This is a genomic window from Kribbella rubisoli (genome assembly GCF_004217145.1).
Taxonomy (GTDB): Bacteria; Actinomycetota; Actinomycetes; order Propionibacteriales; family Kribbellaceae; genus Kribbella; species Kribbella rubisoli.
The window spans coordinates 453,332-509,717 of record NZ_SHKR01000011.1; the positions used below are offsets into that span (position 1 = coordinate 453,332).

Below are 56,386 nucleotides of genomic sequence, written 5' to 3' on the forward strand. Positions count from 1 at the left end.
GACCCGACCTCGACCCATGCGCCGCCCTGCTTGACCTGCACCCGCGGCCGCCCCGTGAAGTACCCGCCCTCGGCCGACACCGCACCCGACGTGAACTCGACATTGTTGACCTTGTGCCGCGCCGGCCATTCATACCCCCACCACGACGTGCCCTTCACCTCGTCGTCGAAGTCCGACTCGCTGCCCGTCTTCGCCCCGTCGTTCATCAACGCGAGACTGCCGGAGTTCGTCGACTTCGAGATCGCGACCGCACCCGACGCCGGCGCCGCGAGGTTGTCGGGACCCGGCAGGTTCGTCGCCGGCGCGTTGGTCGAGGGCGTGATGACCAGCTTGCGCAGGTTGAAGTTGTAGACCGACGTACCGATCCCACCGCCGCCGCACGGGCAGACGTTCGCCTGGATATACATCGTGTTGCCGTCGGGCTGAACGAACTTCGACGGGATCGTCACGCCGTACCCGCCGTACTTCGACGTCGACCACGGGTACCCGCCGAAGTCCTTGCTCATGAAGTGTTTCCACGGACCCCACGGCGTCGGCGACTCGTAGAACTCGAAGGTGTACTCCGTCCACGAGGTGTACACGTACCGCTTCTGCTTCGCGAGATACGTGACGCCGCCCTGGCTGATCACGCTCAGGTTGGACGCATTCGTCCCGTACGTCTGCGCGTACAACCGCCGCGTGTCGGTCAGCACCGGCTTGCGATCTGCGATCTTCGACGACCATCCGGCGCCGGTGTAGAACTTCCACGCGCCCCGGTCCTGCACCTTGTTCTTAGGAACCCGCGCCAAGAACACACTCTGCGGATCGGCAACCGTGTCGTCGAACGAGTCCCGCCAGTTCCCGTCCAGCCCGTACGCGTACACGTACCCGTCCGGCGCCAGCGCACCGCCCTTGCCGAAGTCCGCGAACCAGATCGTCGTGAAGACATGGTCCGAGAACATCGGCTTCGTCCTGTCCCAGGTCCAGGTCTTCCCGTGGTCCGTCGACTTCAGGATCGTCGCGGCCGGTACGTCGTTGAAGTCCAGCGCCAGGTCCTGCACCGCTAGGTACAACGTGTCGCCGACGCAGACCATCCCGGTCGGCTTCCGGTTGTATCCGGCGCCGCTCCAGATCGATCCGACCTGGTCGCCCTTGGAGATCGTTGCCCCGGACAAGTTCCCTGGCGTGCCGTTGATCTCGCTGACCGCGATGTCGGCGAAGTCCCCGTCGGTACTGAAGCCCTTGCCGTCACCGTTGGCGGCGTACAACTTGTCGTTGCCGGCCCAGCAGGACGGCCAGAGGTCGCCGTCGCTCTTGCTGGCCGTGCCTTTCGACTCCACCTGCGCGGTCCCGACCGAGCCGACTGAGCCGACCGAGCCCGCCATGCCATACCGTTTGGTATGGTCCACCGATGGCGCCGTACCATACGGTTTGGTATGGCTGGCCCCGGCCGGCGTGGCGGAGGGTGGTGCCGACTGGCTGGACTGGGTGAGGAGGGTCGCTGTTCCGAAGACCAGCGGCAGGACGGCAAGCAGTGCCCCACGTTTCATAGCGGTTCCTTCACTTGAGGCCGGTCGTCTTCATTGCGTCGACCAGGCGGCGCTGGCCCGCGACGAACACCACGACCGTGGGAATGGCCGCGATCACGGCGGCCGCGAGAATGAGGTTCCAGGCCGAGGCGTACTGCCCCTGCATACCGGAGACGCCGAGCTGGATGACGCGCAGATCCGGATTCCGGGTGATGGTGAGCGGCCAGAGGAATGCGTTCCAGTTGGCCAGGAAGAACAGCACCGACAGCGACGCCAGCACCGGCCGGCTGAGCGGCAGGATGACGCTCCAGTACCGCCGCCAGTAGCCGCAGCCGTCGAGATCGGCCGCTTCCTCGAGCTCGCGCGGGATATTCAGGTAGTACTGCCGGAGCAGGAAGATGCCGAACGCGTGGAAGATGCTCGGCACGATCAACCCGGCGTAGCTATCGAGTAGACCTAGTTGCTTTGCCACTAGAAACAATGGAACTAGTATCACCGGCAGCGACACGAGCAGCGTCGACATGATCCCGGAGAAGATGATCCCGCGCCCCGGGAACCGCAGCCGGGCCAGCGCGTACGCCGCCATGCTGTGGAAGAACAGGGCGATCACGGTGACCGTCACCGACACGATCGCGGAGTTCAGCATGAACCGCGGCATCGGGATCTTCAGCAGCACGTACTGCAGGTTGTCCAACGTCCAGGTCGACGGCCAGCCGAAGTTGAACACGTCCTCGGCCGGCTTCAACGCACTGATCAGGATCCAGATCAGCGGCGCGACCGCGATGATCGCGAGAACGTGAGCCAGGATCGGGAAGAACCTAATCCTCATCGAAGCGACCTCCTCGGGTGACGCCGAACATCAGGCCGGTACAGATGACGAGGATCGCCACGACGACGGTGGTCAGCGCGGCGGCGTACCCCATGTTGTTGAAGGTGAACGCCTGCTCGTAGATGTAGAGCACGACCGTGCTCGTCGCGCGGGCCGGACCGCCCTTGGTGAGCACGAAGACCAGGTCGAACGCCTGCAGACCGGTGACCGCGCCGATCGTCGAGTTCACCACGACGAAGAAGCTGGTCGGCCTGAGCAGCGGCCAGATCACGTACCGGAATCGTTGCCAGGAGCCCGCACCGTCGATCTGCGCAGCGTCCTCGAGCTCCTTCGGCACATCCTTCAGGCCGGCCAGGAACACCAGCATCTGGTATCCCATCAGAAACCAGACGCTGATCACCACATAGGTGCCTAGAGCAAGGGACGGCGTACCGAGGAACGACACGTCGCCGAGGCCGAACGGCGCCAGGATCTTCGAGAGCGCGCCGCGCTTGTCGACCAGCAGGAACTGCCAGATCAGGCCGACCACGACCAGGCTGACGACGTTCGGCAGGAAGAACGCCGAGCGGACCCAGCCGATGCCCTTGAAGTGGTTGCGGACCAGCATCGCCAGCGCGAAGCTCACCACGAACGCGAGCGGCACGAACGTGACCACGTAGATCCCGGTGACCTTCAGCGAGGCCCAGAGCTGATCGTCCCCGGCCATCAGCTTGTAGTTGGCCAGGCCGACGTACTGATAGTTGCCGAAGCCATCGACCTTGAAGAACGCGACCCCGAAGGCGAGCACCATCGGGATCGCGACGAAGATCAGCAGACCGATGGTGTCCGGCGCGAGGAAGGCGTACGCCGCCAACGCCTCGCGCCGTTTCCGCGTCATCCCGGCCTTGGGCTTCGCTCGCGCTTTCACGGCGGGCTTGGACGGAGGGACTGTTGTCGTCACCATCAGCTGATCGGCGCGCCCTGGTAGGTCTTCAGGAACGTGTCGATCTTCTCCGCCGCGTCGGCCGCCGCCTTGGCCGGATCGGCCGCGTTCAGCTGGCAGGCCTGGATCGCGTCGGCGATCGGCTGGTACACCTCCGGTGGGAACCGCGGCTCGGGCTTGCCGGTCGGCGCGATCTGGCTGACGAACTTCTTCAGCGCGCCGTCGGCGAACGCACCCTTCGCGTCCGCGGCCTCCTGCACCGACTTGCGCGGCGGCAGGTTGGTCTTCACCACGGTGTTCCACTGCCGCTGCCGCTCGACGCCGGCGGCATCGGTCGAGCCGAGCGCCCACGCGATGAACTTCGCCGCAGCCTCCGGGTTCTTGCCCTTCGAGTTGGCGACGAACGCCCAGCCGCCGAGGTCGGTGGCCGCCGAGCCGCCATCCGGCGTAGGCAGCGGGATGATGCCGTACTTGAAGGTCTTCGCCTTGGTCCGCATGTCCGCGACGGCCCAGATCCCGCTCTGCTGCATCGCGGCCGCGCCGGAACCGAGGTTCGAGACCACGTCACCGCCGCCGTCGCCGAGCGCTTTGCGCGGGGCAACCTTGTTCTTGATCGTGTCGCCCCAGAACTTCAGTGCCTGTACGGCGGCCGGCGAGTCGAACGCGGACTTGCCGTCCTTGATCGCGTTGCCGTCACCCTGCCACATGAACGGGTACCAGGTGAAGTTCTGGTAGTAGCCGGGCAGCGTCTCGAACATCACGCCGTACCGCTTGCTGTTGGTCAGCTTCTGCGCGACCGCGATGGTCTGGTCCCAGGTCTTGGGCAAGTCGGCCTCGGACAGGCCGGCCGACTCGAACGCAGCTTCGCTGTAGTACATCGCGAGCGGCTCGATCTCCATCGGCAGGCCGTACACCTTGCCGTCGACGCTGCGCGCCTCGAGCAGGCCGGGTAGGTAGTCCTTCTTGGACTCGTCCGGCAATGCGGATCCGAGATCCTGCAGTACGCCGCCGTTGTAGTAGCGGAGGAAGTCGCCGGGGCTGATCAGGAAGATATCCGGGCCCTGCCCCGACTGGAACGCGGTCTGCAGGGTGGTCCCGTTCAGGTAGTCCTTGCCGGGGATGTAGCGCAGCTTGACCTTGACGTCGTTGTTCTTGTTCCACTCCGCGACGGTGTCGACGAACCACTTGCTCTGCGGACCTTGGTCGTCCGACGGACCGTAGAAGTTCCAGAACGACATCTCCTTGGCGTTGCCGCCGGAGTCGTTGCCGCCGCAGGCGGACAGCAGCGGTACGCCGGCAGCCGTCGCGGCGAAGGCGCCCAGACCGCCGCGCAGGACGGAGCGGCGGCTGAGCTGCCGGGCAGGGAAGGGTGTTGCGGCCATCAGGTGCTCCAGGGTGGTGTGTTTCGGGCGGGGATTCGGGGCGGCCAAGGGGCAATCGATTTCTCGCAATCTACGATCGGTGCCCTGATCGGTCAAGAGCCGACGCGATGGCGATGTGATCAACCTGCTGCGATTCCCGCGTATGGACAAGGGTTTCGACCACGGTGCAGCCGTTGACACCGGCCGGGCTCGCTGCCTAATCTGCGGAAATCGATTTCTGAGATGAGAGGCGCTGGGATGCCAGTTGTGCCGAACCGTGCGTCCGCCCACCGCACGGCCGACGAGCTGTCCAGGGACCTGGTCGCACGAGGATTACAGGCGGCGCGCGACGCTATCGAGACCGAGGCCGCAGCCGTCTCGGCACTCGCGGACCGTCTGGACGGGGTCTTCCTCGACGTACTGCTCGCGGTCGCTCAGTGCGAAGGCCACCTGGTGGTGACCGGTCTCGGGAAGTCCGGTCTGGTCGGCCGGAAGATCGCCGCCACTCTGGCGAGCACAGGTACACCGGCCACGTTCATCCACTCCGGCGATGCGCTGCACGGCGACTCCGGTGCGGTGACGTCGCGCGACATCGTCATGGCGCTCTCTGCATCCGGTGAAACCGCCGAGGTGTGTGCGTTCGCGCGGATGCTGCGGGAGCGGACGATCCCGGTGATCGCGATGACCGGTCGGGAGGAGTCGACCTTGGCCCGGCTGGCGACGTACACGCTGGACACCATGGTGCTGCGCGAGGCGGATCCGCTGAACTTGGCACCGACCGCATCGACCACGGCCTCACTGGCGATGGGCGATGCGTTGGCGTGCGCTCTCGTCGTACTGCGGTCGTTCAGTCATCACGACTTCGCGCAGTTCCATCCATCTGGTGCCTTGGGCAAGCGTCTGGCTGAGGACCAGGCATGAACGATGTCTGCGTGCTGGGATCGTTCATGAAGGATCTGGTCGCATCGGCGGAGCGGCGGCCGTTGCCGGGTGAGACGTTGCACGGGACCGGGTTCGCGGAGTTCCTCGGCGGCAAGGGCGTCAACCAGGCAATCGCGGCGGCGCGGATGGGTGCGCGGACGGCGATCGTCGGCACGATCGGTGAGGACCGGTACGGCGAGGAATTCCTCGAGTTGCTCTCGTCGAACGGCGTCGACACGTCGTGGATCGTGCGGCACCCATCGCTGGGCACTGGCGTCGGACTGCCGCTGGTGCTGCCGGACGGCGGGAACTCGATCATCATCGTGTCCCGCGCGAACGCGGCGATCACCGCTGCGGATGTCGAGGCCGCGGCCGAGGTGCTCGTGTCCAGCAAGGTGCTCAGCGTCCAGCTCGAGCTCCCGGTCGAGGCGAGCCACACCGCCCTCCGGCTCGCCTCGACCGCGGGCGTCACCACGATCCTGACCCCGGCTCCGGTCGGGCCGGTCGATCCGGGGTTGGCGGCGTACGTCGACATCCTGGTGCCGAACGAGGTCGAGGCGGGGGCCCTCACCGGGCTCGACTGCGACGACGAATCGCAGGTGCCGATGATCGCGCGCAAGCTCGCCGAGGACTGGGATCTGCGTGGTTGCGTCGTCACGCTCGGCTCGCGGGGTGCTTTCGTCCTGGACCGGGCGGCGGGCTACGAGGAACGGGTCGATGCTTATGAGGTCGCGACTGTCGATACGGTCGGCGCGGGCGACGCCTTCTGCGGCACACTGGCCGCATCGCTGGCCGACGGGGCCGGGCTCGTGGACGCCGTACGCCTCGCGAATGCCGCCGGAGCGCTGTCGACCACCGTCAACGGCGCCGCTGATTCGGCGCCCGGCCGCGCTGCTGCCCTGGCGCTGCTGGCCTCGGCCGCGTCATGAGATCCTTTGTGCCCGCGGGCCGCCGTTGCTCGGTGGTCCGTGGGTGCAACTGCGGGGATCGGAGTTAGAGTGCGATCCAGACGACCATCGGATCTCCAGCGGGGAGCGGGTATGACGACGATCTACGACGTCGCGCGTAGGTCGGGGGTATCTCCGGCGACGGTGTCGCGGGTCCTGAGCGGCCGGCGCAATGTCGACCCCGAGCTGTCCGAGAAGGTCCGCGCCGCGGTCGCCGAACTCGGCTACCGCCCGAACGGCGTCGCCCGGAATCTGCGCAAGTCCTCCACGAACCTGTGGGCCGTCGTCATCTCCGACATCGAGAACCCGTTCTTCACGTCGTTGGTGCGCGGGCTCGAGGATGTTGCGCAGACCGAGGGGTACCACGTCGTACTGTGCAATTCGGACGAGGATCCGGCGAAGGAAGCGGCGTACGCATCGGCCGTGCTGACCGATCAGATGGCGGGGGTGGTGATCTCGCCTACGTCGACCGCCGAGGGCGTGCAACTGCTGGCGGACGCGAAGATCCCGCTGGTGATGATCGACCGTCGCGTTGAGGGGGTCGAGGCGGACACCGTTCTCGTCGATAACGAGCATGGAGCGTTTGAGGGGGTCAAACACTTGATCGACGGCGGGTACCAGCGGATCGCGTGCATCACTGGTCCGCGCAAGGTTTCGACTGCCATGGATCGGCTGAGCGGTTATCGCTCCGCTTTGCGTGCTGGCGGGATCCGGTACGACAAGGATCTTGTGCGGCATGCGGACTTCCGTGAGGCCGGCGGGTACGCCGCCATGGAAAGCCTGCTCGAGCTGGCCGACCCGCCTGAGGCGTTGTTCGCCACCAACAACCTGATGACCGTCGGCGCGCTGGAATGCCTGGCCCGCAAAGGCCTCCGGGCCCCCGACGACATCGCAGTCGTCGGCTTCGACGACATCCCCTGGGCCGACCTCGTCGTACCCAGCCTCACCACCGTCGCCCAACCGACGTACGAACTGGGCCGCACCGCCGGCATGCTCCTCAAAGACCGCACCACCTCCCCCGGCCGCCCACCCTCCACAGTCACCCTCCGCACCGAGCTCCACATCCGAGCCACCTCAGCCCCGAAGAAGTAACCGCGGACACCAGCCAAAGGACACCGCTTCGCGGCGACAGTTCTTTGGCCGCCTCCGGCGGCGTGCGAGATCGCACCCGCAGGCGCAGGCCCCGCCGCGGGCAACTGTGGTGACGCGAGGACTGCAGATCGGACACCGCTTCGCGGCGGCTGTCCTTCGGCCGCCTCCGGCGGCGAGCGAGACCGTATCAGCAGACGAACGCACCGCCGCCAAGCAACTGTGGGGACGCCTCAGACACGGCTCCGCCCCGACACCTGCTCCGGCCCGCCCCGACATGCCGATCCGGACGAATGGCAGCGCCGTCTCGCCACGTACTGCGCGATGTGCATCCCAGACGACCGGCAGCCAGGCGCTGGTCGATCTTGGTCACGCCAGCGGTGGGGAAGAGAACGCTTCCGGCTTGAAGCACGCGTCGATCACCAGCGCATCCTCCGCCGAACTGCTGTCGAGCAGCGATCTTTCCTCGAGACTCAGACACGGAAGCTAGCGACGTCACTCCACTCCCAGTACAGGCGATCCGCCGCCTCTTCGCCATCAAAGTAGTCCATGATGGCCTCCGCGTCGGCGCCGAGCGGCACGTCGATCGCCACGTGCCGATCACCACTCCACTCGAACAGCAGTCCCGCACGCGAAACCCGAGCATCGATCTCTGCCTTGACTACGCGGATCTCCCCCGCATCCAGTTCCGCGATCAATGCCCTCAACGCTCGACTCCCAGAAGGATTGACGAGCTCGATCACGGCACTCTCAGCCGACAGCCGCACCGTGTCTCGCAAGGCCAGACCGTAGGCCCGGAACGGGATACAACACAGAACGGCCTCGCCGTCATCGCCGATCCGTCGCAGCCAAACCTGCTCCACCTGACCTTCGAATTCGAACGGAGCAAGATCAATCCGTGCAATGTAATTACTCTCACCACGAAGCGCGGGCTCGTCGTGCACGATGAAACTGATCGCATCCACCTTGACAGACGTCCTCTCCAGCTAGAAGTTGCCTTTGGACAGCGGCATGACCGCCGGCACCTGCGGCCGTATGCAGGCTTGAGCGTCCTTGCGGGTCGGGCCTTGTGTGCTGTTCATCGCACCAGCGCGGCTCCGCGGCAGATGTTCGAAACCCTCGTGAATTGGCGATCAGGACAGAGCGATGAGTTTGCGTCACGGCCGCTCGATGCCCAACTGCGGATCATGGCTGCCAGCGCGAGCGCCGCCGAGCGTCCGACTTCTGGCCACCGTGGATCCGCCATGAAGACACTCGCACCTACATCGCCATGCTCGGCGAGCAACGCATCGAGGAGCCGCCCGAGAGTTCGGAGTCGCCCGATCTCGTCTCCTGGCACCAGCACGGTCCCTATCGAGTCTGCCGGATCAGGGAGCACAGCTGTGTCGTCGTACAAGACATGGACGTGGTAGTCGAAATCGTCGTACTGCCCGGGCAGGAACCCTTCGCCGCGGATCCATGCGCGCTCTTGATACTCAGCGTCGGACAAGACAGCAAGCGAGTCCAGCACGTCACGCCGCATCCGCTGAAACCGGACCACATCCATTCAGCCTCCGCCAGCTCTCTTCATCTCACGGCTTGCCGTCGGATCGAGGACGTAGAACCCCATGCGTCTCACAGCAGTTGTCCTCGCTGCGGCGGTAGACACAGTTGTCGTCAACTGGTCGATCACACAAGCCATGAGTCGACCTCTCTGAGGGAAGGCCCGAGCAACTGCCGGAGAGCCGAGCCCGGTTGGCCTGGGTCCGGGATCATCTCGACACCGCTGACCGCGATCAGCCCACGCACATCCTCCGGGCCGCGCAAGTACTCGCGTTCAAGCCAATTGAGGATCGAGCTACAGATGTCCCGATCTGAGTCGACGCGGGCAGCAAGCCAACGCACGACATCGGCCAGCACGAGGTGCGGAAGGATCTCGCCTTCGTTGTCCTCCAGGTGCTCCGCCAGGACCGGAGTGAGCTCCCGGTACTCGTCAACCAGCGCGCCGATGGCAGCCACGGTGCTGGCACTCACGGGCGCCCCGCGAGTTCATCAGCGGACCTTTGTGCGACCGTAGCGTTCTCGGTCCGGATCCCATCCATGGTTGCGCGGTCCCAACTCGGTTCGGATTGGCCATGCCCCTTGCGGAGGTTGTCGACGAGGTTCCAGAACCCGGTACTCCGACATGCGGAGTCGAGCCCCCCTCTTGAATCTACAGTCGCCACGAGTGATTGTCCGGCAGCGGTTGGGTCAATCGCCCAGGAAGCGCAGCTCGGACGCCGGGCTAAGGCTGCCCTTCTCGCAGAGGGCGACGAGCTTCTCCAGCAAGGGGCGAGCTTGCTCCAGAGCGCCCGGCGCGAGGCGCCGCACCTCGTCCGCTAGCGCGCCCAACTCCTCCCCCCTCGAACAGCTCGTCGCCAAAGGGATCTACGCGCCCGAGCAGCGGGGTAACCTGCCCCCCCTTCGTCATCCCGAAGGGATGCCTCGACGTAGTCCCACCACTCCTCAGCCCCGTCGACCAGGTGGCCGTTGATCCAAAGCTGAATTTGGACCGCCATCGCGATCAGCCCCCAGACTCTTCATCTCTATGTCGCTGCGCCGCCTGCGCCGTCAGCCGGAACGGTGGTGGGCACCAACCAACCAGCCAGGAGGTCCATTACATCGAGGACCTTGTCCTCGTTTGCGGGTGAGACCAGCCCTCGGATCTGCTCCAAGTCCTCCAGAACGGCGTCGGTGGTGGCCTCATCCAGCATGCACTTGACGACGGCTCGGAGACGGTCGCGGCCTTCGGGGTGCTCCACGTCGGCCAGCAGTTGGTCTCGGCGTTCGGTGGCCACAGATGAATTTAGTCACGAACATGCCAGCTCTCCGGATGCTACGTTCGTGGAGGGAAACCCTTAGGAGCCCCCCGTCGGGATGAGTCTGAGAAGGCTCTCGGATGAGGGTGGTGGGTTTGGTGGGCGTTGGTTCGGGCGGTGGTTGGCAGGAATTGGGGGCCGCGGAGGTTGGGCGGCGGTTGGGGTTGGCTGCTGGGGTGGTGGAGCGGCTCTCGTCTGTTTGTGGGGTGGGTGGGCCGGAGGTGGTGCTGCCGTCCGATGAGGGTGTGGGACGGCTGTGCGGGAGGTTGGGGATCGAGCGGGTTGATCGGGACTCGTTGCTGGATGCGCGGCCCGATGCGGTTCGCCAGCCTGAGCTTTGGTGGGTGCTCAGCTGTTCTTATCGGCTGTTGCTGGCGCAGATGGGGCAGCGGCGGCGGGGAAATCCTGCTTGGGCGGCGTTGCCGGACGAGACCGGGTCCGTCGGGCGGCACTTGTTCGTGTGGGCGTTCCTGGCGGTTGTACCGCATGTGCGTGACTATCACGCGACGATCGGGCTCAGCGACGACGAGTCGTGGGATTCATTGCTGGCGCTCGGCGAGGAGTTGGCTTTGTCGCGACGGCTCACTGGACGGGCGGGGTTGGACGCGACGTGGGGTTTGCCGATGGTGTTCACGGGGGTTGGGTTCAGGCTGGGGCGGTTGGCGTTCGAGCGGGAACCACGCCGTACCGATGGGGATGCCAACGATTTTCTTCGGGCCGGCGAGAGTGCGTTGAACACGCATGTGCCGGCCAGCGGCGAGCCGTTGAGTGAGGCTGCGTGCGATGCGTCGTTCGGTCGGGCTGCCGAGGTTGTCGAGCAGTTCGCCGAGAAGGTGGTTGGGTTCGCTTGTCATTCATGGCTGATGGACACGCAGCTGGCGGAGTACCTTCCGGCGTCGTCGAACATCATGCGGTTTCAACGTCGCTTCAGTCGGTTCGGCGAGCGGGTCGAGGCCGATTGGGCGCCGCTCGAGCATGTGTTCCATCGGCGGTACGACGGACCGCGTGTGCCTGCGTCTCTACTGGACGAGCTGCCGCAGCGGACCACGCTGGAACGCGCAATCGTGAGTCATTTGCGGCGGGACGGTCACTGGTACAACCAGACCGGGTGGATCCGCATCGTCGCGCGCTGAGGGTTGGCGGCAACCTGCTGGGGTCGCGCGGATGCGCTGAGCGTCGGGGGGAGCGCTGCGCGATGTGCCTCGCAGGACCGACCGTACGGGCGTGGTTTGCGGCGGGGCGGACGCATGCGTTCCACACCAGCGGGCCGCGTGGTGCGCTGAGCCGACGATGCAGTGCGCGCGTCAGCGGAGCCGGCAGATAAGGTTCCGCCGCGAAGCGATGTCCTCTCTCGTCCGGTGGAGCCCGCCGGCCAGGGCAGATCCGACATGCCGCCCGCAACAGTTGAGCGCGCGGACCGCGTGGACGTGTCGATACGGTCCGCGCGCCGGCGGAGCCGGCCAATTAGACAGCCGCCGCGAAGCGGTGTCCTTTCCTCCGGTCGTACCCGCCGGCCAGGGCAGGTCCGACATACATCCCGCAACAGTTGAGCGCGCGGACGGCGTGGATGTGTCGATGCGCTCCGCGCGCCGGCGGAGCCGGGCAACAAGACAGCGGCCGCGGAGCGGTGTCCTTTGGTCGGTGTGCGGGTTAGTTGAGGAGTTCTATTTGGGTGAGGGGGGTGGGGGTGGGGAAGGTTAGGCGGTAGTGCTGGAACGTGGCGGGGTTGGGGATGGTGAAGGGGCGGGTTTGGCGGGGCCAAGGGAAGGTCTGGTTGGTGCGGGTGTCCAGGGCGGTCCAGGTGGTGCCGTCGGGCGAGCCCTCTAGGTGCCAGGTGGTGGGGGCGGCTCCAGAGGCGGGTGAGGTGAGGGTGTAGAGGGTGGGGGTCGCGGGTGACGGGAGCGTCCAGCTGACGGTCTCGACCTCGGTGGAGGTCGTCGAGGTGTCGTCGAACAAGGGGTTGTTGGGGTCGCGGGGGATCAGGTCGACTAGTGGGGTGGGGATGGCGTCGTCGAGGGTCAGGGCCGGCGGGGAGTCCAGGGTGGCCCAGTCTGACGGGGTGGCGCCGAGGGTGAAGTCCAGGTGCTCGGCTGCAGCCAGTTCGGCGGCGGTGATGGATGCTGTGGGCAACGGTTTGCCGTCGACCAGGACGTCCTGGACGTAAGGGTTTTCGACCCCGGAGGCGGTGACGGTCAAGGGTCGGCCGCCGAGGGGTGTGACCACTGTGCGAGGGAAGAGCGGCGAGCCGATGGCGTAGTCGGGGGCGCCCACGCGGAGGGGGTAGAGGCCTAGCGCGGCGAAGAGGTACCAGGCTGACATTTCGCCGTTGTCCTCGTCGCCGGGGTAGCCCTGGCCGATTTGTTCGCCGACGTACAGGCGGTCGAGGACCTCGCGGACGATTGCCTGCGTCTTGTGCGGGGCGCCGGCGTAGTTGTACATCCAGGCGATGTGATGGGCGGGCTGGTTGCTGAAGCCGAACTGGCCCATGCGGACGGCCTGGGCCTCGAGCATCTCGTGGATGACGATCGAGTACGTGCCCTTCTTCACGGCCAGTTCCGGCGTGGAGAAGAACGCATCGAGTTTGGCTTCGAGGCCGCGTGGGCCGCCGTACAGGTTGGCGAGGCCGCGTGGGTCGTGGGCGACGTGGAAGGCGAAGTTCCAGCCGTCGGTTTCGGTGAAGTCGCCGCCCCACTCCTCGGGATCGAAGTCGGCAGGTGACTTGGCGAAGGTCCCGTCCGCCAGGCGACCCTGGAAGAAGTTCACCGCCGGGTCGAACAGCAGGACGTAGTTCAGCGAGCGGCGGCGCAGGTACTCCGCTTCCTCCAACAACTGCGAACGCCGATCAGGAAACACCTCAGACAGCTGCAACGCCATAGACGCGAGCCCGAAGTCGTTCAGGTACGCCTCGAGCGACCACGACACGCTTTCCTCGGTGTCCGTGCTCACGTAACCGGCGAAGAACCCTGTCTCCACGCCCTTGCGCCCGACCTCGGTCGCCTCCGGCGCGACGGTCGCGTTCCGGAGCCCGGCGTCGTACGTCGCCAACGGGTCCGGCAACTCGACGCCCTTGAGATACGCGTCGGCGAACGACACGTCCGAACTCGTCCCGGTCATGCAGTCGGCGTACCCGGGCGAGGACCACCGCGCGATCCATCCGCCGTCGCGGTACTGCTGCACGAACCCGTTGACCAGCTCGCCGGTCAACGCCGGATAGAAGAACGCGTACGCCGGCCACGCGGTCCGGTACGTGTCCCAGAACCCGCTGTTCACATACATCTTGCCTGGCTTCACAACAGCATTCGACAACCGATCGGTCGCCGTACCGTCGACAGGAAGCACCGGGCTCGCATACACGTACGACGGCTCGTCCAGCGTTCCTGAGTTCTCGAAGTGCGAGTTCGGGTAGAGGTTGAGCCGGTACAGGTTGCCGTACACGGTCCGCAGCTGCGGCGGCGTCGCGCCCTCCGGCCGGATGACCGCGAGTCGCTCGTTCCACGCGGCGTTGGCCGCGGCCTGGATCTCCTCGAACGTCCCGCCGAGCTCCAGCGACAGGTTGTGTCGCGCCTGGTCGACCCCGATGAAGGACGTTGCCATCCGCAACGTCACCTGAGGTACGTCGAAGCTCGCGGCCCGCGCGTTCTCGCGACCGCCGGACGCAGGACCGAAACCGATCGGTTCAATCGAGAACTCGCCGTAGCAGAACATCCGCGTCCGCCCGAACTCCGCCCCGTTCTCGACCCAGCCCGCGAGCGCGGTCCCGTCGTACGAGAAAGCGCCGTTCTCGTCGATCGTGTCGAAGACCAGGTGCCGCCCCGCAGCGTCGGCCGGGAACGTGAAGCGGAAGATCGCGCCGTGGTCGGTCGGCGCGAGCTCCGCGCGTACGCCGTTCGCGAGCGCGACCGAGTAGAGGTCCGGCCGCGCGACCTCGTCGTCGTGGCTGAAGGCAACCGCTCGCTCGACAGGATCGCCCAACGGCGAGGCCGCCGCGACCGGCATGATCGTGAGCTGATCGCGATCGCCCATCCACGGACTCGGCTGGTGCGAGAACGTGAGGCCCTGCAACTCGGGGCGGTTGTCCGCGTTGTTGGCGCGGTGGTACTCGTACGGCCAGCGGTACGTCGACGCGTTGGTCACCGGGGTGAGGAAGTTGAACCCGTTCGGCCAGGCGGTGATGGGCAGCGTGTTGCCGCGCGAGAAGTCGTGGCTGGCGTTCGAACCGCGGCGGGTGTCGACGTACGCCGCAAGGTCCGTGCCGTCCGGCTCGACCGGCGCCGGCCCGACCTCGACGTCGTCGATCCACCCGACGAACGCATGCCCCGCCTCAGGCGCATCCACCACGAGCAGCACGTCCGCGATCGTCTTCCCGGCGTACGCGGTCAGATCAACCTGCACGTCGTTCCACTGGTCGGCGTACAGGATCTTCGCCGAACCCTGCCCCGCCGCATCGGCCGGCTTCCCGTACTGATCAACCCCCGCCGACCGCGCCCCGTCCGCGAAAACCAACTCCACCGCGACATAGGTAGCCGAGTAGCTCAGCTCCGCATCCAGCTCCGGATAGACCTTGTACCGCAACCGGTCACCGGCCTGGACCACTCCCCCGACCCCCGGCAGCACAACCTCCTGCCTCCCGCCGGAAGTCCCGGAGTACCGAGTCCCCTCCACACTGCTGAACCCAGCCCGCGCACTGGTCGGTCCACCTGGTCCACCACCGGTCTCAATGATCACGGCGCAATGTTACGTATCAGTGCGGCGGCTCGGGAGGAACGTTTCCGTTCTGGACCCAGGCGATGTAGTCGCGAGCGGAGTCTGCATCTGGGCGGAGGTGGAGGCCGGCGGTGAGGGCTCGGGTGTTGGTTAGTTGGAAGGTGCCGTCGTTGGTGCCGTTGTGAGGGAGGTGGAAGCGGTCCTCGGCGGGGTGCCAGTCGACGGGTGGGGGCTTGGGTACGGCGGAGCGCCAGGCGTTGGCGAGGTCGGTCATCGTGTGGGTGGGGCCGACGGCGTTGTAGGGGCCGCACAGGCCTTCGACTGTGAGGTGGAGGAGGAAGGCGGCCAGGTCTCGGGCGTCGATGTACTGGATGGGTTGGTCGGGGCGGGCGGCGCATTCCATCGGAAGGTCGTGGGCGAGGGCCCAGCCCCAGTTGCCGAAGTCGGGGTTGTAGGGGCCGACGACGAAGCCGGAGCGTACGGCGGCGGCGCGGTCGCCGAAGGTGGCGGTGAGCAACGATTCGCAGCGGACCTTCGACGGGCCGTAGAGGTCCATCGTGAAGTGGTCCTCGGGCGCGCCGTCCGGCCACGGCAGCAGCTCGGCGTACTCCGTCATCCCGGGCGTGATCTTGCTGGCATAGACCGCGATCGACGACATGTAGGTGTAGAAGCCGCATCGGTCGCGCAGCAAAGAGGCGCTCAACGAGACGTCGCGGACGAGGAATCCGGACATGTCGATCACACCGTCCCACTCGCCCGTGGCCAGCACGTCAGGCGCTGAGCGTTCGCCGACTAGGCGGCGTACACCAGGAAACAGGTCCGGGTTCGTCTGGTCGCGGTTGAAGAGCGTCACATCGTGGCCGGAGGCAAGCGCTGCCTCGACGACGTGGCGGCCGAGGTTCTTCGTGCCGCCCAGGACCAGGAGCTTCACGACAAGGCTCCGACGACGTCCGCGAGTTCGGTGAGCAATCCGTCGATCCAGTTCACCGAATCAGGGATCGTCCGCAAGCCCTCCTCGACGATGAATCGCAACGCCACCAGGTAGAAGCATCCCCCGCCGACCAGGAGCTGTCGTTCGACCAAGGACAGATTGGTGCCTGCAGCATCGATGTAGCGGGCAACGATCGGGGCGCGGTCGAGGCCGAGGGACTCGGCGTCGCGGAGCAAGGTATAGAGGTCGCTGAGATGCGGTGCCAGATAAGCCCCGGGCCAGTCGATCGCAGTCCAGTGCATGCCGTCGGTGACCAGGTTCTTCGGCACGAAGTCACCGTGTACGACGCCGACCGGAGCGTCCCGGTGCAGCGCGGCCAACGCCTCGGTCAGCGGGCTGAGGTCGAAGTCGATCCGCCCGATCCGGTCCGCCATCTCCTTCACGCGCTCCGGCGGGAACTCGCTGTGCTGCGGCGCCTCCCGCGACCGGATCGCCGCAGCCAGCTCAGCGGCCGCAAGGAAGCCGGAAGCACTCGGCTCCTGCTCCAACGTCACCCGCCCGACATCCGCCAGCACCAGCACGCCCGCTCCCGCAGAACGATGCCGGTGCAGCAACGCGGGCGCCGGCAGGTCAAGTGGTACGACGAACCGCTCGTAAGCGTCGGCCTCGTCCGCCTGACCGTCCGTACCGCGTTTGACGATCACGCTGCGCAGCCCGAAGGACAACCTCCACACCTCGGACGACCCCCACTGCCGCAGCAACTCCCCGTGCAGCTCGGCGAGACCAGGCGCCTTCGTAGCCTCGAGAACCGGATCCGACACGACCTCAAGCCAGGCGGGAAGCATCCGAAGAGTAGACCACGCCGCGCGCCAGACCGCCGCCGAATTAGGGTGTAGCCATGACCGAGAACGCCGTGCATGCCTGGGGCTTCGGCCTTGCGACCGTGACGACTGCTGGAGACGTCCTCGACGTCTGGTACCCGGCGCCCGCGCTCGGAGCGCGGCCCGAGGACACCAAGGCGCCGGCCGAACTGATCGCCGCCGAGGGCCACGACGACCTCCGGCAGGTGCGCCGTGAGGTGGTGACGACCCAGATCGTCCTGGACGACGCCCCGAGCGGTACTGCGGACGCGTACCTCCGCCTGCACCTGCTCAGCCACCGCCTGGTCCGCCCGCACGGCGTCAACCTGGACGGCATCTTCGCCGCCCTCCCGAACAACGCCTGGACCTCCCTCGGCCCGGTCCCGGTCGACGAGATCGAGAACGTCCGGCTGCGGGCGCGCGCCGCAGGTCAGCACCTCGGCGTGACCAGCGTCGACAAGTTCCCGCGGATGACGGACTACGTCGTACCGTCCGGTGTCCGGATCGGTGACGCCGACCGCGTCCGGCTGGGCGCGCACCTCGCCGAGGGCACCACTGTCATGCACGAGGGCTTCGTGAACTTCAACGCCGGCACGCTCGGTACGTCGATGGTCGAGGGCCGAATCGTCGCCGGGGTCGTGGTCGACGACGGCAGCGACATCGGCGCCGGCGCATCGATCATGGGCACGCTGTCGGGCGGCGGCAAGCAGGTCATCTCGATCGGCAAGCGCTGCCTGCTCGGCGCGAACGGCGGGACCGGCATCTCGCTCGGCGACGACTGCGTGGTCGAGGCGGGTCTGTACGTGACCGCCGGCACCAAGGTCACGCTCCCGGACGGCACCGCGGTGAAGGCCCGCGACCTGTCCGGCCAGCCCGGCCTGCTCTTCATCCGCAACTCGGTCACGGGCGCTGTCGAGGCCCGGCCGCGTAAGGGCGAGGGCATCACGCTCAACGAGGCGCTGCACGCCAACGCCTGACCTGTACGAAAGTATGACTTTGCCAACAAACACAGACCTGCACACGTCAACCAGTTCGTGATCGGCGAACTGGAACCTGTCCCCCGCCCTCGGACGTTGGGAGCGGTATGCCGGTGAAGCGTGGTGCCCTTGTGGCCGTGGGTGCCATTGGCGTGCTCAGCCTTGCCGTCGGCGTCGGTATCGCCTGGCTGGGCGGCAAGCAGGTGGGCAGCCTCCTGCCGCCGCGCGAGCAGTGCACGGCGACGGTGAACGGGCAGATGGTCGTGCTCGACTTCGAGCAGGCCGAGTCGGCGGCGATCATCGCGGGCACCGCCGTACGGCGAGGTCTGCCGGCCCGCGCGGCCACGATCGCGCTCGCCACGGCGTACCAGGAGTCCGACCTGCGCAACCTGGCGCACGGCGACCGCGACTCGCTCGGGCTGTTCCAGCAGCGGCCGTCACAGGGCTGGGGTACGCCGACCCAGGTGAGGGACCCGTACTACGCGACCGGGAAGTTCTACGACGCGCTGGTCAAGATCAAGGACTACCAGACGCTCGCGATCACGGTCGCCGCGGACAAGGTGCAACGCAGCGCGTTCCCGACGGCGTACGCCGATCACGAGGCGGACGCCCGCGTCCTGGCGTCCGCGCTGACCGGGCAGTCGAAGAGCGTGTTCAGTTGCACCGTGAACACCGACTCGGCGCCTGCGGAGAAGGTGGGCGCCAACGGGCTGACGCCGCGCGCGGATGCCGTCCGGAAGGATCTGGTCCGGACGTTCGGGAAGCTGTCGACCGGCGGGTACGCCGCTGGCGGGGTCTCGACCGGGCACATGGAGGGGTCGGCGCACTATGACGGCCGGGCGGTGGACGTGTTCGTCCGGCCGATCTCGGCGGCGCACACCACGAAGGGCTGGGCGATCGCGCAGTACCTGGTCGCGCGGGCCGACCTGCTGAAGATCAAGACGGTCATCTTCAGCGACAAGATCTGGACCGCCGGCGGTCGGTCGGACAGCGGCTGGCGGGACTACACACCACCGGAACGCTCGGGTGACCCCAAGATCCTGCGCCACCTCGACCACGTCCACGTGGACGTGCTGGACCAATAGAAATGGGACGCCCGACCGGGCGTCCCATTTCCGTGATCGGATGCTTACTCGTCGTGTTCCTGCGGGGGCAGGGCCGCGACCACCCTCACCTCTTGGTTTCTCTTCTTCTTACTCGTCGTGTTCCTGGGGCGGGAGCGCGGCGATGAACGGGTGGTCCTTGTCGATCTTGCCGAGCTTGGACGCACCGCCGGGCGAGCCGAGGTCGTTGAAGAAGTCGACGTTCGCGGTGTAGTAGTCCTTCCACTGCTCCGGGGTGTCGTCCTCGTAGTAGATCGCCTCTACCGGGCAGACCGGCTCGCATGCTCCGCAGTCGACGCACTCGTCGGGGTGGATGTACAGCATCCGGTTGCCCTCGTAGATGCAGTCGACGGGGCACTCCTCGACACAGGCGAGGTCCTTCAGGTCAACACACGGCTGCGCGATGACGTAGGTCACTGCTACTCCTCCTATGGCAGGCAAGCGCAGCGGGGATTCGGGGTGCTGCGATGCGGTGATGCTCGTGTCTCTAGTATCACGGTAGTCCTTCGTCCACTTTGCCAGGAGTCCGGATCGTGTCAGGCCTCGGCGCCCGTGATATCGGCCACCGTGTCGTCGTCCGGCACCGGATACCGGGCGGTCTGACCGATGTGATCGGCGTTCTGCAGGCCTGCGACCCCGACGGCCTGGCCGTCCGGCACGTGGACAGCACTGTGCATGAGATCCCGGCTGCGGACGTCACGGCGGCCAAAACGATCCCCGAGATGCCGCTCCGGCCGGTCGACGTCGACCAATTGTTCCTGACGACCGCCCTGGGCCGCCCGGCAGTCGAGCGGGCGTACATCGGCCACTGGTTGCTCCGGGCATCCTCGGGCTGGACGGGCCGGGGCAACTCACTTCTCCCTACGGGCAGCCCCGGAATGCCCGTCTCCGAAGTCCTCAGACAAGCGGAGGACTTCTACACCGAGCGAGGCCTTCCTCCACAGGCCCAGGTCCGCCTCGGCAGTCCGCAAGCCGAGGAGATTCAGACCTGCGGTTGGGTGGACGCCCGGCCGGGGCAGTCCGACGTACTGGTCATGCACACCACGCTCGACCACGTGAACGCCGAGCCTGGGTACGCCGTACAGCTGGCTGAGCAGCCGAATGCTCAGTGGTACGCGGCTGCTTTCGAAGGCCCGGTGCCGGAGGTAGCCCCGACGGTTCTCGAGGGAGCCGCTAAGGCAGTGTTCGCGTCGGTCACGCTCGATGGGCAAGTTGTGGCGGTCGGGCGCGGAGCTATGACGGGACACTGGCTCGGCGTGGACGCGATCCGGGTGTGCGCCGACTACCGCCGCCGAGGGCTCGGTACGGCGATCGTGCAAGGGCTGGCGCGCTGGGCGGGGCCGCACGGCGGGCGGCGTACTTATCTCGAGGTGCTGCTCGAGAACGCCGCCGCCATGGCGACGTACACGCAGCTCGGGTACCGCGAGGCGTACCGGTACCGCTATCTGACCAATCGGTGAGCCGCAGCGGCCCCGATGAGCGTCAGTACGACGAAACCCGCCAGCACAACCTCCAGCGCCCGGCTGGGGTCTGTAGCCAGCGCAGCGTAGGTAGAGCCGGCCAGCGCGACACCTAGCGCTCCAGAGAGCTGTGCGTTCGTCGCGACCACTCCGGACAGGTCAGCGGCATACTCCGAGGACAGGCGCGACGTGACTGCACCGATGAGAGTGTTGGCGCTGATACCAAGGCCCAGCCCGCCAATGCCCAGAAGAGCGAACAGGCGCGGACCAGTGTGTCCGCCCAGAAGCAGATAGGCCAGCACGGACACGTTGCCGGCGGTCAGAACCAGACAGCCGATCACTGGCATCAACCGCACGCCCCTGCGCAGCCTCGGCAGGATCGGTCCCGCCAGACCGAACGCAGCCACCCAGACAACCATGGCGAAGCCGGAGTACGCCGGACCCTTGTGCAGACCGCCCTGCAGGTAGAGGGCCAGTACGAAGAGCAAAGCGAAGTACGTGCCGCTGGTGCAGCCGTGGGCGAGCAGACCGGCGCGGACCGAGCGGTCGGCCAGTACCTGTCGGGCTACGAGCGGCCGGCCACCACGCGCCGCCGTACGACGTTCGCCGTACTCGAAGAGCGCTAGAGCGGGCAGGCTGAGCAGGAGGCACAGCCAGGACCACGTGGGCCAGCCGCGTTCGGAGCCGAGCAGGAGCGGGACGATGACGAGCAGAACCGTTGTGGACAAGGCAAGTACGCCGGTCAGGTCCAGGCGGTCGCGGCGTGCAACAGAATCGGCAGGCAGCAAGCGACGACCTGCCACGGCCAGAGCGATGCCGATGGGCACGTTGACCAGGAAGATCGGCCGCCAACCAGTGCCGAAGATGTCCGCGGCGATCAGCACACCACCAAGCAGCTGCCCGGCCACGGCGCCGCCGGACAGCGCGATCGAGAAGTAGCCGAGCGCCTTGAGCCGATCGCGGCCCTGGAAGTGCAGTTGGATGCCACTGAGCACCTGAGGCACCATGAGGGCCGCACCAGCGCCCTGGACGAAACGAGCAATCACCAGCGTGGTGATGCCGGGCGCGAGGCCGCACAGAGCAGATGCCGCGGTAAAGACGGCCAGGCCGAGCAGGAACGTACGCCGGTACCCGAGCGACGAGCCGAGACGCGCGCCGGTGATCAGCAGTACGGCGAACGCGACGACGTACCCGGAGACGACCAGGCCGACCGCACCCTCGGAGGCGTGCAGATCGGCGCCGATCGACGGGCCCGCGACGTTCGCGACCGCGGTGTCGATATTGGCCATGAACTGGCCGGTGAGCAGCACGGCGAGGATCGCGCCGCGGTTGACGGTTCGGGTCTCTGTGGTCAGCACGACAGTGGAACGGTGTGAAGCCCCTGTGATGTGAGTGGGGTTAGGCTCCCGTGCCATGGCGGATCACGTGGTGGAGCGTCCGGAGTACCCCGGGGACTTCGAGGGGACCGTGCACGTCGAGTACAAACCGCACCCGGACGACGGGGTGGCCGACCCGGGCGAGATCGTCTGGACCTGGGTGCCGTTCGAAGAGGACCACCACCGGGGCAAGGACCGGCCCGTGCTCGTCGTCGGCTCCGACGACGTCTACCTGCTGGCGCTGATCCTGACCAGCAAGGACCACGACCGCGACGCCGCCGACGAGGCGCGCTGGGGCCGGGTCTGGCTGGACATCGGCAGCGGATCCTGGGACAAGGAACACCGGCCCAGCGAGGTCCGGCTCGACCGGGTCCTACGCATCGAACCGCAGCAGGTACGCCGCGAAGGCGCCGTGATCGACGAACAACTGTTCAACCAAGTGGCCGCAGAGCTCCACAAACTACACAGAAGCTAGCTTGCCGGACGGGTGGGCGGCTTGACCCGGCCCGGCGGCGTCGTGGTGCCACCTGGCGGTGGTGTCGGGATGGTGCCGGGCTTCGGGCCGCAGCGGATGTCGTTGGCCGCGTTGTACTTCGTGGTGAACTGCTCGGTCTTGAGCCGCTGGCCGTTCTTCGCGAAGTACCGGTAGATGGTGATGTCGAAGCCCGGGGTCGGCGCCTGGGCCTCGCAGCCTGGAGCGGGGTTGTACTGGACGACCGGCTGCTTGAAGTTCGACTTCCCCGACTGCCCGGCGGTGATGTCCCAGACCTTGGTGCCCCAGATGATCACCCGGATGCTGCCCGAGTTCCCCGGGGTCGACGGCTTGAAGACCGTCTGCACCAGGACCCCGTGACCGGAGTCGTTCAGGAACTTCAGGTCGACGTTCGGCCACGCGACCGTCGCCTCGCGCCCGACCGGGTAGCGCGAGATGTAGACGCTGTGCGCCTTGTGCTCGAGGACCTTCAGCCCGGCGAAGAAGGCCGCGTTGAAGGTGGTGGTCGCCGACTGCGAGACGCCGCCGCCGAGGTCCTTCTCGAACTTCCCGCCGCTGATGATGTAGCCCTCGGTGAAGCCGTTCTCCTTGGTCCGCTCGCCGACGATCTTGTTCAGGCTGAACGTCTCGTTCGGCTTCAGCAGCGTCCCGTTGATCTTGCGCGCAGCCGTCCCGATGTTGGTGTTGCGGTACGGCGCGTGCGGGAACTGGGTCTGGAAATCGCCCATCTTCTGGGTGATCCCGAGCGCCGTCGCCTGCTCGGTGGTGAACGCCGCCTTGGTCGGCGTCAGCGGTACGGCCGCCCGTCGCTCGCCCGTCGGCTTCGGCAGGATCGCCAGGATCGCCGCGCCGACCTTGGCCCGGTCGACGACCATGCCGTCGACTGCCGGGATCACCTTCGGCCCGGCGCCGACGATCTGCACCGTCGCGTCCTTGGGCAGCGTCTCGAGAGTCTTGAACCGCTGCTGGAACAACGGCTCCAGCGACTTCGTCCGCAGGGCCGGGATGACCTGGCCCTCCTGGGCGGTCAGCGTCAGCGCCGGCGCGATCTCGGCCGGCTCCAGCTCGACCGACTTGGAGCCGACGGTCAGCCGGACCGGGCCGGACATGGCCGGCTCGGCGAAGTCCGTGAGCGCCTTCTTGATCGCGTCGCTCCCGGCCTTCGGCTGGGTCACGCCGACCGGAAGGTCCTTCGCGTTCCCGTCCGAGGGGTACGCCGCGACCACGGCCGCGGGCGCCTTCGCGGCGTCCAACTGCAGCCCGGGGGCGGGCTGGTGCGTGACCGGCGTGGTGCCCTTGAACGTGATCGTGCCCTCGGTGGCCGGCCGGTTCACCTGGGCGGAAAGCTTGTCGATCGCTGCCTTGAGCCTCGCGTCGTCCTTGTCGACGACAGGCTTGACCGCGTCCCCACCGGTGAGCGCGTGCCAGATCCGGGCCGGGGACAGGCTGCGGCCCGCTCCCGCGGCATCGACGGTGGCATCCACGTCGACCGTCAGCCCGGCGTCGGCCGGTGCCACGGTGAACTTCGACTCGCCGGCCTTCAGCGCGATCGGGGCCGCGATCCGGTCCTTGAGACCGGCGTCCAGCTTGGCCTTCGCGTCGTCCTTCGAGAGACCGCCGATCGGGATCCCGAGCACGGTCGTGTCACCGGGAATCTTGTCGCCGGCGAATGCGAACGCCGCCCCGTACCCCACGACGAGCACGCCGAGCCCCGCGGCGGCAATGATCCCCGCGAGCTGCTTTCTCCCCACCGGACGAAGTCCTCCTGCTCGAGCCGTGGTCAAGGCACAAGCGCACATCTTACGGGACGCGGAAGGGTCTTTTGACCGCCGGGGCAGCCCCTGGTTGCCCCGCGGTAACGCTCAGTTTCCCGGGAGATTCCGGTAGTGACTGGAGTGGTAGATCAGGGCGCTCGGGTCAGCCGGCTCGCCGGTGCCGAGGCTCAGCACCTCACCCACCACGATCGTGTGGTCGCCCCCGTCGTACGTCGCCCAGGTGCGGCACTCGAGCCAGGACAGCGAGTCGTCGACCACCGGGCATCCCGTCTTCGGGCCGGCCGTCGTACCGATGCCGTCGAACTGGCTGTACAGGTCCCGCCCGGACCGCGCGAACCGCTCCGCGATCTCCCGCTGCGCACCGGACAGCACCGACGCCGCCCAGTACCCGCAGTCGAGTACGGCGGCATGCATCCGCACGCCCTTGTCCACGCAGACGAGCACCAGCGGCGGGTCGAGCGACACCGAGGTGAACGCGTTCGCGGTCATCGCATGCGCGACGCCGTCCTGCAGCGTGCTCATGATCGTGATCCCCGACGCGAACCGCCCGAGCGCAGTACGGAACTCCGCAGGCGGGACGCTCCCACTGGGCTCGGATGAGGACACCACTGCAGGTTATGCCTGCCGGAAGGTTGATGCCTCAACCGAGCGTGTGGCAACGGTCACCTCACAGGTCGTCCGGCCAAATCGTCTAGAGGCCCGCGAACAGGTCGTGCTCCAGACCGTCGGCGTCCGGCGCGGGGGTGCCCTTGACCAGGCGGTACGGCTCGGAGCTCCAGATCTGGTTGCCGAGGTTGTTCGACAGGGCGAAGAACGGGCCGTCGACGGTGATCTGGGTGGCGTGCGCCTTCATCGCGTTCATCTTGCGGTCGACGAACTGCTCGCCGTCGACGATGCAGTCGATCAGCCGGTCGGGGGTGATCATCGGCGGCATCGGGCCGTCGGGGTCCAGCCCCTCGAACGTCGTGGTGTCGCCGGCCTCGCGGAGCAGCCGCAGCTGCGAACGCATCCGGGACTCGGCCATCGCCGTCCAGTAGATCTTCGGGATGTCCCAGGCCGGGCCGAGGTCCTCCCGGTACGACCGCGCGGCGGCGAGGTCCGCGGCGTATGTCGCGACGCGGTGGGCCTTGATGTGATCGGGATGGCCGTAGTTGCCCCACTGGTCGTAGGTCACCAGGACCTGCGGACGGAGCTCGCGGATCAGCGGGACCAGATCGTTCGCCGCGGTGACCAGGTCGGCCTGCCAGAAGCTGTCCTTGCGGGTCTCGTGCGGGACGTCGGCGTTGCCCTCGTCGTTGTAGATCATCCCGGTGTCGCGATATTTGCCCGCGCCGCCGAGGAAGCGGTGGTCGGTGACTCCGAGCTGGGCCATCGCGTTGGCGAGCTCACCGATCCGGTGCTCGCCGAGGGCGTCGTCCTGGTCGGAGGCCAGGTGGGCGAGCTCGGGGACGAGGACCTCACCCTCCTCACCGAGGGTGCAGGTGATCAGCGTGACGTGGGCGCCCTCAGCCACGTAGCGCGCCATCGTGGCACCGTTGTTGATGGTTTCGTCGTCCGGGTGGGCGTGCACCAGCATCAACCGGCGCTCAGCAAGCTCAACCATGCCGAAAGCCTACGTCGGCCCTCGGACAGTTCTGTCAGCCGAACCGGCGGACGAGCAGACAGCCCGCCTGGAAACGGGACTTCGCGCCGAGCCCGGCGATCAATGCGCTGATCTCGGCGCGCACCGTCCGCAACGACAGACCCAGGTCGCGGGCGATCGCGGCATCCTTCGCGCCGGTCGACATCATCCGGCCGATCGTGACCTGCCGGCTGGTCAGCTCCCTGACCGCCGCCGGGGTCCGCCGGTGCGACCCGAGCTCGTACACCTCGCACACGATCTCGGGCGCGAAGTCCTCTCTTCGCACCACCGGAACTGCCGGATACACCGACATACAAACTCCTCCCCAGAAGTCCTCAGGGCAGGATTCTCGTCGGCGAGTCGGACCACTCACCAGGTACAACCCATACAAACCACCCATACAGTTCCGCTGCGTGAGGTTTCGGTGGCGGACAGCGGTGTGACTTCTGCCACTCAGAGTCGGTCGCGCAAAGCCCGCACGAACGGGCGATCCGGCTCCAGCCAGTTCTTCTCGTCGAGCTCGGCGGGTCCGAACCAGCGCAGTTCCGCGTGCTCCCGCAGTACCGGATCTCCGGCGACGGCCGTGGCCAGATAGACGTGCAGCCGGTAGTCCGCCGAGATGTCCACGCCCGGGCCGAGCGAGTCGCCGACCTTGATCTCCAGATCGAGCTCCTCGCGGATCTCCCGCACCGCGGCCTGTTCGTCGGTCTCCCCCGGCTCGACCTTCCCGCCCGGGAACTCCCAGCCGCCGCCCACCCGGTACGCCGCCAGCACCAGACCGTCGCGGACGACGGCGACTCCAACAACTGTCTGCATTGTCGCGACTCTGCCAGAAACTGTCCGCCGAGTCCGACATGATGCCCGTATGCCGTTGCAGAACAGGGTTCTGCCCACCCAGGAGATCGTGGCCGAGTCAGGCCGCGGTCTGCTGATGGGCAACCGCGGCAGCCTGCACTCGACCGACCGCCGCCTGGGCACGACCCGCTGGCGGTCGAAGGCGTGGATCTGCTGCGTCCTTGACTGGAAGGGGATCCGGCGCGATCCGATGCCGCCGGGACGCTGGACGGCACTGTTCTTCTTCGACGAGGCCGTCGCTCTCGCCGCGGGACATCGCCCTTGTCATTACTGCCGCCGCAGGGATTTCCTGCTGTACGCCGGGGCGTGGGCGCGCGCCCGCGATCTCCCTGAGCGTCCGCGGGCGGCGGAAATGGACGCGGTACTGCACAGCGAACGGGTCGAATCGCGGACCCGACGGCAACGAACCACCACCCAGGACCTCGCCGGCCTGCCGGACGGGGCGATGGTGCGGTTCGACGGACGTCCGGCGCTGGTGCTCGGGCAGCAGGTGCTGCCGTGGTCCTGGGACGGGTACGGCGAGGCGCTGCGACCGCCCGGTCTGCATCAGGTGGAGACGCTTACTCCACCGGCGAATCTTCTTGTACTGAAGGCCGGATTCGCTCCATTACTCCACCCGTCGGCACGGTCGCAACTGAGGTAACCCTAACCGGAAACACGCCGTACCGATGGGTCTTCCGTTGGGCGCTTCGCGGGGGCAAAGTGTGCCCATACTGACAGCTACATAACCATCACTGGAGTAGGCATGGGTGAAGGCAACAACAGCGTTGCCGCGGTCGCTCGCGCGCTCGAAGGGCTACACGGTGCCGTCGGCAAACTGAGCCAGGAGTACGGTGACACCCTCGGCATTCGCCGCCTGGTGTCCGACGTGGCCCGGCTGAGCGACGATCTCGCAGAGCTCGGCCCGCCCGACCCCAGGCACAGGCCCGGACCCGTTCCGGAGGAACTCGAGGAGATTCCCGACGTGGAGTATGACGCGTCCATGTGGACAGACGCGGAGCATGAAGGCTTCGGCGCGCCTGACAGGCACGCTCCCTGATGGCCACCGGAGTAGACAGCCCCGGCCGCGCACAGATAGGCCTCAAGACCGCGAGATCGGATCGATGGTGGCTCGCGCCGTTACGGATCGGCGTGATCCTGCTGTTCTTCGTCGTCTACGCGACGATCCGGATCTTCATGAACAAGTGGTACTGGGTCGATGAGTTCCACTACCTGACACCGCTGTACTCGCCCTGTGTCACCAGCAGCTGTGTCGAAGGCTCCAGCCACCTCGGCACCTGGTTCGGCGACTTCCCGCGGTTCGTGCCGTTCAGCCTGATCACGTTCGTGATCCTGGCCGGCTTCCGCGGCACCTGCTACTACTACCGCAAGGCGGGCTACCGGTCGCTGTTCTTCGCGCCGGCCGCGTGTGCGGTGCCTGAGCCGCACAAGACCTACACCGGTGAGCGCAAGTTCCCGCTGGTGGCGCTGAACCTGCACCGCTACTTCTTCTACGGCGCGCTGGTCTTCGGCCTGCTCAACGTCTACGACGGCGTTCAGGCCTTCCACGGCAAGGACGGCGGTTTCGGTATCGGCCTCGGCACCGTGATCATCTGGGTCAACCTGGTCTGCCTGTGGCTGTACACGCTGTCCTGCCACGCCTGCCGGCACATCGTCGGCGGCCGCCTGAAGAACTTCTCCAAGCACCCGCTGCGCTACCGGTACTGGACCTTCGTGTCCAAGCTGAACCCGAAGCACGGCACGTTCGCGATGACGTCGCTGTTCACCGTGATCCTGACCGACTTCTACATCATGGCCCTCGCGGCCGGATGGTTCTCCGACCTGCGCATCATCAACTGACCGGGATTTCTGGATATGACTGAGCTGGAACGACACTCCTACGACGTCGTCGTGATCGGGGCCGGCGGCGCCGGCCTGCGCGCGGCGATCGAGGCCCGTGAGCAGGGCAAGAAGACCGCGATCATCTGCAAGTCGCTGTTCGGCAAGGCGCACACGGTGATGGCCGAGGGCGGTTGCGCGGCCGCGATGGGCAACGCGAACTCCAACGACAACTGGCAGGTCCACTACCGCGACACGATGCGCGGCGGGAAGTTCCTGAACAACTGGCGGATGGCCGAGCTGCACGCGCAGGAGGCTCCCGACCGGGTCTGGGAGCTGGAGACGTACGGCGCGCTGTTCGACCGCACGCCCGACGGCCGGATCAGCCAGCGCAACTTCGGCGGCCACACCTACCCGCGGCTCGCGCACGTCGGCGACCGCACCGGCCTGGAACTGATCCGCACCCTGCAGCAGAAGATCGTCTCGCTGCAGCAGGAGGACTTCGAGGCCACCGGCGACTACGAGGCCAACCTCAAGGTGTACGCCGAGTGCACGATCACCGAGCTGATGAAGGACGGCGACGCGATCTCCGGCGCCTTCGGGTACTGGCGTGAGTCCGGCCGGTTCATCCTGTTCGACGCACCGGCGGTCGTGCTGGCGACCGGCGGGGTCGGCAAGTCCTTCAAGGTCACCTCGAACTCCTGGGAGTACACCGGTGACGGGCACGCGCTGGCCATGCGGGCCGGCGCGACGCTGATCAACATGGAGTTCATCCAGTTCCACCCGACCGGCATGGTCTGGCCGCCGTCGGTGAAGGGGATCCTGGTCACGGAGTCGGTCCGCGGCGACGGCGGCGTACTGAAGAACTCCGAGGGCAAGCGGTTCATGTTCGACTACGTGCCGGACGTGTTCCGGGCGCAGTACGCGGACAACGAAGAAGAGGCCGACCGCTGGTACAAGGACGCCGACAACAACCGGCGCCCACCGGAGCTGCTGCCGCGGGACGAGGTCGCGCGCGCGATCAACTCCGAGGTGAAGGCAGGCCGGGGTACGCCGCACGGCGGCGTGTTCCTGGACGTTTCGACCCGGCTGCCGGCCGAGGAGATCACTCGGCGGCTGCCGTCGATGCACCACCAGTTCAAGGAGCTGGCGGACGTCGACATCACCAAGGAGCCGATGGAGGTCGGTCCGACCTGCCACTACGTGATGGGCGGCGTCGAGGTCGACCCGGACACCGCGTCGTCGACGGTCCCCGGTCTGTTCGCGGCCGGTGAGGTTGCCGGCGGCATGCACGGGTCGAACCGGCTCGGCGGCAACTCGCTGTCCGACCTGCTCGTCTTCGGACGGCGCGCCGGCATGGGCGCCGCGACGTACGTCGACGGTCTGCAGGAGCGGCCGAAGATCGACGAGGCCGATGTGGACTCGGCCGCGACCGAGGCGCTGGCGCCGTTCGAGCTCGAGGGCGGCGAGAACCCGTACTCGATCCACCAGGACCTGCAGCAGTCGATGAACGACCTGGTCGGCATCATCCGCAAGGAAGAGGAGATGGAGCGTGCGCTCGGCCGGCTGGCCGAGTTCCGCGGCCGGATCGCGAAGATGACGGTGGAGGGTCACCGGCAGTTCAACCCCGGCTGGCACCTGGCGCTCGACCTGCGGAACATGCTGACCGTGTCCGAGTGCGTGGCCGGTGCGGCGCTGCTGCGGCAGGAGTCGCGCGGCGGTCACACCCGCGACGACTTCCCGGAGATGTCGCCGGAGTGGCGCAAGAAGCTGCTGGTCTGCAAGCTCGACGCCGAGGGCCACGTGAACGTGACCGAGGAGCAGCAGATCCCGATGCGCGAGGACCTGCTCGAGCTGTTCGAGGTCGACGAACTGAAGAAGTACCTGACGGATGAGGAGCTGCCGGCCAAATGAGTTACAAGGGCAAATTCCGCGTCTGGCGCGGGGACTCCGAGGGCGGCGAGCTCAAGGACTACGAGGTCGAGGTGAACGAGGGCGAGGTCGTCCTCGACGTCATCCACCGGCTGCAGGCGACGCAGACGCCGGACATGGCGGTCCGGTGGAACTGCAAGGCCGGCAAGTGCGGCTCCTGCAGCGCCGAGATCAACGGCATGCCGAAGCTGATGTGCATGTGCCGGATGAACACGTTCGAAGAGGACGAGGTCGTCACGGTCACGCCGATGCGGACGTTCCCGGTGATCCGGGACCTGGTCACCGACGTCTCGTTCAACTACCAGAAGGCCCGCGAGGTTCCGGCCTTCAAGCCGCCGGCGGACCTGAAGCCGGGTGAGTACCGGATGCAGCAGGTGGACGTGGAGCGCTCGCAGGAGTTCCGCAAGTGCATCGAGTGCTTCCTGTGCCAGGACACCTGCCACGTGATCCGGGACCACGAGGAGAACAAGGAGTCGTTCTCCGGTCCCCGGTTCCTGATGCGCGTCGCCGAGCTGGACATGCACCCGCTCGACGCCGCCGATCGGCAGAACGCGGCCCAGGACCAGCACGGGCTGGGCTTCTGCAACATCACCAAGTGCTGCACCGAGGTCTGCCCCGAACACATCAAGATCACCGACAACGCGCTGATCCCGATGAAGGAGCGCGTCGCCGACCGCAAGTACGACCCGATCGTCTGGCTCGGCAACAAGATCCGCCGCCGCCCGGCCTGACGCAGACCCATCCCGCCGCACCCGGCGGCACCGCAGTACCCGAGCCCCTGGCCCCACCCGGAGCCAGGGGCTCACCCCTTGCCCGGCCCCATCTGCCTGGTTCACCCATCCCGTGGTGGGTTCCCCGCCCGTAACCAGGGCCGGGAACCCACCATCGGATGGGTGAACCCATGAACGCGCATGGCGGGGTGGGCCGAGGGCGGGACACGGGGTGGTCACGCGCGTGGGGGACGTGGCCGGGGTGGGTCACTCGCGTGGGTGAGTCGGTTGGGGTGGGGCAGCACCTATCGTTCCGGACATGGACGTTGTGGTTGCGGGGTTGTTCAGCCTGGGTGTGTTCCTGGTGATCTTCGTGCCGGTCGCGCAGCGGTTGCTGGGTGTGCGGTTCGGGGTGGTGCGGATGGTGCTGGCCGCCGCGATCACGCTGAGTCTGTTCAGCCCGATCGCCAACGCGCTGGTGGGCAAACCGCCGTACACCGGGTCGAACGGCGTGGCGATCGCGTTCCTGGTGCTGACGACGCTGTTCTCGATGCTGGCCGGGCTCGTGTTCCTGGTCCTGGCCGAAGCGCTGGTGCCGACCGGGTCGTTGCCTCGGGCCCGCGATCTGCGCCGGGATCTGAGCGGCCGGATCGCCCGCACCCGGCGGTACCTGCAGATCCTCCGGATCGCGATCAAGCACGGCCTCGGACCGTACCTCCGCGGCCGCCGGCGCCCCGGCCGGGAGAACGCTGCCGGGCAGGCCGACCTGGCTCGCTCGCTGCGGCTCGCGCTCGACGAGGCCGGTGTCACGTTCGTGAAGCTCGGCCAGGTGCTGTCCACCCGCAGCGACATCATCCCCAGCGCGGTCGCCACCGAGCTCAGCAGGCTTCAGGACCAGGTCTCCCCCGGTCCCTGGGCGGAGATCGAGCAGGTCCTCACCGAGGAGCTCGGCGCCCCACCCCGTCAGGTGTACGCCGACTTCGACAGCGAACCGCTCGCCGCCGCGTCCGTCGCGCAGGTCTACACCGCCCGCCTACCTGACGGCCCGCGCGTTGTGGTCAAGGTCCAGCGCCCCGGTATCGCCGGCATCGTCGACCGGGACCTCGACATCGTCCGCCGCCTCGCCCGCCTGCTCGAGCGGAACACCGATTGGGGCCGCTCGATGGGCGTTCGCGCTCTCGCCGACGGGTTCGCCGACGCGATGCGCGAGGAGCTCGACTTCACCGTCGAGGCCGGCAACATGACCACGGTCGCCGCCGGCCGTTCCGTTGCTTCCAGCAACGACCTCGTCGTACCGCAGCTGTACCCGGACCAGTCGACCCGCCGCGTCCTCACGATGGAGCGCCTGGACGGAATCGGTCTCGGCAATGCGCGGCAGGCGATCGCCGACCGGGGCCTCGATCCTGTCCGCCTCGGCCGTTCGCTCTTCGACTGCCTGCTCGGGCAGGTGGCGATCGACGGCGTCTTCCACGCCGACCCGCACCCCGGCAACTTCCTGCTGCTCGTCGACGGCCGGATCGGCATGCTCGACCTCGGCTCGGTCGGCCGCCTCGACCCCGCCACCCGCGACGCCTTACAGCGCTTCCTGCTGGCGATCGACCACGGCGATCCGGTGTCCGCGACCGATGCCTTGCTCGAGATCGTCTACCTCCCCGACGTCATCGACGAACGCGCTCTCGAGCGGGCTGTCGGCCAGTTCATGACCCGGCACCTCGCGGCCGGGGTCTCGCTCGGGCCGGCCATGTTCAACGACCTGTTCAAGATCATCACGTCGCACGATCTCGGCGTGCCGCCTGAGGTTGCCGCGGTGTTCCGTGCGCTGGCGACGATCGAGGGGACGATCTCGCGTATCTCCCCCGGGTTCGATCTGGTCGCCGCGTCGCGTCAGTTTGCCGCGGCCCACGTCACGGATCGCCTTGCCCCGGAGGCGTTACGCCGTACGGCGACCGAGGAATTGGCGACGCTGTTGCCGATGTTGCGGCGGCTGCCGCGGCGGATCGACCGGATCGCGGCCGCCGCGGAGAGCGGACGGCTCGGCGTCAACGTCAGACTCCTCGCCGACGACCGCGACCGCCGGCACATCACCGGCCTGCTTCACCAAGCCCTGCTGGCGATCCTCGGCGCGACCGCGGGTCTGATGGCCGTGCTGCTGCTCGGTACGCCGGGCGGCCCGCAGGTCACGGCGTCCATGACGCTCTACCAACTGATCGGCTACAACCTGCTGGTGATCTGCGCGGTCCTCGTGCTTCGCGTCCTGGTGCTGATCTTCCGCCTGCCACGCCACTTGACTTAAACCTAACTTGAACTTCGACCATATCCTTCATGCCCTCCACCACTGAGTCCCGCCCCAGGCTGTTCACCGGACAACACCTGCCCTTGGTGCTCGGCGTGATCGGGCTGGTCACGCTCGGCGCGTTCGAGAACCGCGCGGTCGGTACGGCGCTGCCGACGATGGTTCGCGAGTTCGACGCCCTCGGCAGCTTCGGTCTCGCGAACGCCGCGCCGAACGCGAGCTACCTGATCTCGCTCGCGATCGCCGGCCTCTGGTCCGACCGCCGTGGACCGATCCCGACCCTGCGCGCCGGCGCGATCTCGTTCGCGCTCGCCCAGATCCTCGTCGGGACCGCGACCGCGATGCCGATGGTCGTGGCAGGCCGTCTGCTCAGCGGCCTGGCCGAAGGGCTGCTCGACGTGTCGCTGGTCGTGCTCGTGGCCCGCGCGCTTCCCGCCGTACTGCGGCCGCGCATGTTCTCGCTGTTCGCCGCGATGTGGATCCTTCCGTCCGTACTCGGACCTGTGCTGACCGGTGTGGTCACCGAGCAGTTCGGCTGGCGCTGGGTCTTCCTCGGCGCGATCGTCCTGCTCGTCCCGAGCTGGCTGCTCCTCGGCCCGGCGATGCGCCAGTCGGCGACCGCAGAGGCGCCTGAACGGACTGCCGAAGACGTCGCCGAGCTCGAGGCGTGGCGAGCCGCGCTCCCCTGGGCCCTGGCCGCCTCCGTCGCCCTCTTCTCGATGACCCTGGCCGGTGACCACCTGGAGGCCCATCCGATCATCAGCGGTACGGCGGTTGTCGTGGCGCTCGCCGTCCTCGCACGAGCTGCTGTACGCGTGATGCCCGCGGGCATGTTCGTCGCCCGACGCGGATTCCCGGCCGTGGTCGCCGTACGCGCACTGGGAGGGGCTGCATTCGCCGTCTCCGGTGCATACCTCCCGCTGTTGCTGACGCTGCAGCACCACTTCAGCCCGTCCAAGGCCGGCGTGACGTTGTCGATCACCGGAGTGTGCTGGGCGTTCGGTTCGTGGCTGCAGGGCCGCGAGCACGGGATCGAGCGAGTCACCGTACTGCGGACCGGACTGGCCTTCATGGCAATCGGACTGCTGGTCACGTCATTGCTCGCGTGGACGAACGGGACGACCTGGATCGGCCTGATCGGCTGGGGCTTCGCAGGCATCGGCATGGGCCTCAGCTCGTCCAGCCTGTCCGTCCTCACGCTGGACCTGTCCGACCACAGCAACTCAGGCCGCAACAGCAGCGCCGGCCAGATGGCCGCGACGATGAGCATCGCGACCGGACTGGCCATCAGCGGGACGCTGCTGGCCTTCAACTCCGACAACCCACGCCCGTGGGTCTTCGGCTCGATCGTCACCGCTGGCGGCGTACTGGCGCTGCTCGGCTTCCTGGCTGCACCGCGATGCCGGCGAGCCTGAGCGCCGGGAGTCCAGCGGTTACAGCGCGGGCATGGCGGCAGGGCTAGAGTGAGCGCATGGCTGAGCTTCTGACCGACGACCAGATCGATCTCGCGATCCGCGACCACCTGCCGCAGTGGAAGGTCGTGGACAAGGAACTGGTCCGCGAGGTCAAGGCGCCGGCCTTCCTGGACGGCATCCGGCTGGTGGCGACCGTTGCCCAGCTGGCCGAGTCGATGAACCACCACCCGGACATCGACATCCGCTACACCACGATCACGTTCCGGGTCACCACCCACGACGCCGGCGGCATCACCGACGACGACCTGGTCCTGGCCCGCCACATCGACACCGCCGCCGGCTGACTTGTTCCCGTCATGACGCTTGTCCGCCAGGACAAGTGCTGGTCCGGCATGCCCGGAAACGCCTTGAATCTAAGGCATGACCGCCCTAGGTACTGCTCTCACCGTCCTGCTTGCACTCGTCCCGTCCCAGGCGGACCCCGGCTGGTTCTGGAACGCTCCGCACTGCGACACCGTGTACGGCGACGGCTCGGTGACCATCACCGAGTCCGACGGCGAGACCCTCGCGCCGACAACCGGCAAGCTGCGCGCCGTCACGTACGCCAAGGTCGCGGCCCTCGAAGAGCCGAACACACTGATCACCATCGGCAAGCAGTCCATCCAGCGCTCCAGCGACGCCGGCTGCAGCTGGCAGTTGCTCGACAAGGCGCCTGACGACCTCAGCACGTACGACGTCCAGCCCGGGCCGGGCGACTCGGCGTACATCTACAGCGTCAACGACCAGCCGATCCATCGCGTGCACGGGTCGAAGGTCAGCACAGTGCTCGGACCGGTCGACGGCGGCGGGCTGGCCGCGCTGGACGCACGGCCTGGTCGGCTGCGCGTCGTTGCCGGCGACGGACAGTTGTACGACTCGTCGGACGACGGCGTGACGTGGCGGCGCACCGGCGTACTGCCTGCTCACGATCTCTTCGTGTACGACGCTGTCGTGGACCCGCGGAACCCGGATCACATCGTCATCGGCGTGATGTCGGACGGTGTCTACGTCACGTCCGACGGCGGGCGCAGCTGGACCCGGTCGCGGCCCGTCGAGCGGGTGAACGCGTTCAGTCTGACGATCTCGCCGGCCGATCCGTCGAAGGTCTGGATGGAGGGGTACGACCGGGACCGGGCGACGCGGTTCATCTGGGAGTCGACCGACGGCGGACTGAAGTTCCGCGAGGTTCTGGACCAGAGCCGGGCCGACCTGATCAACGGCAACAAGATGTGGGCGTCACCGGTCGACCCGGACCTCATCTACTTCAGCTACGGCACGTCCTTCGCCAACTTCGGCGCCGACCTGTACCGCTTCCGCCCCTCCACCGGCGACCTCACCAAACACCACAACCGCAACGACGGCATCCCGTCCCTGGCCTTCAACCCCTCCGACCCGAAGATCCTCTATCTGGGGCTCGCCGAGGAGCGTTGAACGTGCAGCTCGACAGGACGTATATGTCCACTGCCGGCTCTCTCCCGCCTGAGCACGCCTGGAAACCGCGCGGATCTCCGGACACCTCCTGTCGAGCTTGCACACCAGGTCAGCTCTGGCGGAGTCCGACCAGCACGCCTTCCGTGTCCCGGAGGTAGCAGAGGCGACCGATGCCCGGCAGCTCCTGGATCTCACCGACCTGGTCTCCACCCGCCCTAGCGGCATCAGCAAGCGTCGCCTCGAGGTCGTCGACCTCGATCCAGACGATCGTCGGCTGCGACTGGTACCGGCTGCTCATGATCGCGCCGTCGATCCCCTCCCCCGGCCCTGTTTCCGCGAGCAGGTATCCCTCCGGCACGGGCGCCGGTGTCACCTGCCAGCCGAACACCTTGCTGTAGAACTCCGCGGCCCGATTGTGGTCCTCGGCAACGATCTCGACATGCACAATGCGTCCCATGTGTCCGATCGTCACGCATCCGGGCCGGGCTCGTCTTGGACGGATCTTCCGTGCATCAACGCGGCGATGCCGTTCTGTACGGCGAGGAACGACGTCGCGCTGACGCCGGTGTACCGCTTGAAGTCGCGTGCGGCGTGGGCCTGGTCGTAGTACCCGTGCAACGCCGACAAGGTCGCGGCCGCATCCGCCGGACCGCCGAGCAGCCCGCCGACGAAGTGGTAGTAGCGGATGATCTCGGCGTACTGCTTCGGCCCGATCCCGACGTTCTTCCGGAACACCCGATACAAGGTGCTGTACGACGTCCCGCACCGGCGTACGACGTCGGCGACAGCAACCTGGCCGCGCAGTTCGTCGATCGCCCGCACGGCCTCGGCGACGATCGGCGGAGCGGCTGTGGTCGTCGTACGCGCCGCGAGAAAGCCCGCCAACCGGTCCGCCCGTGCCTGACCGAATGGCTCCAACCGCAACTCCGCCGCCAACCCAGACGCCGTCTCCGGCCCCACCCAGTCCGCCAACTGCCGGACCTCATCAATCAGAGCAGGCAAGCCAAGTGACGCCAGCCCCCACGGCGTGAACTCCACACCCGCGTAACTCGACACTCCAAGCTGGCTGATCACCTGCGGCCGAGTCATCACCCCGAACACCGCCGCCCCGTTCACCCACTCCGCCCCACTCACCGGGTCATGCCGAGTCCCCGCATCCCCCAACGCAACCGCAAGCCCCGGCCGGCCGTTCGGAATCAGAATCTCCTGCCGCACTTCCGGCAACGCCTCGGAGTCAACCAACCACACATGGTCGATCACCTCCCGCAGTTGTGCCCCCGGCAAGAACCGCTCATAAGCCATGCCCCACCGTCTCGCACCGACGAACCCCACACGAAATCACGCACCCGCAACGCCTGCCCGAGCCTCCCTTTTCTTCCTTCCTTTGTTCACGACGCGAATCGTAAGTCTCTGGCTCGTTTACATCGGTTACCGTTGAGAAGTGACGACTGCCGAGGAGTACCGCCTGCTGGGTTTCGACGATGCCGACCGGGAGGCCGCCGAGGCGTTCACACCGGATGCGGCGGTGGTGAAGGACCTGGCCGACCAGATCCGGGCCGCGATCGGGAAGCTCGGGAGTGAGCCGGAGTTCCGGATGCCGGAGGACGCGCGGAACTCGGTCCAGGCGTACCTGGACACCGTGCCGGACATCCGCGCGTACCACTCCAGCCGCGGCATCCCCGACGACATCAGCTGGGCCTCGCTGGCCGACCTCGGACAGCAGCTCAAGGTCAGCCGCCGCACCCACGGCGAGTACAGCCTCGAGACGCACTGGTGGTTGACGAACTTCTGGGTCGGCAACCTCTACTCGCTGGGACGGCTGCAGTACATGCTGTTCCAGGTCACGGAGGACCAGCCGGTCCCGGGCACCGAGACCGGCGAATGGATCATCGGCGTACACATCCCCGAGACCGGCCCGCTGACCCCGGAGCTGGTCGACGACAGCTTCCAGCAGGCCCGTGAGTTCTTCCCGCGGCACTTCCCGGAGTACCCGGTGAAGACTGCGAACCTGTGGTCCTGGTTGATCGACCCGTACCTGCTCGACAACCTGCCCCAGGACTCCAACATGGTGAAGTTCGGCCGCCGCTTCACGCCGTACGGGACGCCGAACGACAGCCAGGACAGCGCGATCTTCTTCACGTTCCGCACCCACGGCACCGACCACCTGGACGAGCTCCCGCAGGACACCCGCCTGCAGCGCCTGGTAGTCGGCCGCATCAAGGACGGCGGCACCTGGCAGAGCGGCTACGGCTACCTGAAGTTATGACGGCCGGTTCTGGTTGCTCGGTACGCCGTACTTCGCCAGCCAGCTCGCCAGCTCCATGTTGGACACGCACCGTACGTCGGGCTGCGTACACGTCTGTTTGACGAAGTCCGTCAAGGCATCCGAGTACACGCTGTTGTTCCAGCGGTTGAAGTGGTTGCCGAGGAACAGCGGCGGGTTGCCGCTCGCCCGGGACTTCGCCAGCGCCTGCTGGTACGTCGCGAGCACCTGCGCCTTCAGCGCGGGCGCCTGGGCGAGCGGAGCCTTGCGCGCCTGGGTCTGCGCGAACCACAGGTTGTAGTCCATCGTCAGCGTCTTCTTGCTGGTACCGGCCAGGGTCACTGACTCAAGCGGGAAGTCCCACAGACCATTCTGCTTCTTCGGCCAGCTGATGTAGCCCGGCGCGGACGCGTCGTACAGCATGCCGCGCTGCACCATGGCCTGCCGGTACGCAGGCCGGTTGCCCTCGAGGCAGGGCGTCCGCATGCCCTTGACGGTGGACGGGTCGAACGGCGGTACGACGGCCTTGCCTGCGGCCAGCGTAGGCCCGGTCCGCACCATCCGGTCGAACGCGCTCAGCTCGGCGGTCCACTGGGCGGTGGTCCAGCGGCCGATGCCGTTCTTGCCGCAGAAGTGACCGTTCGCGTGGGTGCCGATCTCATGGCCCTCGGCGATCGCCTCCCGCAGTACCTTCGTGCGTCCGAGCACGTTGGCCGTGTCGCCCCAGCCGATGTCGGAGGCGCCGGGCTGGTGGTACGGCGGCTTGTAGTCGGTGCGGTGATCGCCCGGGTACAGGTACGGGCCGGAGAGGAAGAACGTCATCCGCGCGTTGACCTGCTTCGCTACCGCGCGCCAGCGAGCCCAGAGGGCTAGATCGCCGGCTCCGTCGAAGGAGACCACGACGAAGAGCGGTGGTTTGCCGTTCGGCAGGCGGGCTGGGAACGACCGCAAGACCGGTGCCGCAGCCGGCAGAGTGCCGCCGCTCGGCTTCACCGTGGGCGCCGGAGTCGGCGTCGAAGTGGCTGTCGGCGTGGGCTTAGCAGTCGGCTTGGGCCGCGGCTTGTGCGAGGGCGAGGTAGTCGCCGACGGAGCACCTTCCAGCGGTACGTCGGCACACCCGGCCAGGACCGCCGCGACAACAACCGCGGCGCCCGCGAGGTTAACCCCAGGCCTCACCACGGCTCTACTGACGCACGAAAGCCCGTCGAGGTTGCTCCGGGACACGCGCCCGGCCGGAAACCGGGGTGGGGATCGTTAAGCGCTCGTGATCTTCGCCGCGCGGCGCTTCACCGCGATCCGGCGGGACGTCTCGACGAGCAGACCGATCGTCGCGGCCAGGCCGAGGCTGAACGCGAGCCCCTTCAACTGGTCGTGCGCGAACGCGTCGCCGCCGAGGTAGCCGAGCAGCGCGACGTACGTGTAGGCGATCGTCACGCCGAAGAACGTGAACACGATGAACTTCTTGAACGAGTACCGGGTCGCGCCCGCGGTCAGCGTGGCGACCATCCGCGCGCCGGGGATGTAGCGGACCGTCATCAGGATCAGCCCGCCGCGCGCGTGCAGCGCGCCCGAGACCCGGTCGTACATCTGCTGGCGACGCTCCTGGCGCTTCATCCAGCGGTGCAACGCCGGGCCGGAACCACGGCCCATGAAGTAGCAGGTGGACTCGCCGATGACGGAGCCGACCATCGCGACCGCGATGACGAGCATCAGGTTCTGGTGGCCGGCGGCCGCGGCCATGCCCGCGGTGATGACCATGCCCTCGCTCGGAACCACCGGGAAGACGGCGTCGACAGCGGCGGCCACGAACAGGATGAGCAGCAGCCAGTGCGAGGCCATCGCAAAGCTGAGCAGGTGCCGCGCGACCTCTAGCAACTCCGTCACCCGGCCAAGGATGCCATCCGCCACCAAGATCGCCGCAATCCCACGGGTGTGATTCAGGTGCGGTTCATCCGATGTTCAGGGCTCGCGGCTGGCTGTGGTCAGAGCTGTACCGGCAGTTCGCGGATCGCGTTCATCAGCAGGCCGGGCGTGCGGACCGGGTCCCGCTCCGGCTCGGCCAGGCGGAGGTCGGGGAAGCGCTCGAACAGCATGCCGAGCGCGATCCGGCCCTCCAACCGGGCCAGCGGCGCGCCGAGGCAGTGGTGGATCCCGTGCCCGAAAGCGAGGTGCGCTGAGTCCGGCCGGGTGATGTCCAGCTCGTCCGGCCGCTCGACCTTCCGCGGGTCGCGGTTCGCGGGCAGCAGTGCGAACACGATCACCTCACCGGCCTCGATCCGGCTCCCGGCGATGTCGATCGGCGCCTGGGCGATGTACGGGATCGCGGCCTGCAGGGGGCCGTCGTACCTGAGCAGTTCCTCGATCGCCGCCGGCAGCCGGTCCGGCTCGGCCTTCAATAGCTCGAGCTGGTCAGGATGGCGGAGCAGGGCGTGTACGCCGTTCGTGATCAGGCTGACCGTGGTCTCGTGGCCGGCCGCGAGCAGCAGGAAGATCATCGAGGTCAGCTCGTCCTCGCTCAGCCGGTCGCCGCCGTCGCGGGCCGCGATCAGGCCGGACAGCAGATCGTCGGTCGGCGCCTGCTGCTTCTGGACGATCAGCTCGTGGACGAAGTCGAGCATCAGCGTGGTCGCCTCGACGTACTCGTCGGCGGTGTGCATACTCGCGTTCACGAACACCGACGACCATTGGCGGAAGTCCTCGCGGCGGACCGGCGGGATGCCGATCAGCTCGCAGATCACCGTGATCGGCAGCGGGTAGCTGTACGCGTTCACGAGGTCGACGCGATCCCCCGCGACGGCCATCTCGTCGAGCAGGCCGGTCGCGATCTCACGGATCCGCGGCTCCAGCGCGTCGATCCGGCGGCGGGTGAACGCAGCCGTGACCAGCTTGCGCAGCCGGGTGTGGTCCGGCGGGTTCGCCCCGAGCATGTGTCGCTCGGTGCGGTTGATCAGGTCGTCCATCACCGTGTCGCGGTGCGGCCCGTCGAGCGGCGAGCGCACCACGTCCGGATGCGCGAGCAGTTCGCGCGTCTCGGCGTACCCGGTGATCAGGCAGACCGGGACGCCGGTGAACAGCATGAGCCGCTGCACGGGTCCTTCGGCCGCTAGATCCTCGAATCCCCAGTGCCGGGCGATCCCGCTGGTCTCCGTGAACGGCTGCCTCATGCCCGCCAGCCTACGTTCGGCTCAGGACACTAGGTGCTCAGCGAGTTCCGTGCGGGAGTGGATGCCCAGCTTCGTGTAGACCTTGCGCAGGTGGTACTCGACGGTTTTCGGGCTCAGGAAGAGCCTGGCCGCGGCCTCTCGGATGCTGTGCCCGTCTGCGAGCAGTACCGCGATCTGCCGCTCCTGCGGAGTCAGCTCGTCCGCCGTGCTCGGCACACGACGACGTGCGGTCTCACCGGTCGCCTTGAGCTCCGCAGCGGCCTGGTCGGCCCACCCGAGTGCACCGAGCCCGTCAAAACCCTCCACCGCGAGCCGGAGCTGCGTACGCGCGTCGACACGCCGTCGTACTCGCCGCAGCCACGCGCCGTACGCAAGACGTGTCCTAGCGAGCTCAAAGGCGTCGAGCGTCACCTCATGCTGGCTGAGCGCCAGCAGGAAGTCGTCCTCGCTGTCACCGGCCGCACCACGCGCCCGCGCTGCCCGCGCCAACGACCACGGCTGTCCCTTGGCCTCAGCCAGAGCTGAGTGCTCGTCAGCCACCCGCTTCGCATCCTCAACCCGCCCCAACCGCAGATAGACCTCAACCAGCTCCGGCGCCGGCGACAGGTCCGGGTCCTTCAACCCATACTCGGCCAGTACGTCGACCAGCCGCTCGTACTGCGGCAGTGCCGCCGCCGGATCACCACGCCCCAACTCCAGGTCGCCCAGAGCAAACAGGGACCACAGCGTGCCGAGGTGGATCTCTTGCTCGGCACAGATCCGCAGGCACTCCGTAGCCAGCTCCTGGCACTCCGCTCTGCCCTCGTGCGACCACAGCCACGCCAGTCCGGCCAGGTTCATCGCCAGTTCGGTCGTCTGCCCGGTCTCACGCGACAACCGGATCCCCTCGTCGTACGACGTCTCCGCATCGGCCCAGCGATCTGTTGTCGCATCGTCGCGCGCCAGCACGAACAGGAGTCCAGGCAGTGTCCCGAGAGCGACCTGCTCCCGCCGTTCGAGCATCGCTTGCTGCAGCATCGCCCGGCCGGTGCCGGTCTCTCGCAGGAACAATGCGGCCAGCACCATCCAGACCTGGCGGCGACGGTCGCGGTCCAGCTCGTCCGACGGCTCCAGGCTGATCGCCGCACGGATCTGGTCCATTCCGCCGTCCCCGGCGAGTACCTTCGCCACACCGCTCGCCAGCATGCCCATGATCCTTGGACCAGGCCGCTCGAGCGCCGGCCGGAGGCGATCCAGCTCGTGCGCGACCTCTAGACCAGCCGCGGCGTCACACAGCCGAAAGCACGCCGCGACAGCATCAGCGAGCAGCCCGGTAGCGACCTCCGGATCCGTACACTCCGCGGCCGCAGCCACGAGGATGTCGCGAGCCCGGCGCGGCGAGCCACACTTCACTTCGATGTCGCCGCGAATCTCCTGCGCCCGGAGCTTCACCGGCAGCGGCGGCTGCAGCATCAACGCGTCAGCGAGCAAGGCGCCTGCCCGCTCCGCAAGTCCGGCCGACCACGCCGCCTCCCCAGCAGCCACCAACCTGAGTGCGCGGTCCTGCAGCCTCTGACTCAGTCGCCCAGCACGTTCGTACGCCGTCGCAGCGACCGCGTGCGCCCCGCGAGCCGCGGCGTGTTCGGCCGCAACGACCAGTCCGGCCGCCACCTCATCGTCAGCGCCCAGAACTGCCTCGGACAGGTGCCAAGCACGCCGGTCCTCGTCCGGTGTGGTGCCGGCGACCGCGCGATGCGCAGTACGTCGCTCTGCTGGATCAGCACTCGTGTAGATGGCGGAGCGGACCAGCGGATGCCGCCAGACGACCTCACCGTCGCGGATCGCAACCAGCCCGGCCGCTTCGGCCTCCTCGAGAACCGCCACGTCAACGCCCAGCTCTGCGCAGGCGCGTGCGACGGCTCCGAGTTCACAGTCGTCGATCGCCGAGACCAGCAGCGCGGTCCGAGCGTCCGGGCTGAGTCGGTTTGCCCTGCTGACAAAGGCTTCTGCGAGCATCGTCGGCACCGGGAGAGGCACGCCGGGCGGCGTACGGTGCAAGCGGTCCGGGTCGTCTGCCAGCTCGAGCAGGGCCAGCGGGTTACCTGCCACGGTTTGGTAGAGCTGCTCGACCAGATCACCCGGCAGGTGTTGCACAAGCTGTTGCGCGGCCTCGAGCGTGATCCCGTCCAGCTGCAGCCTCGGGAGATCAGCCTCTAGCGGATGCGGTTCGTGAGCACGGGCTGCGATCAGCATGACGATTGGATCGGCGACCAGGCGCCGTGCGGCGAACAGCAAGGCTTCTGCGGACGGACGGTCGAGCAGATGTGCGTCGTCGATGATCAGCGCGAGCGGGGCGTCTTCGGCGTACCGGCAGATCAGGCTGAGGGTTGCGGCACCGACAGCGAACCGGTCCGCCGGGGTACCAGTGTCAGGCCTCAACGCCAGCGCGGATGCGAGTGCTGACTGCTGTGGACCGGGGATGCGGTCGAGGCTGGACAGGGCTGGTCGTAGTAGTTGGAGCAGAGCTGCGAAAGGCACTTCACGTTCGGCTTCGGCGCCGCGAGCGCGCAGGATGCGCAGTCCGCCGGCCATGGCAGCAGCTTCGTCCAGCAGGCTGGTTTTGCCGATGCCGGGCTCGCCGGTGACGAGCAGCACCCCAGCGGCTCCGACCCGCGCCCCCGCGACCAGTTGCTCGACCACCCGGCGCTCCGCCTCCCGCCCGATGAGCATGTCTCGCAGTGTGCACCAGTAGGCCCACCTGATGCGACCGTCCGTCCACGCTGCCTACGTTTCCTCGGGTACGCAAAACCACTAGGGGGCAAAGCAAATGACTGTTGCAATTGACGCCGACAAGCTGATGGGCTTCGTGTTCAAGGCTGTGGACGAGGTGGGGGCGACGCTGAACGCGGCGCTGGTGGTGATGGGTGATCGCCTCGGGTACTACCAGGCGCTCAGCGATCAAGGCCCGGCCACGCCGTCCGAGCTCGCCGAGTGGACCAGCACCGACGAGCACTACACCCGCGAGTGGCTCAACGCCCAGGCCGCGGGTGGGATCGTCGAGTACGACGCGAGTACCGGTCGCTACACATTGCCACCAGAGCACGCCATCGCCATGACCGACCCGAGCAGCCCGGCGTACCTGCCTGGGTTCTTCCAGATCGCACTGGGCACGCTGCAGCACACCACGGACACCATCGAGGCGGCGCGCAGTGGTGCCGGGGTCGGATGGCACGAGCACACGTCGGACGTACACGTCGGATGCGAGCGGTTCTTCCGGCCGTCGTACAACGCCAATCTGCTGCCGACCTGGCTTCCCGCGCTCGACGGCGTGGTGGAGAAGCTGCAGCAGGGCGCGACGGTGGCCGACATCGGCTGCGGGCACGGCTCGTCGACGATCCTGATGGCCGAGGCATTCCCGCGGTCGACGTTCATCGGCTCGGACTACCACCAGGCATCGATCGAGACGGCCAGGCTGCGGGCGGCGGAGGCAGGTGTCGCTGATCGGGTGTCGTTCGAGGTCTCACCGGCCGACAGCTTCAGCGGCTCCGGATTCGATCTGGTGACGACGTTCGACGCCCTGCACGACATGGGCGATCCGGTCGGCGCGGCCCGGCACGTACGGGAGGCGCTGGCGCCCGACGGCACCTGGATGCTGGTCGAGCCGATGGCCGGCGACCACGTCGAGGACAACCTGAACCCGGTCGGGCGGGCGTACTACGGCTTCTCCACGCTGCTCTGCACGCCGGCGTCGTTGTCCCAGCCGGTGGGGCTCGCGCTCGGTACGCAGGCCGGCCCGGCGCGGATCCAGGACGTGACCAAGGCGGCCGGGTTCAGCCGGTTCCGGACGGTGGCGCAGACGCCGTTCAACCTGGTGTTCGAGGTGCGCCCTTGACAAATTAGTTCACCATCCGGTGAAGTGTCACGTGTGTTGGCGAAGACGTTCGGAGCGCTCGCGGACCCGACTCGGCTGGCGATCGTGAGCCGGCTGAGTCGGGGCGACGCGACGATGGGCGAGCTCGCCGAGCCGCACCGGATCACCCCACCCGCGATCACCAAGCACGTCGGCGTGCTGGTGGACGCGGGTTTGGTGTGTCGGCGCCGGGTCGGGCGGACGGTGGTGTGCACGCTCCGGCCGGAGGCGCTCTCCGAGGTGGAGCAGTGGCTCGGCGACCTCACGACGTACTGGAACAGCACCGTTGACCGGTTGGAAGAACTCCTGCGAGGGGACGACGATGGACACTGAGATCCGGATCGAAAGGGTGCTTCCGGCAACGATCGGCCGGGTGTACGACGCCTGGACGCGCGTCGAGCTCCTGGCCCAGTGGTACTGCCCGAATCCCAAGTTCGACCTGAAGGTGCAGGCCGACGTCCGGGTCGGCGGCGAGTACGTCGTCGAGATGGGCCCGCACGTGGTGCGCGGCAGCTACCTCGAGGTCGAGCCGCCGCGCCGGCTGGTGTTCAGCTGGAAGTGGGACGGCACGGAGGACGAGCCGACCCGGGTCGAGGTCGAGCTGGCCGAGGTTGCCGACGGCACCCGGATGGTCCTCAGCCACACCGGCTTCGCCACCGCCGAGGACACCGCCAACCACCGGATGGGCTGGGAGCCCGAGGTGGGCCGACTGGTCGACCTGCTCGAGTCGGCTACCGCTCGACAGCCCGACCCCGCAGCCGATCGAGGATAACGACGAGGACGACGGTTGTCGCGAGCAACACCACGGCCTCGGCCGCTGCGACGAACGTCTGACCGCGGTCGGTCAGTGCGAAGATGCTCACCGGCAGCGTCCGCCACGACGCCGGATACACCATGATCGTGGCACCGACCTCACCCATCGACAACGCGACGGACAACCCGGCTGCCGAGGAGATCGCGGGCAGCAGCATCGGCAGCCGGACCCGCCACAGCACGCGGGCGGGCGAGGCGCCGAGCGACGCGGCGACATCGGCGTACGACGGATCGACTCGTTGCAGCGCCGCGGCAACCGTTCCGTAGCTGAAGGCAACCATCAGCACGAGGTGTGCGATGACCACGATCCACTTGGTCCCGTTGAGCAGCACCGGCTGCCGTGAGAACGCGACCAGCAAACCGAGCCCGACCACCACCGACGGCACCGCGATGGGCAGATGGTGCATCGCATCCGCAACCCTCGCGAACCGCGACCCGTAGGCAGCCATCGCGCCCCAGGTCCCGATGACTACCGCTAGCAATCCACCCATGAACGCGGTCTGCAAACTCACCGACAACGAGGCCAGCTCATCACCCGACAACGCCTGGCGCAGATGATCGCCGGTCGGGTCTGACGGCAGTACGCCGTTCCACGAGCCGGCGAACGCGGCCGCGATCACCACCAGGAACGGCAGCAGGACGAGCAGCCCGAACACCAAGGCGAACGCGATCCAGACGACAGCCTTCCCGGTTCTAGTCCAGACGAGCACGACGACCTCCCAGTGCCATCCGCAGTACGGCGTACAGCCCGAGCGACAACGCGATCTGGACGACCGCGATCACGCAGGCGCCCGGGTAGTCGAACATCACGATGCCCTTGGTGTGCACGAGCATCGGCAAGGTCGTTGTGCCCTTCGCGCCGAGGAACAGCACGATGCCGAACTCGTTCAGCGTCAGCAGCAAGGTCAGGCTGCCGCCCGCGACGAGCGCCGGGCGTACTTCGGGGAGCACGACCTGGCGCAGCACACGCCACGGACCGGCGCCGAGACTGGCTGCCACGTCGAGCTGGGCCTGCGGCAACCGACTCATTGCTGCCAGCAACGGTCGCATGACGAACGGGGTGTAGAACGTGACCTCGGCCAGTACGACGGCCCACGGCGAGGTGAGGAATCCACCCGCGCGCAGGATCCCGGTCGTGCCGTAGATGAACGTGAACGAGAGCGCGACCAGGAACGACGGCAACGCCAGCATCGTGTCCACGAGTCCGGCGACCACGCGCGCGCCCGGGAACGGCACGAAGCTGATCACCACTGCGAGGAACGTGCCGACGATGAGACAGCCGACCGTCGAGCTCACGGCGATCTGCACGGTCCGCACCAACGCGTCCCGGAACTCCGCCGACCCGACCACGTCGCCCCACGCGGGGATCGACTCGATCGCCACCAGCACCAACGGATACACGACGAGCACCGCGATCACCAGCAACGGCGGCAACACCCACAACCACTTGCCGTCCCGCCGCCGCTGACTGCTCACGACAACGGTGGCTCCCAACGCCTCGACAGCCATCAGCCCACCTCCGCCGGCACCAAGCTGCACGCCTCAACCGGCAACACCATCACCACAGCCGCACCCAGCTCAGGCACCCGCCGATCAGCCGGCACATCAACCCGCACCACCACATCCGCAAGCCCGTCAACCAGACAGGTCACCTGACTGGACGCCCCACGCCACTGCGCCGCTACAACCCGCCCCACCAACCTCGCCACATCCTCCACCGCGTTAGCGGGCTCTGGCGGCTCCAGGCGGATGGCGTGCGGGCGGATACAGAGCAGGCTCTTCCCGTCCTCTGGTTTCAGCCCGGGGACTACAGCGCCCGCCACCTTCACAGCACCTTCGTCCACCGATACAGGTAGCAGGTTCGCCCCGCCCAGGAACGACGCGGTGAAGGCCGACGGCGGAGCGGCGTACAACTCGGCGGCCGGCGCGATGTCGACAAGTCGAGCATCGCGCATCACCGCGATCCGATCCGCGAGCGCCAACGCCTCCGACTGATCATGGGTGACGTAAACGATCGCAATATCCGGCACCTCACGGCGCAACTTCTGCAGCTCACCGAGCATGTCCGCACGCAACTGCGCGTCAAGCGCCGCAAGCGGCTCGTCCAGCAGCAACACCGACGGCTGGATCGCGAGCGCCCGCGCAATAGCAACCCGCTGCTGCTGCCCACCGGACAACTCGCGCGGAAAGCGCCGCCCGTACGCCGTCATCCCGACCATCTCGAGCATCTCGCCGACCCGCCGCGACACCTCCGCCTTGGGCTTCCGCGCCGCCCGCAGCCCGAACGCCACGTTGTCCGCCACCCGCAGATGCGGAAACAACGCGTACTGCTGCACGACCACCCCGATCCCCCGCCGAGCAGGCGGGAGATCGGTGACGTCGTTCCCGCCGAGCCGGATCCGCCCGCGCGTCGGCCGGACGAACCCGGCCACCGCCTTCAACGCGGTCGACTTCCCCGACCCGGACGGCCCGAGCAGCGCGACCGTTTCACCGGCCGCGACGCTCAGGTCGAACCCTTCCAGCGCGCACGTCCGGCCACTGTGTTTATTACCAAAGTGCACCGTGACGTCCTCGAGCTGAACGGTCATCCCACAGCCTTGGTGTACGCCGCGACGTCGCCGTCCAGGTCGCTCAGCACGGTCGCCCAGTCGGGCTGCCACACCTCGACGCCCTCGGTCACCGTCTCGACCGTCTGGAAGTTCGCGTCGGTCGGCTTCACGTCGTCCCGGGCCGGCACCCCGAAGGCATCCTTCGAGACCGTCTCCTGCGCGTCGGTCGAGAGCAGGTAATCCATCAACTGCTTCCCGCCATCGGCGTTCGGCGCACCAGCCCCGAGTCCCATCACGTACGGCAGCGCCAGCGTGGTCTTCTTGCCGTCCGCGCCCGCCGGGAAGAAGATGCTGAACGCCGACTTGTCGTTCGCGATCGACGCCGCGTTCATCTGTACGTCGCCGTTCGCCACCAACAGCTCGCCCTTGCTGACCTTCGGCTGCAGTTTGCCGGTCGACGCGGACGGGCCGACGTTGTTCGGCTCGAGCTTCTTCAGGTAGTCGAGCGCCCCCTGCTTGCCGAGCACGTGCTGGAGCAGCAGCAGTACGGCGGTGCCGTCACCGGCCTGACCCGGCGTCGAGTACTGCAGCTTGCCCTTGAACTTCGGGTCGAGCAGATCGTCGAACGTCTTCGGCGCACCGACCTGCTGGTTCGCGATGAAACACAGGTAGTTGTCGACGACGGTGACGTAGTCGTCGCCCTTGACGCCCTTCACGTGATCGGCGCCGGGTACGTCGTACTTCTGCAGCAGGCCGTCCTGCGACGCCTTCTGGATGAACGGCGGCAGCGTCACGAGGACGTCGGCCTGCGGGTTCGACTTCTCCTTCTGCATCCGCGAGACCACCTCGCCGGAGCCGGCCTCGACGGTCTGGACCTTGATCCCGGTCTTCTGGGTGAACGCGTCGAACCGGGTCTTGTACCAGTCGGCCAGGCCGTCCGCGGTGTACACGGTGACTGTCTTCTTGGCGCCGTCGCCGGTGGCCGCGGCTCCGGTCCCGCCGCAGGCCGTCAGGTTGATGGTTGCCGCGAGCAACAGGGTGGCCGCGAGCAAGGTCTTGAGTGCCTTCACTTCTCCAGCTTTCGATCGAGGAGCAGGCCGGGCAGTTCCCGGACCGACTCGAGTACATGCGTCGCACCCGCGGCGTCGAGCTGTTGCTTGCCGTGGGCACCTGTCAGGACGCCGGCGACGATCCCGGCACCGGCCCGGATTCCCGTCGTCATGTCGTAGGCGGTATCGCCGGCCACGGCCACGTTCGCCACGCTGTCGGCCTTCAGCTCGAGCAGCGCCTTGAGCACCATGTCCGGATACGGTCTGCCACGGCCCGCCTGAGCCGGACAGAGAGTGAGATCGGCCAGCGTCTGCCAGCCGAGTGCGGTCAGGATTCGGTGTTGAGTGGTCTCGGAGAAGCCGGTGGTCAGGCAGACCTTGATGCCGGCGTCCTGGAGTTGCCGGATCGCATCCTCAGCGCCGTCGATCGGCTTCAGCCCGTCGATCAGGTTGCTGTAGGCATCTTCGAACGCCTTGTTCGCCTCCTGCGCCGCGTCCTCACGATTGAGCAGCGCACGGAAGACGGTGATCTTCGATTCACCCATCGTCGCTCGGACGTGCGCGATCATCCGCTCGTACTCCGGTGTGCCGGGCTCGATGCCCTGGGCACCGATCGCGGCGGTGAACGCCTGCTCCACCAGCCCGTCGTCGGCAACCGTCGTACCGGCCATGTCGAGTACTGCGAGCTGGATCATGCGCCGATCCCTTCGAAACTTGCCTCGGCGATCGCCGGCGACATCGTCATCCCGCGCCCGCCCGGTCCCGTCACCAAGTGCACGCCGCGAGCAACGTCCCGACGTACGACCACCTCGCCGCCGGTCGCCTGCGAGTACACCCCTGCCCAGCGCTGGGTAATCGCAGGCAGCTCGCGCCCGAGAATGCTTTCGACGGTCTCGCGCAGGTACTCGTACGGCTCGCTGCGCACATCGAACGAGAACGGCTCGTCGTACTCATGGGTGTCACCAATGGTCAGCCCGCCGTGCGCACGCTGGACCATCAGCAGCTGCATCTTGTGCTCCTCGGCAATGGCAGCCTGCGGCGGCAGATCGTCGGCCTGGTACGCCGGGTAGTACCGGAAGCTGTCCCCGTCGGCGACCGCGGTGGTGAGTACGTCGTCGAGCGGCGCGGTCTGCATCATCTGCAGGCGCACCCGGCGTACCGGAAGGTCGTCGGTCAGCTCGCGGATGAGCCCGCTGTGCCACGCGCCGGTGCACAGGAAGACGAGTTCGCCCTCATGCGTCTCACCGTGATCGTCGACGATCCGGCCGTCCTGCACGTTGCGCACTTCCCGGCCCCCGAGGAACTGGTAGCGGTTCGACTTCGTCAGCTCGGTACGCAGCGCAGGCAACACCTCACGCGGCTCGACGATCGCATCCCGCGCGCACCACAGCGCACCTTGCAGGTCGCCCTTCAACGCCGGGTTGCGTTCCCGGGTCTGCTCCGCGTCGAGCACCTGAAACCCACGGGCCGCCGCATCGGGCCGGGCCGCCGCCTCCTTGGCAACCGCCAACTCGGCCTCGCTCCGGCAGACGGTCAGCGAGCCGGCCGTCCGTACGCCGATCCCCGGCAGGTCCGCCCACAGATCCCGCGCACGCTGGGCCAACTCCACCTCGGCGCCGTCAGCACGCCCGCTGACCCAGACCAGCCCGAAGTTCCGCACGCTGGCGCCACGGGCCTCGAGCTCGCGCTCCACCTGGACGACCTCGTGGCCCCGCCGTACCGCTTCCCAGGCGTGAAACGTGCCCAGAACACCTCCACCGACCACAACCACCCGCACACCCGCTCCTCTCGTCGAACCATAGATTGGTCCGGACCAATGAAGAGGACGTGCGAACGGGTCGACCGCGGGGTGAACCCGCGGCGAACACCTGGGTCAGGGGCGCAAGGTGGCCCTGAAGCCGACTCGGTCGCCCCGGTAGAGGGAGCGGACGGCCTCGATGGGGCGGCCCGTGGTGTCCCGGCTGGTGCGGTGGAGCAGGAGCATCGGGAGGGACTGCGTCGCCTTCAGGAGCTCGGCCTCGCGCGGGGTGGCGATGACGGTCTCGACCAGTTCCTCGCCTTCGCCGAAGCGAACCCCGAGCTGATCGGTCAGGCACCGGTACAGCGAGCCGGTTGGATCCAGCACCTCTTTCAAGGTCGGGAAGCGCTCGACAGCGAGGTACGTCGTCTCGAGCCCGATCGGCTGCCCGTCCGCGAACAGCACCCGCTCCAGCCGATGGACCGGCTCCCCCTCGGCGATGCCAAGCTTCTCCGCGAGTACGGCGTCGGCGGCGAGCTCATCGAAGTCCACGACCTCACGCGCCGGCGTGTGACCCTGCGCCCGGAGCGCCTCCGTGTAGCTCACCAGCGCGAGCGGCTGCACGAGCTTCGGCGTGGCGACGAACGTGCCCTGCCCCTGCCGGGCCCGCAGCCGCCCGTCCGCGATCAGCTCGCGGATCGCCTGCCGCATCGTCCAGCGGGAGACCCCGAACTCCTTCGCGAGCACCCGCTCCGGCGGCAACGCCGCACCCTCGCCCAGGCCCTCGACCACTTCAACCAGCCGGGTCTTCACCACGAAATGCAGCGGAACGCTCACCCAACCGACTCTAGTCGAGCCAAGGCTCCCCTTCGGGCCGTGAGAAAGGTCGAGCCCCGGGCGGCAACCCGGGGCTCATGCGGATGGATGGACAGTTGGCGGAACTCAGCTGCCGGACTTGCGCCTGAACTGGCGCTTCTGCTTGTCGTTGTGCGCGTCGCCGACGCCCTGCCCGCGCACTCCGGATCCCGGATGCGTGTGCTTCCCGGCGTTCTTCTTCTCGAGCGCGTCCCGGAACTTCTTCTGCAGATCGTCCGCCGGCTCGCTGGACTTGTCGCTCATACCGTCTCCTTCACAAACCGTCAGGCGTACGCACCCCACGCTAACCGAGGGTGAAGACGAATCGCGAGTGGAATACCGGTGATCTCACCTGTGGAAAACCCCGGCCGCGGTCAGAGCGGCGCTGTTAAGTTCTCGGTACGCCGACGGAGGGACACGGAATGCTGGTGAGCAACGAGGCACTGCTGGGGATCGCGCTGGTCGAGCTCGGCCTGGTGATCGTGCCCGGGCCGAACATGATCTACCTGGTCTCCCGCTCGATCGCCCAGGGCCGCCGCGCCGGCCTGATCTCGCTCGCCGGGGTCGGCATCGGCTTCCTCGTGTACCTGCTCGCCGCGAGCGCCGGTCTCGCCACGCTGTTCGCGCTCGTCCCCGAGATCTACCTGACGCTGAAGCTCGCCGGCGCGGCGTACCTGCTCTGGCTCGCCTGGAACGCGCTCCGCCCCGGCGGTTCGTCGGTCTTCGCCACGCAGGAGCTGGAGCCCGACCGCCCGCGCAAGCTGTTCGGCATGGGCCTGCTGACCTGCCTGCTCAACCCGAAGATCGCGATCCTCTACATCTCGCTGCTCCCGCAGTTCCTCGACCCGTCCCGCGGTCACCTCGGTCTCCAGAGCCTGATCCTCGGCCTCACACAGCTCACGGTCGGTGTCGTCATGAACGCCGTCTTCGTGATCACCGCCGGCTCGGTCGCCGTGTTCCTCTCCAGCCGCCCGACCTGGATGCGCATCCACCGGTACGTCATGGGCACCGCGCTCGCCGTCTTCGCCGTCCGCCTGGCCACCGACCGCGCCCGCCCGCTCGCCTCACACTGAAGACTGTCCGACCCGGTCGCTGGCCTGATCCGCGATGAACATCGACCGGCTGGTCGCCTTGCTAATTGATGTGCAGTAGCAGGATGCGTCCCGGATACTGCTGCGCGTGGTGATGCATGCGGGTCAACTGAGCGTGACGGTCGAGCTGGTCGAGGGACTGGTGCGCGCACAGTTCCCGGAGTGGGGCGGGCTCGCGGTCCGCTCGGTGTCGTCACACGGGACGGTCAATGCGCTTTTCCGGATCGGCGACGATCTCGTGGCGCGGTTCCCGATCCTGCCGGGTGACGTCGCGGCGGTGCGTGCTGAGCTCGAGGACGAGGCCGATGCAGCGCGGCGGTTGCGCCGCATCTCGCCGTACCCGACGCCGGAGCCGATCGCGATTGGGGCGCCGGGCCTGGACTATCCCCAGCCCTGGAGTGTTTACAGCTGGATCGACGGGACGATCGCGTACGACGCCGACGTCGCCGGCTCGACTGCGTTCGCCGAGGACCTGTCGCGCTTCGTGCTGGCGTTGCGTGCGGAGTCGACCGAGGGGCGCGTGTTCACCGGCTCGTGGCGCGGCGGCGTACTCACCTCGCAGGACGAGTACGTCGCGGACGGGCTGGAGCGCAGCCGCGGCATGATCGACGTCGACGGACTCGCCCGGTTGTGGGCCGACCTCCGTACGACGCCGCGCACCGAGCCGGACGCCTGGACCCACCGCGATCTCATGCCGGGCAACCTGCTCGTCAAGGACGGCCGGCTCGCGGGCGTGATCGATGTCGGAACGTTCACCGTCTCCGACCCCGCGATGGATCTCCAGCCCGCGTGGAACCTGCTCGACCCGACCGCGCGCGCCGCCTTCCGCAGCGCGCTCGGCAGTGACGATGACGAATGGCGTCGCGGGATGGGCTGGTCGTTCGCGCAGGCCATCGGTTGCCTCTGGTACTACGTCGAGACCAACCCGGTCATGTCCCGTACCGCGCATCACACCTTGACGGCGCTGCTCACCGCCGCCTAGCCACGAAGACCCACTCCTTACCCGGCCGGTCCGGAGCCTCCCGTACGTCGTCCACCGCGAACGCGGCCGCGGCCAGCGAATCCTCGACCTCGCTCCGCTCCCGGAACCGCAACGTCGACTCCGACGTGAGCTCGGCGCCGTCCGACGAGAACACGTACCTACCCCGGAACGTCACGAACGGCAGCTCGACGCTGACCAGCTCGCTCCAGAACTCCACTGTCCCACCGCCCGGGACCGGCTGCACCTGATGCGTGGGCTCCCGCGTCCACTCCTCCCACTGCCGCCGCGCCGGATCCCGCGTCTCGAACACGAACCGCCCATCCGGCTTCAACGCCGCATGTACGCCGTCCAGCGTCGCCGACCACTCCTCATCGGTCAGGAACACCTGCGCCACGTTCCCCGTCATCACCGCGAGGTCCACCTGCAGCGGCGGCAACGTCGTCGCATCCCCATGGATCCATTGCACCCGGTCCGCAAATTCCTTGCCCCGAGCAACTTCCAACGAGGCCTCTGCCGGATCCACCCCGACGACATCCACCCCGGTACGAGCCAGCCAGCACGCCAGCTCCCCCGTCCCGCATCCCACATCCAGCACCTGCCGCGCCCCGAACTCCCCCACCATCGCGACGTAATGCTCCAAATCCCCCCGCCCAGCATCCAGCGAGTCATAAACCGCCACCAACCGAGGCACCCCGAACAAGGCATCAACCATGCACGCGACGCTAACTCAACCGCAGGCCGGCGACCGCATTTCGCGTACCTGACGACAGGACGTAGATATGTACGTATAGGCCAGTCCCCGCCTGAGCTGCGGCAGAATCAGCGCCGGCGAGGGACTACTACCTGTCCATATGCACGCTCACGACGTCGCTCCGGTGTAACGCCGCAACCCCCGTCGCCACGCCAGTCCTGCCAACGCGGCCGCGCCGGCGGCTGCAAGCACCCCGCCGACCAGTACGCCGGTTTGTGGCCCGCGCAGTAGGGCGGCTGACGGGACCGAGGCGATCAGCGCCATCGGGAACACATAGGTGAGGATGACGCGGATCGGGCGCGCGAAGACGTCGGTCGGGTAGCTGCCCAGTTGCCACGCGGAGTGGAAGAACACGTCCAGCTGCAGCTTCGGCGCCCAGAAGGCCAAGCACGCGAGCAGCACGCTCAGCGCCCACGTCACGACCAGCCCCGCGATGACGAGCACCAACCAACTGAGCACCCCGGCGACGCTCGGCAACTGACCTGCGATCCCCCACCCGAGCACCCCGAGGCCCAGCACGAACTGGATCAGTGCGAGCGGCGAGGACAACGACAAGCTGGCCAGGAACAGACTCGATGCCGGCTGCAACAAATGCCCGTCGAGCTTCCCGTTCCGGATCCCGGTCTCCGGGAACCACGACAGGTTCGGATCGATGAACGTCCCTCGCAATCCGGTGATCAGCTGATACGTCCCGATCAGCACCAGGAACTCCGCCTTCGACCACCCCGCCAGGCTGTCCGCCCGGGTGAACACGATCAGCACGGCCGCCACCGCCGTACCAAGGCCTGTGAATGCCAGCAGCACGTCGAACACCAGGTTGATCCGGAACGCCACGCTCCGCCGCAGCGCCATCGAGAAACCCACACCCACGAGCCGGAGCAGCTTCACGATCCCACCGCCGTGTACCGCCGTACGCCGATCCGCCAAACGACCGTGACCACGACCACCAGCACCACCACCCAGATCAATTGATAACCCATCGAACCGCTGCCCTTGCCGGCCGCGATCTCCGCCGGCAGACCGTTCATGCCGTAG

At 67.5% G+C, this 56,386-nt stretch carries 58 protein-coding genes (2 of these 58 cut by a window edge); 23 read left to right on the plus strand and 35 right to left on the minus strand.

Annotated features, from left to right (window positions below):
• The 4 genes from EV645_RS04810 to EV645_RS04825 all read right to left on the minus strand — a co-directional run.
• Positions 1-1,388 carry the 5' portion of a DUF4185 domain-containing protein gene (locus EV645_RS04810; RefSeq protein ID WP_206751442.1) on the minus strand. It extends 598 nt beyond the left edge of the window, so only the first 1,388 of its 1,986 coding nucleotides appear in the window; it begins with the start codon at positions 1,386-1,388; its stop codon lies beyond the left edge, outside the window.
• 151 nt (positions 1,389-1,539) lie between these two features.
• A complete protein-coding gene (locus tag EV645_RS04815; RefSeq protein WP_130440128.1) occupies positions 1,540-2,337 on the minus strand; it encodes a carbohydrate ABC transporter permease in 798 nt (265 codons plus the stop codon).
• A complete protein-coding gene (locus EV645_RS04820; RefSeq protein ID WP_206751443.1) occupies positions 2,327-3,244 on the minus strand; it encodes a carbohydrate ABC transporter permease in 918 nt (305 codons plus the stop codon). Before EV645_RS04820 ends, EV645_RS04815 begins: the two co-directional genes overlap by 11 nt.
• Positions 3,245-3,279: 35 nt before the next feature.
• The gene (locus EV645_RS04825) at positions 3,280-4,641 is read right to left on the minus strand and encodes an ABC transporter substrate-binding protein (protein WP_130440132.1); all 1,362 of its coding nucleotides are present in this window, start codon (positions 4,639-4,641) and stop codon (positions 3,280-3,282) included.
• Positions 4,642-4,878: 237 nt separating this feature from the next.
• On the opposite strand from EV645_RS04825, the gene EV645_RS04830 reads away from it, so the two are divergent.
• From EV645_RS04830 to EV645_RS04840, 3 genes are all read left to right on the plus strand, one after another.
• The gene (locus tag EV645_RS04830) at positions 4,879-5,541 is read left to right on the plus strand and encodes a KpsF/GutQ family sugar-phosphate isomerase (RefSeq protein ID WP_242000214.1); all 663 of its coding nucleotides are present in this window, start codon (positions 4,879-4,881) and stop codon (positions 5,539-5,541) included.
• Complete coding sequence (locus tag EV645_RS04835; protein ID WP_130440134.1) at positions 5,538-6,470, plus strand: ribokinase; 933 nt, start codon at positions 5,538-5,540, stop codon at positions 6,468-6,470. The genes EV645_RS04830 and EV645_RS04835 overlap by 4 nt, the downstream gene beginning before the upstream one ends.
• A gap of 111 nt (positions 6,471-6,581) precedes the next feature.
• Positions 6,582-7,580, plus strand: a complete 999-nt coding sequence (locus EV645_RS04840; protein ID WP_130440136.1) for a LacI family DNA-binding transcriptional regulator — start codon at positions 6,582-6,584, stop codon at positions 7,578-7,580.
• A gap of 470 nt (positions 7,581-8,050) precedes the next feature.
• Here the strand turns inward: EV645_RS04840 and EV645_RS04845 are convergent, their stop codons facing one another.
• The 4 genes from EV645_RS04845 to EV645_RS04860 form a co-directional block, all read right to left on the minus strand.
• Positions 8,051-8,542 (minus strand): DUF4265 domain-containing protein, encoded by a 492-nt coding sequence (locus EV645_RS04845; RefSeq protein WP_157997003.1) that lies wholly within the window; start codon positions 8,540-8,542, stop codon positions 8,051-8,053.
• Between the two features lie 113 nt (positions 8,543-8,655).
• Complete coding sequence (locus EV645_RS04850; protein WP_130440140.1) at positions 8,656-9,123, minus strand: SCO4402 family protein; 468 nt, start codon at positions 9,121-9,123, stop codon at positions 8,656-8,658.
• A 122-nt stretch (positions 9,124-9,245) separates the two neighbouring features.
• Positions 9,246-9,590 (minus strand): DUF7674 family protein, encoded by a 345-nt coding sequence (locus tag EV645_RS04855; RefSeq protein ID WP_130440142.1) that lies wholly within the window; start codon positions 9,588-9,590, stop codon positions 9,246-9,248.
• A 551-nt stretch (positions 9,591-10,141) separates the two neighbouring features.
• The gene (locus EV645_RS04860; protein ID WP_130440144.1) at positions 10,142-10,393 is read right to left on the minus strand and encodes a hypothetical protein; all 252 of its coding nucleotides are present in this window, start codon (positions 10,391-10,393) and stop codon (positions 10,142-10,144) included.
• A gap of 227 nt (positions 10,394-10,620) precedes the next feature.
• Between EV645_RS04860 and EV645_RS41755 the strand changes: the two genes are divergently transcribed.
• Positions 10,621-11,547, plus strand: coding sequence for an acyltransferase domain-containing protein (locus tag EV645_RS41755; protein WP_157997004.1), 927 nt, complete (start codon positions 10,621-10,623; stop codon positions 11,545-11,547).
• 517 nt (positions 11,548-12,064) lie between these two features.
• Here the strand turns inward: EV645_RS41755 and EV645_RS04870 are convergent.
• The 3 genes from EV645_RS04870 to EV645_RS04880 are packed head-to-tail and all read right to left on the minus strand — an operon-like array spanning position 12,065 to position 16,894.
• The gene (locus tag EV645_RS04870) at positions 12,065-15,139 is read right to left on the minus strand and encodes a GH92 family glycosyl hydrolase (RefSeq protein ID WP_130440149.1); all 3,075 of its coding nucleotides are present in this window, start codon (positions 15,137-15,139) and stop codon (positions 12,065-12,067) included.
• A gap of 16 nt (positions 15,140-15,155) precedes the next feature.
• The gene (locus EV645_RS04875) at positions 15,156-16,049 is read right to left on the minus strand and encodes a Rossmann-fold NAD(P)-binding domain-containing protein (RefSeq protein WP_130440151.1); all 894 of its coding nucleotides are present in this window, start codon (positions 16,047-16,049) and stop codon (positions 15,156-15,158) included.
• A complete protein-coding gene (locus EV645_RS04880; RefSeq protein ID WP_130440153.1) occupies positions 16,046-16,894 on the minus strand; it encodes a phosphotransferase in 849 nt (282 codons plus the stop codon). Before EV645_RS04880 ends, EV645_RS04875 begins: the two co-directional genes overlap by 4 nt.
• Positions 16,895-16,947: 53 nt before the next feature.
• Here EV645_RS04880 and dapD point away from each other — a divergent pair, with 53 nt between their 5' ends.
• Together dapD and EV645_RS04890 are read left to right on the plus strand one after the other, a co-directional pair.
• Entirely contained in the window at positions 16,948-17,886 is a 939-nt protein-coding gene (gene dapD, locus EV645_RS04885) for a 2,3,4,5-tetrahydropyridine-2,6-dicarboxylate N-succinyltransferase (protein ID WP_130440155.1), read from the plus strand.
• A gap of 137 nt (positions 17,887-18,023) precedes the next feature.
• Positions 18,024-18,971, plus strand: coding sequence for a VldE C-terminal domain-containing protein (locus tag EV645_RS04890; RefSeq protein ID WP_242000215.1), 948 nt, complete (start codon positions 18,024-18,026; stop codon positions 18,969-18,971).
• A 108-nt stretch (positions 18,972-19,079) separates the two neighbouring features.
• Here the strand turns inward: EV645_RS04890 and fdxA are convergent, their stop codons facing one another.
• Complete coding sequence (gene fdxA / locus EV645_RS04895; RefSeq protein WP_012923087.1) at positions 19,080-19,406, minus strand: ferredoxin; 327 nt, start codon at positions 19,404-19,406, stop codon at positions 19,080-19,082.
• Positions 19,407-19,522: 116 nt separating this feature from the next.
• On the opposite strand from fdxA, the gene EV645_RS04900 reads away from it, so the two are divergent.
• Positions 19,523-20,449, plus strand: coding sequence for a GNAT family N-acetyltransferase (locus EV645_RS04900; protein ID WP_242000216.1), 927 nt, complete (start codon positions 19,523-19,525; stop codon positions 20,447-20,449).
• Here the strand turns inward: EV645_RS04900 and EV645_RS04905 are convergent.
• Positions 20,431-21,807, minus strand: a complete 1,377-nt coding sequence (locus EV645_RS04905) for an MFS transporter (protein WP_242000217.1) — start codon at positions 21,805-21,807, stop codon at positions 20,431-20,433. The two genes, EV645_RS04900 and EV645_RS04905, sit on opposite strands and share 19 nt — an antisense overlap.
• Before the next feature lie 55 nt (positions 21,808-21,862).
• Between EV645_RS04905 and EV645_RS04910 the strand changes: the two genes are divergently transcribed.
• Positions 21,863-22,300 (plus strand): type II toxin-antitoxin system PemK/MazF family toxin, encoded by a 438-nt coding sequence (locus EV645_RS04910; protein WP_130440161.1) that lies wholly within the window; start codon positions 21,863-21,865, stop codon positions 22,298-22,300.
• Here the strand turns inward: EV645_RS04910 and EV645_RS04915 are convergent.
• From EV645_RS04915 to EV645_RS04935, 5 genes are all read right to left on the minus strand, one after another.
• Entirely contained in the window at positions 22,297-24,069 is a 1,773-nt protein-coding gene (locus EV645_RS04915) for a VanW family protein (protein WP_130440163.1), read from the minus strand. The two genes, EV645_RS04910 and EV645_RS04915, sit on opposite strands and share 4 nt — an antisense overlap.
• Before the next feature lie 111 nt (positions 24,070-24,180).
• Positions 24,181-24,699 carry a flavin reductase family protein gene (locus EV645_RS04920; RefSeq protein ID WP_242000218.1) on the minus strand — a complete coding sequence of 173 codons (519 nt, stop codon included), beginning with the start codon at positions 24,697-24,699 and terminating at the stop codon, positions 24,181-24,183.
• 85 nt (positions 24,700-24,784) lie between these two features.
• Complete coding sequence (gene mshB, locus EV645_RS04925; protein ID WP_130440165.1) at positions 24,785-25,696, minus strand: N-acetyl-1-D-myo-inositol-2-amino-2-deoxy-alpha-D-glucopyranoside deacetylase; 912 nt, start codon at positions 25,694-25,696, stop codon at positions 24,785-24,787.
• Positions 25,697-25,730: 34 nt separating this feature from the next.
• Entirely contained in the window at positions 25,731-26,027 is a 297-nt protein-coding gene (locus tag EV645_RS04930) for a LuxR C-terminal-related transcriptional regulator (RefSeq protein WP_242000219.1), read from the minus strand.
• 140 nt (positions 26,028-26,167) lie between these two features.
• Positions 26,168-26,530 (minus strand): (deoxy)nucleoside triphosphate pyrophosphohydrolase, encoded by a 363-nt coding sequence (locus EV645_RS04935; protein WP_130440169.1) that lies wholly within the window; start codon positions 26,528-26,530, stop codon positions 26,168-26,170.
• Between the two features lie 49 nt (positions 26,531-26,579).
• Between EV645_RS04935 and EV645_RS04940 the strand changes: the two genes are divergently transcribed.
• The 9 genes from EV645_RS04940 to EV645_RS04980 all read left to right on the plus strand — a co-directional run bounded on the left by EV645_RS04940 (position 26,580) and on the right by EV645_RS04980 (position 36,207).
• Positions 26,580-27,212 (plus strand): hypothetical protein, encoded by a 633-nt coding sequence (locus tag EV645_RS04940; RefSeq protein ID WP_130440171.1) that lies wholly within the window; start codon positions 26,580-26,582, stop codon positions 27,210-27,212.
• Positions 27,213-27,314: 102 nt separating this feature from the next.
• Positions 27,315-27,608, plus strand: coding sequence for a hypothetical protein (locus EV645_RS04945; protein ID WP_130440173.1), 294 nt, complete (start codon positions 27,315-27,317; stop codon positions 27,606-27,608).
• Positions 27,608-28,408: a hypothetical protein gene (locus EV645_RS04950; protein WP_130440175.1), complete on the plus strand. Its 801-nt coding sequence runs from the start codon at positions 27,608-27,610 to the stop codon at positions 28,406-28,408. Before EV645_RS04945 ends, EV645_RS04950 begins: the two co-directional genes overlap by 1 nt.
• Before the next feature lie 15 nt (positions 28,409-28,423).
• Positions 28,424-30,301: a fumarate reductase/succinate dehydrogenase flavoprotein subunit gene (locus EV645_RS04955; RefSeq protein WP_130440177.1), complete on the plus strand. Its 1,878-nt coding sequence runs from the start codon at positions 28,424-28,426 to the stop codon at positions 30,299-30,301.
• Positions 30,298-31,050: a succinate dehydrogenase/fumarate reductase iron-sulfur subunit gene (locus EV645_RS04960; protein WP_130440179.1), complete on the plus strand. Its 753-nt coding sequence runs from the start codon at positions 30,298-30,300 to the stop codon at positions 31,048-31,050. The genes EV645_RS04955 and EV645_RS04960 overlap by 4 nt, the downstream gene beginning before the upstream one ends.
• A 298-nt stretch (positions 31,051-31,348) precedes the next feature.
• The gene (locus EV645_RS04965) at positions 31,349-33,322 is read left to right on the plus strand and encodes an ABC1 kinase family protein (RefSeq protein WP_130440181.1); all 1,974 of its coding nucleotides are present in this window, start codon (positions 31,349-31,351) and stop codon (positions 33,320-33,322) included.
• 29 nt (positions 33,323-33,351) lie between these two features.
• Positions 33,352-34,737 (plus strand): MFS transporter, encoded by a 1,386-nt coding sequence (locus tag EV645_RS04970; protein WP_130440183.1) that lies wholly within the window; start codon positions 33,352-33,354, stop codon positions 34,735-34,737.
• Positions 34,738-34,793: 56 nt separating this feature from the next.
• Positions 34,794-35,081 carry a 4a-hydroxytetrahydrobiopterin dehydratase gene (locus tag EV645_RS04975; RefSeq protein WP_130440185.1) on the plus strand — a complete coding sequence of 96 codons (288 nt, stop codon included), beginning with the start codon at positions 34,794-34,796 and terminating at the stop codon, positions 35,079-35,081.
• A gap of 76 nt (positions 35,082-35,157) precedes the next feature.
• On the plus strand, positions 35,158-36,207 hold the full coding sequence (locus EV645_RS04980) for a WD40/YVTN/BNR-like repeat-containing protein (protein ID WP_130440187.1): 1,050 nt from the start codon (positions 35,158-35,160) through the stop codon (positions 36,205-36,207).
• A gap of 109 nt (positions 36,208-36,316) precedes the next feature.
• On the opposite strand, the gene EV645_RS04985 is transcribed toward EV645_RS04980, so the two are convergent.
• On the minus strand, positions 36,317-36,664 hold the full coding sequence (locus EV645_RS04985) for a VOC family protein (RefSeq protein ID WP_130440189.1): 348 nt from the start codon (positions 36,662-36,664) through the stop codon (positions 36,317-36,319).
• Between the two features lie 11 nt (positions 36,665-36,675).
• Positions 36,676-37,509 carry a helix-turn-helix domain-containing protein gene (locus EV645_RS04990; protein ID WP_130440191.1) on the minus strand — a complete coding sequence of 278 codons (834 nt, stop codon included), beginning with the start codon at positions 37,507-37,509 and terminating at the stop codon, positions 36,676-36,678.
• A gap of 139 nt (positions 37,510-37,648) precedes the next feature.
• On the opposite strand from EV645_RS04990, the gene EV645_RS04995 reads away from it, so the two are divergent.
• Positions 37,649-38,473, plus strand: coding sequence for an acyltransferase domain-containing protein (locus EV645_RS04995; RefSeq protein WP_130440193.1), 825 nt, complete (start codon positions 37,649-37,651; stop codon positions 38,471-38,473).
• Here EV645_RS04995 and EV645_RS05000 read toward each other — a convergent pair.
• The 4 genes from EV645_RS05000 to EV645_RS05015 form a co-directional block, all read right to left on the minus strand.
• Positions 38,468-39,646: a polysaccharide deacetylase family protein gene (locus tag EV645_RS05000; protein WP_130440195.1), complete on the minus strand. Its 1,179-nt coding sequence runs from the start codon at positions 39,644-39,646 to the stop codon at positions 38,468-38,470. The two genes, EV645_RS04995 and EV645_RS05000, sit on opposite strands and share 6 nt — an antisense overlap.
• A 78-nt stretch (positions 39,647-39,724) precedes the next feature.
• Positions 39,725-40,354 (minus strand): DedA family protein, encoded by a 630-nt coding sequence (locus EV645_RS05005; RefSeq protein WP_130440197.1) that lies wholly within the window; start codon positions 40,352-40,354, stop codon positions 39,725-39,727.
• A 98-nt stretch (positions 40,355-40,452) separates the two neighbouring features.
• The gene (locus tag EV645_RS05010; RefSeq protein WP_130440199.1) at positions 40,453-41,634 is read right to left on the minus strand and encodes a cytochrome P450 family protein; all 1,182 of its coding nucleotides are present in this window, start codon (positions 41,632-41,634) and stop codon (positions 40,453-40,455) included.
• A gap of 21 nt (positions 41,635-41,655) precedes the next feature.
• Entirely contained in the window at positions 41,656-44,343 is a 2,688-nt protein-coding gene (locus tag EV645_RS05015; protein WP_130440201.1) for a helix-turn-helix transcriptional regulator, read from the minus strand.
• Between the two features lie 97 nt (positions 44,344-44,440).
• Between EV645_RS05015 and EV645_RS05020 the strand changes: the two genes are divergently transcribed.
• From EV645_RS05020 to EV645_RS05030, 3 genes are read left to right on the plus strand one after another with little or no spacing between them, the layout of a single operon-like run.
• The gene (locus EV645_RS05020; RefSeq protein WP_130440203.1) at positions 44,441-45,505 is read left to right on the plus strand and encodes a class I SAM-dependent methyltransferase; all 1,065 of its coding nucleotides are present in this window, start codon (positions 44,441-44,443) and stop codon (positions 45,503-45,505) included.
• A 24-nt stretch (positions 45,506-45,529) separates the two neighbouring features.
• A complete protein-coding gene (locus tag EV645_RS05025; protein ID WP_242000220.1) occupies positions 45,530-45,856 on the plus strand; it encodes an ArsR/SmtB family transcription factor in 327 nt (108 codons plus the stop codon).
• The gene (locus tag EV645_RS05030; RefSeq protein WP_130440205.1) at positions 45,846-46,295 is read left to right on the plus strand and encodes an SRPBCC family protein; all 450 of its coding nucleotides are present in this window, start codon (positions 45,846-45,848) and stop codon (positions 46,293-46,295) included. The genes EV645_RS05025 and EV645_RS05030 overlap by 11 nt, the downstream gene beginning before the upstream one ends.
• On the opposite strand, the gene EV645_RS05035 is transcribed toward EV645_RS05030, so the two are convergent.
• The 8 genes from EV645_RS05035 to EV645_RS41760 form a co-directional block, all read right to left on the minus strand.
• Positions 46,255-47,046, minus strand: a complete 792-nt coding sequence (locus EV645_RS05035; protein ID WP_130440207.1) for an ABC transporter permease — start codon at positions 47,044-47,046, stop codon at positions 46,255-46,257. The genes EV645_RS05030 and EV645_RS05035 overlap by 41 nt on opposite strands.
• A complete protein-coding gene (locus EV645_RS05040; protein ID WP_130440209.1) occupies positions 47,030-47,845 on the minus strand; it encodes a 2-aminoethylphosphonate ABC transporter permease subunit in 816 nt (271 codons plus the stop codon). The genes EV645_RS05035 and EV645_RS05040 overlap by 17 nt, the downstream gene beginning before the upstream one ends.
• A complete protein-coding gene (locus tag EV645_RS05045; RefSeq protein ID WP_130440211.1) occupies positions 47,845-48,924 on the minus strand; it encodes an ABC transporter ATP-binding protein in 1,080 nt (359 codons plus the stop codon). Before EV645_RS05045 ends, EV645_RS05040 begins: the two co-directional genes overlap by 1 nt.
• Complete coding sequence (locus EV645_RS05050; RefSeq protein ID WP_130440213.1) at positions 48,921-49,955, minus strand: 2-aminoethylphosphonate ABC transporter substrate-binding protein; 1,035 nt, start codon at positions 49,953-49,955, stop codon at positions 48,921-48,923. Before EV645_RS05050 ends, EV645_RS05045 begins: the two co-directional genes overlap by 4 nt.
• Positions 49,952-50,629, minus strand: a complete 678-nt coding sequence (locus EV645_RS05055) for a phosphonatase-like hydrolase (protein ID WP_130440215.1) — start codon at positions 50,627-50,629, stop codon at positions 49,952-49,954. Before EV645_RS05055 ends, EV645_RS05050 begins: the two co-directional genes overlap by 4 nt.
• Positions 50,626-51,711 carry a TIGR03364 family FAD-dependent oxidoreductase gene (locus EV645_RS05060; protein WP_130440217.1) on the minus strand — a complete coding sequence of 362 codons (1,086 nt, stop codon included), beginning with the start codon at positions 51,709-51,711 and terminating at the stop codon, positions 50,626-50,628. The genes EV645_RS05055 and EV645_RS05060 overlap by 4 nt, the downstream gene beginning before the upstream one ends.
• A gap of 96 nt (positions 51,712-51,807) precedes the next feature.
• Entirely contained in the window at positions 51,808-52,509 is a 702-nt protein-coding gene (locus EV645_RS05065) for a GntR family transcriptional regulator (RefSeq protein ID WP_130440219.1), read from the minus strand.
• A 105-nt stretch (positions 52,510-52,614) separates the two neighbouring features.
• Positions 52,615-52,791: a DUF5302 domain-containing protein gene (locus tag EV645_RS41760; protein ID WP_157997005.1), complete on the minus strand. Its 177-nt coding sequence runs from the start codon at positions 52,789-52,791 to the stop codon at positions 52,615-52,617.
• A 158-nt stretch (positions 52,792-52,949) separates the two neighbouring features.
• Between EV645_RS41760 and EV645_RS05070 the strand changes: the two genes are divergently transcribed.
• Together EV645_RS05070 and EV645_RS05075 are read left to right on the plus strand one after the other, a co-directional pair.
• Complete coding sequence (locus tag EV645_RS05070; RefSeq protein ID WP_198681469.1) at positions 52,950-53,600, plus strand: LysE family translocator; 651 nt, start codon at positions 52,950-52,952, stop codon at positions 53,598-53,600.
• A gap of 112 nt (positions 53,601-53,712) precedes the next feature.
• On the plus strand, positions 53,713-54,600 hold the full coding sequence (locus EV645_RS05075) for an aminoglycoside phosphotransferase family protein (RefSeq protein WP_242000380.1): 888 nt from the start codon (positions 53,713-53,715) through the stop codon (positions 54,598-54,600).
• Here EV645_RS05075 and EV645_RS05080 read toward each other — a convergent pair.
• The 3 genes from EV645_RS05080 to EV645_RS05090 all read right to left on the minus strand — a co-directional run.
• A complete protein-coding gene (locus EV645_RS05080; RefSeq protein ID WP_130440223.1) occupies positions 54,587-55,312 on the minus strand; it encodes a class I SAM-dependent methyltransferase in 726 nt (241 codons plus the stop codon). The two genes, EV645_RS05075 and EV645_RS05080, sit on opposite strands and share 14 nt — an antisense overlap.
• Before the next feature lie 147 nt (positions 55,313-55,459).
• Complete coding sequence (locus EV645_RS05085; protein ID WP_130440225.1) at positions 55,460-56,239, minus strand: ABC transporter permease; 780 nt, start codon at positions 56,237-56,239, stop codon at positions 55,460-55,462.
• A protein-coding gene (locus EV645_RS05090; RefSeq protein ID WP_130440227.1) for an ABC-2 family transporter protein crosses the window boundary here: on the minus strand, positions 56,236-56,386 show its 3' end. Its footprint extends 602 nt past the window's final position; only the last 151 of its 753 coding nucleotides appear in the window; the start codon falls outside the window, past its right edge; its stop codon occupies positions 56,236-56,238. The genes EV645_RS05085 and EV645_RS05090 overlap by 4 nt, the downstream gene beginning before the upstream one ends.

Bases quoted from the DNA above. Each gene is read 5' to 3' on its own strand.
- EV645_RS05040 (WP_130440209.1), bottom strand. From the start codon at position 47,845: ATGGCTGTCGAGGCGTTGGGAGCCACCGTTGTCGTGAGCAGTCAGCGG.
- EV645_RS04835 (WP_130440134.1), top strand. From the start codon at position 5,538: ATGAACGATGTCTGCGTGCTGGGATCGTTCATGAAGGATCTGGTCGCA.
- EV645_RS04910 (WP_130440161.1), top strand. From the start codon at position 21,863: ATGGCGGATCACGTGGTGGAGCGTCCGGAGTACCCCGGGGACTTCGAG.
- EV645_RS04815 (WP_130440128.1), bottom strand. From the start codon at position 2,337: ATGAGGATTAGGTTCTTCCCGATCCTGGCTCACGTTCTCGCGATCATC.
- EV645_RS05070 (WP_198681469.1), top strand. From the start codon at position 52,950: ATGCTGGTGAGCAACGAGGCACTGCTGGGGATCGCGCTGGTCGAGCTC.
- EV645_RS04975 (WP_130440185.1), top strand. From the start codon at position 34,794: ATGGCTGAGCTTCTGACCGACGACCAGATCGATCTCGCGATCCGCGAC.
- dapD (WP_130440155.1), top strand. From the start codon at position 16,948: ATGACCGAGAACGCCGTGCATGCCTGGGGCTTCGGCCTTGCGACCGTG.
- EV645_RS04935 (WP_130440169.1), bottom strand. From the start codon at position 26,530: ATGCAGACAGTTGTTGGAGTCGCCGTCGTCCGCGACGGTCTGGTGCTG.
- EV645_RS05055 (WP_130440215.1), bottom strand. From the start codon at position 50,629: ATGATCCAGCTCGCAGTACTCGACATGGCCGGTACGACGGTTGCCGAC.
- EV645_RS04955 (WP_130440177.1), top strand. From the start codon at position 28,424: ATGACTGAGCTGGAACGACACTCCTACGACGTCGTCGTGATCGGGGCC.
- EV645_RS04945 (WP_130440173.1), top strand. From the start codon at position 27,315: ATGGGTGAAGGCAACAACAGCGTTGCCGCGGTCGCTCGCGCGCTCGAA.
- mshB (WP_130440165.1), bottom strand. From the start codon at position 25,696: ATGGTTGAGCTTGCTGAGCGCCGGTTGATGCTGGTGCACGCCCACCCG.
- EV645_RS04825 (WP_130440132.1), bottom strand. From the start codon at position 4,641: ATGGCCGCAACACCCTTCCCTGCCCGGCAGCTCAGCCGCCGCTCCGTC.
- EV645_RS05015 (WP_130440201.1), bottom strand. From the start codon at position 44,343: ATGCTCATCGGGCGGGAGGCGGAGCGCCGGGTGGTCGAGCAACTGGTC.
- EV645_RS04930 (WP_242000219.1), bottom strand. From the start codon at position 26,027: ATGTCGGTGTATCCGGCAGTTCCGGTGGTGCGAAGAGAGGACTTCGCG.
- EV645_RS41760 (WP_157997005.1), bottom strand. From the start codon at position 52,791: ATGAGCGACAAGTCCAGCGAGCCGGCGGACGATCTGCAGAAGAAGTTC.
- EV645_RS04980 (WP_130440187.1), top strand. From the start codon at position 35,158: ATGACCGCCCTAGGTACTGCTCTCACCGTCCTGCTTGCACTCGTCCCG.
- EV645_RS04985 (WP_130440189.1), bottom strand. From the start codon at position 36,664: ATGGGACGCATTGTGCATGTCGAGATCGTTGCCGAGGACCACAATCGG.
- EV645_RS05020 (WP_130440203.1), top strand. From the start codon at position 44,441: ATGACTGTTGCAATTGACGCCGACAAGCTGATGGGCTTCGTGTTCAAG.
- EV645_RS05030 (WP_130440205.1), top strand. From the start codon at position 45,846: ATGGACACTGAGATCCGGATCGAAAGGGTGCTTCCGGCAACGATCGGC.
- EV645_RS04990 (WP_130440191.1), bottom strand. From the start codon at position 37,509: ATGGCTTATGAGCGGTTCTTGCCGGGGGCACAACTGCGGGAGGTGATC.
- EV645_RS04880 (WP_130440153.1), bottom strand. From the start codon at position 16,894: ATGCTTCCCGCCTGGCTTGAGGTCGTGTCGGATCCGGTTCTCGAGGCT.
- EV645_RS04965 (WP_130440181.1), top strand. From the start codon at position 31,349: ATGGACGTTGTGGTTGCGGGGTTGTTCAGCCTGGGTGTGTTCCTGGTG.
- EV645_RS04830 (WP_242000214.1), top strand. From the start codon at position 4,879: ATGCCAGTTGTGCCGAACCGTGCGTCCGCCCACCGCACGGCCGACGAG.
- EV645_RS04950 (WP_130440175.1), top strand. From the start codon at position 27,608: ATGGCCACCGGAGTAGACAGCCCCGGCCGCGCACAGATAGGCCTCAAG.
- EV645_RS04940 (WP_130440171.1), top strand. From the start codon at position 26,580: ATGCCGTTGCAGAACAGGGTTCTGCCCACCCAGGAGATCGTGGCCGAG.
- EV645_RS05080 (WP_130440223.1), bottom strand. From the start codon at position 55,312: ATGGTTGATGCCTTGTTCGGGGTGCCTCGGTTGGTGGCGGTTTATGAC.
- EV645_RS05045 (WP_130440211.1), bottom strand. From the start codon at position 48,924: ATGACCGTTCAGCTCGAGGACGTCACGGTGCACTTTGGTAATAAACAC.
- EV645_RS04970 (WP_130440183.1), top strand. From the start codon at position 33,352: ATGCCCTCCACCACTGAGTCCCGCCCCAGGCTGTTCACCGGACAACAC.
- EV645_RS04840 (WP_130440136.1), top strand. From the start codon at position 6,582: ATGACGACGATCTACGACGTCGCGCGTAGGTCGGGGGTATCTCCGGCG.
- EV645_RS05075 (WP_242000380.1), top strand. From the start codon at position 53,713: ATGCATGCGGGTCAACTGAGCGTGACGGTCGAGCTGGTCGAGGGACTG.
- EV645_RS04850 (WP_130440140.1), bottom strand. From the start codon at position 9,123: ATGGATGTGGTCCGGTTTCAGCGGATGCGGCGTGACGTGCTGGACTCG.
- EV645_RS05010 (WP_130440199.1), bottom strand. From the start codon at position 41,634: ATGAGGCAGCCGTTCACGGAGACCAGCGGGATCGCCCGGCACTGGGGA.
- EV645_RS04960 (WP_130440179.1), top strand. From the start codon at position 30,298: ATGAGTTACAAGGGCAAATTCCGCGTCTGGCGCGGGGACTCCGAGGGC.